Here is a 57,671-nt window from a genome sequence, read left to right on the forward strand (position 1 = left end):
GAAGAAGCTTTGTTCACGGAAAGAGGCATAACAAATGTTGATGGAACGAATCCTGTCAAAGGAAAATTTGCTTTCTGCCCTGAAAAGGGTAGAACGGAATAAAGGAAGTCATGGTGTCGATGAAATGCCCGTACAAAACCTACGAAGGCATATCGTAAATCACTGGGAATCCATAAAGATGGAGCTTCTTAAGGGTGACTATGAACCACAACCTGTCCGCAGGGTCGAAATCCCGAAACCTGACGGCGGTGTGCGTTTATTAGGAATCCCGACTGTGACGGATCGTTTCATTCAACAAGCGATTGCCCAGGTCTTAACTTCAATATATGACCCGACGTTTTCAGACCATAGCTATGGTTTCCGTCCCAAACGGAGTGCCCATGATGGGGTTAGGAAAGCAAAAGGTTATTTAACAGAAGGAAATCGCTGGGTAGTTGATATAGACTTGGAGAAATTCTTCGATAAAGTGAACCATGACAAGCTTATGGGAACGCTTGCGAAACGAATTCAAGACAAACGTCTACTTAAGCTAGTCCGTAAATATTTAAAGTCTGGGATTATGATTAACGGCATTGTATCAGCTAGCGAAGAAGGAACACCGCAAGGTGGTCCACTTAGTCCTCTCTTATCTAATATTGTCCTTGACGAACTGGACACTGAATTGGAGAAAAGAGGCCACAAGTTTGTTCGTTACGCAGATGACTGTAATATCTATGTGAAAACAAAGAAGGCAGGAAACCGTGTCATGACTTCTGTAACTTCATTTATTGAAGAGAAACTTAAGTTGAAGGTTAATCTAGAGAAGTCGGCCGTTGACCGACCTTGGAGGAGAAAATTCCTCGGATTTAGCTTCACTATTCATAAAGAACCGAAGGTTCGAATCGCTAAAGAAAGTGTGCGGCGAATGAAGAATAAAATCCGTGAGATTACTTCAAGGAAGAAACCTTATCCGTTGGCGTATCGAATTAAGAAACTTAATCAATACCTAATGGGATGGTGCGGTTACTTCGCATTGGCGGATACGCCAAGCGTATTCATAGAATTTGATTCATGGATTCGGAGAAGACTTCGGATGTGTATATGGAAGGCTTGGAAATTACCTAGAACTAAGGTGAGAAAACTCACGGGATTAGGCGTTCCGAAAGGAAAAGCTTACGAGTGGGGAAATACACGGAAAAGTTACTGGAGAATCTCTAAGAGTCCAATATTACACAGAGCCCTCGATAATTCCTATTGGAATCATCAAGGGCTCAAAAGTTTATCATCACGTTATGAAGTTTTGCGTCATCAATCTTAATTGAACCGCCGTATACCGAACGGTACGTACGGTGGTGTGAGAGGTCGGGAGTTAATCACTCCCTCCTACTCGATTAGATTGTCAAAAAATGTTCACAGCACTTTTATTGAAACGAGTCAAATTACTATAAAAATTTATGGTTATAGTGGTAAACTAAAAGTAGTTAGACGTCTAAAGGGGATGTTTTGAATGAGTAAATTACAGGACAAAGTAGTCATTATTACGGGCGGTGCCGGTGGTATCGGTAGTGGTATTGCAAAAGCAATGGTTAAAGAAGGCGCCATCGTAGCAATCGTGGATTTAAATGAAGAAACTGGGACAGTAATGGAGAAAGAATTACAAGCTATCTCTCCAAAATCGATGTTCATCCAAGCTAATTTAATGGATCACAAAAACCTTGGGAAAATAGTTCAAACCGTAGTTGATAAATATGGCAAGTTAGACGTATTGGTAAACAATGCACATGCTTCAAAACAGGTATTGATAGAAGATACTACTCAAGAGGATTTAGATCTATCGTTCGGTACTGGATTTTACCCAACATTCTATTTAATGCAAGCTGCACTTCCATACTTAAAGGAGTCAAAAGGGAATATCATTAACTTCTCATCCGGTGCAGGTCTTGAAGGTCATGAAACGCAAGCTGCATATGCTGCTGCAAAAGAAGCGATTCGTGGCGTATCACGAGTCGCCGCAAATGAATGGGGTAAATTTGGAATTAATGTAAACATAATTAGCCCCCTTGCTAATACACCTGGTGTTCAGGAATGGGCAAAAGCACAGCCTGAGTATTACGAAGTAGTTAAAAGCAAAATCCCACTGGGCCGTTTTGGCGAAATAGAAGAAGATATTGGTCGCGTTGCTGTCTTCTTGGCATCTGAAGATTCACAATATATTACAGGCCAAACAATGATGGTTGACGGCGGATCAATTATGCTTCGTTAAACTTCAGATCATTAAATCTATAATAGAGCGAAACTTGTAACGAATAAATATACGGATATTTGTTGATTCAAGTAGAAAAAGCATGCTTCAGCTATTTAGCTGTAACATGCTTTTTGTGCTTTAATTTATTTGAGAAACTAAACAACAGTCCCATATTCGCGAAGTTATGTGATATATGTAGAAAAGTATCTGAGAGAGTGATATAAGAAGGGCTAAACATAGCAAGTTAAATTCTGAGTAAACAGGTAATTGAAGCCTTTCACACTTTGTGAGCGTATGAATATAGAATGTGTTATTTCACAATTTAATTCGGAGATTTTGGAATTGAGATTTATCTAAACCAAGGAGGGGAAAAATAAGCAATGCATATGAAAAAGAAAGAAGAAAGGATTTCAAGGCGACAATGATGCCTGCGATTATAACTCTTTTCTTTTATTGGTCTGCATCAGCGATGGTTTTTGTGTTATGAAGCTGTGGAAATCACAGAAAATTGAATGCCTGGTCATGAAACAATCAGTTATTAATTGTGCCATGGCACCTTCCATTTTTGTCTACTAATCCACTGCTATTTATTTTGTGGCCGTAATCGATACCTCATTCAACGACTAGGTTGCAAGTAGAGTTCCGTATATTTGTCTTGTAAGTCCATTCGATTAAAATATTCTTAAGTTCAACTAATGAGACAGATTTCATACATGTTTACGATAAAAGAACGAGCCAAGTAAAAATGGCTCGTAAGTATAACGCATACTAAATCAATCATAATTAAGTCAAGAACCTGTTTTATGCTTGAATACTTTTCTTTTTACCCTCGGCCAATTGGCCACCGCCATTTTTGAGGAATTTCTCAATGCCTTCTGATGCACGATAAGCCAATGCGCCAATTGTTGCGGTCGGATGATGGCCTCCGAAGTGTGGAAACGCAGATCCGCCTACGACAAAGAGGTTGTCAACATCCCACATTTGCAAGTAGTTATTCACGGCCGACGTTTCCGGATCGGCCCCCATAACGACGCCTCCAGCATAATGTCCGCCAATATATTGGTGATCGAATTCTTCGGGTATTTCATCGACATCGACAATATCTGCACCCATCTGTTCCATAATTCCCTTACATTTTTCGATCCCGAATTCGGCAATATTACGATCTTGATCCGTATATTTATTCGTTACACGAAGAAGGGGATCGTTAAACTCGTCTTTATATGTTGGATCTAAACTTAAATAGTTATGCCACCAAGGCATGACGGCAGGGGTGTACCATACGGTCAGGTTTCGATTCGTATAAAAAATAGATTTTTCTTTAAACTCAGCTCCCCATCCAGGTGTACCATTTGGCACATGATTACTGGAAATAGCCGCATCTCCGTACTGTCTAAGTTCAATACCTCCACCATTAATAAAATCTAAATCTGTATGATCGAAATTATCACCGGAGAAATCACTTAATGCACCACCTAATGCACCTGCGCCCATATAAAGATTAAACTTTCGCTCATTAAAATATCCTCTGGCACCTAGGAAAGTGATGTTAAACTGACCATTGAAGTTTCTTCCAATCACGCCTTTTCTCGTCTTTGGATCATATTGTTCGCCAATATCGGATAACATTAATAAGCGATTGTTGGTTATAGAAAAGGCTGCTAACACAACGACATCAGCAGGTTGTTCGTATTCGATCCCTGTCTTTGTATCAACATACAATACCCCCGTAGCTTTACCGCCTTTATGTAGAACACGGCGGACATAAGCGTTTGTTCTTATTTCACAATTCCCTGTCTTTTTAGCTGTTGGGATTACGGTAACCATTGGATCTGATTTTGCTCCAAAGTCGCATCCGTACTGGGTACAATAAGAACAAAACATACATTGATTTAGCTTTTCACCATCCGGGTTTTCGTATGCCTGTGATAAATTACCTGAAGGAACTTGATAAGGATGATAGCCAAGCTCTTTCGATGCCTCTTTAAACAAAGCAACAGCTGGTGATTCCTTCATCGGCGGATTTGGGTAATCGTTTGTACGCTCTTCGCCAAAAGGATCACGTTCACCGGAGATACCAGCTGTTTTTTCCCATCGGTCATAATACTTCTCAAAATCTTTAAAGGTAATTCCCCAGTCCTGTATCGTCATGCCATCCGGAATCTTCTTTTTTCCGTAGCGCTCAACAGTCTGACTATATATTTCAAAATCATAAGGCATAAAACGATACGTAGCGCCTGCCCAGTGGACACTGCCGCCTCCTAAATCCGTACCGGCCATAAATTCGTCCTGCGTTCTGACAGGTAATGCGATATCATCCAGCGTAACACGGGAAGTAATTGTTTCCGGCGAGAGATTTTGCATCATTTCATAACGATTCGTATAGCGTAATTCATCCTTTACGCCCGTGTAATCATCCTGTGTTCTGTCCTCGCCGCGTTCAAGTGCGACAACTTTATAGCCAGCTTTAGAAAGTTCCGCTGAGATAATACCGCCGGCCCAACCTGTCCCTACTACAACAACATCAACTTTTTTTAGTTTTTCCACCACATGAGCCGCCTCCAATTATCCGAAAGTTTGGTAATCCTTTAGACTTTCCGGTTCCATTAAGATAAATTCTTTTTCTTCTATTTGACCAAGATAGCCCATCCTTGGACCAGGATATTCCTTCATTCTCCAACCCATCATATCTTTATTACCGCCATAAACAGGATCTGCATAGGCGCCTTCTAAAGTTGTTTTCAATAGCAAATGAAAAAAGGTCTCCGCCTCTACTCCTGCCATTTTAACTTTGTTATCTTCGAACAGTTGCAACACTTCATCTTGCTGCTCTCCTGTCGCCTTAGGAAATTTCAAGTTGAACTTTTCCTCGGCAACACTATCCAATCTTCTTAGCCCGATGATGAATATCTCGCTTCTTTTTAATCTAGTTTGATACCTAGGTGTTGGCGTCGGGGATAGCGTTTCTGCGTTTGGCCCCTGACTGTCTTGATCCCTATCATTATCTTGAGATCCTTGTACTGACTGGTTTAGGATAAATGGTCCCTTCATATATTCCTTTGCATTAAAACCCCATGCTCCTGCTAATTGTTTGTCAATGAAGTAGGGAACACCTAATTCAATTGCACCCGGACCGTTATCATTTTTTGGGAAAATACGTTCTGTGGCTGCTGATAGAATATCAAAATCTTCTTTACGGCTGAAGAACATTCGAGCTTCTTGTAAGTTTGTAACGCCCTGGTTATCGGTTACGACAGGATCTTTTTGAAACTGGTTTGTCAGCAAGCCTCCAAATAATGATCCACCAACCACACCGCCGGCAACTAGTCCCGAATTCTTAAGAAATTGGCGCCGGCTTAATCCTTCTTTTTTACTTATATCAGATGGTTCATTAGTCATTCAGCTTTCCTCCTCAAAGATATATTCACTAGTCAATACGCTTACTATTCCCAACATTAACCTTAAGTAGACACAATTTAAAAAACCAACATGGAGATTTAATGCAGACGAACAAGAAGCCAAAGTATTATGGTTGTATAAAGGAAGCCTGCCATTTAATTAGGTCGACTTCCACTTTACTTCTAAATTGATATCGTTAGGTTGTCATCATTCAATGATCACGCATTTAATATTTATGTAAGTGTTTGACTTCGTAATGGATTTTGATTCAGTGTTTTATCCGATTAACTAATTTGCCATAATCGCCAATATTCCGAGCGCGACATACTTCAAACTGGATTGTATTTCACTTTCGAAAAACTTCCCGACAATATAAGTGACTCAGATGATTGATATGACATAGCCGAAAGTAGGGCTAAATTAAGTATTAATGTAAAACGAATTAGCCCGATTGCTAATTCCCCAGGCGTATAGGAATAGGGAAAAGCACAGCCCGAATATTACGAAGCAGATAAAAATAAGATCCCACTGGGTTGTTTTGGAGAAATAGAAGAGGATATTGGGCGCGTTGCTGACTTCTTGGCATCTGAAGATTCACGATATATTACAGGCCAAACAATGATGGTTGACGGCGAATCGATTATGCTTCGTTAAACTTCACATGTATAGAAGGATATTAGAGAGTAACTTGTAAGGAATAAGTATTACAATACTTGTTGATTCAAGCAGAAAAGCATGGTACAGCTATTTAGCTGTACCATGCTTTTTGTATGTTAATTTCTTTTTTTATCTTTTTCATTACTTAGGTCACTTAAACTATTTTCGCGTCGTGCATTTTTCTCTTTGATTGAAGCAAGTTCTTTACCTTCCGCGGACTTCATGGCTTCTTCTGCGGCCTCCATATTGCTAATTGTTTTCTTAACTCTTTCACTATAATTAGCAGAGTCATTCGGTCTTGGCGTGTTGTTAGGCATCTTTTACCTCCTCTATGTTCTTTGAGTTATCAAGAATTAGCTTACCCAAATATCCAAGAATTATTAAGGCTCCGTCTTGATTCTAGCTTATGGAAAAAATATGAAACCTTTGACAATTTATGAACGTATAAATAGTAGAACAATGCTTGTCTACAATTGGATTAAAATTCTGGAAGTTAAGGGAGGAAAAGATTTGCTAACATCTGTATCAATGTTATTTTTTCTATTTTATGTTTTGATCATTGTTTTCGTTGCTTACTTATTAATTACAGTATTAATATTTATGAAAAAGAAAAATCGCAGTGATGAATTACTACTTCAAAAAATTGATGAATTATCACAAAGTTTAGTTGAATTAATTGAAGATAAAAGAAGATAGATTTTAATAGTATTCTTTTGCCAAAACGGGCCATCTATTCAAATTAGAAACAGATCTAAACAAAGTAAAAAAAAATATGTTGAAACGTATAATTAACATTTAGGATATGAGGTGCACTGTCTTTGATTGATTGGCGCTGGACTGAGGTTGATATATTAGAAAGTCAAGGTGAGTGGAATGAAGCAAAATCACTCTTGATAAAAACTTGGAACCAAAATCCTAATGATTTAAAAACTGTTATCCGTCTTGGTTTTTTCTGTTGGTATGTTCTAACGGAAGAGGGGCCATTAGAGATTCAGGATGTAGATTTTGTTGAATTGGAGACTATGCTGCGTCAGGTTACAGATTTTGGATTGGCTAAGTTTGGGGAAACCGCGGATTTTTTATGGTGTTTTGGTTATATGATTTCATTATTCCCGTATTACTTTGGCGATTATGAGGATTGGGAGGAAAAAGGGATTTGCATGTTAAGGCGTGCTCATGAACTTTGTCCAGATGAACCAGTATATAAATATTCTTACTTGGGCTCTTTCCCAACTTCAGACGAAAAACTTAAAGATGAATTTCAAAAAGTTCAATTTGTTCTTAAAGATAGGTTTCAAGGAAATGGAGTTTTATCGGAATACTTTAAAAGCGTTTGGAATTGTTGGCATAGGAGTTGAATTATCAAGTGCGAACTTGAAAAAAGTTTAACGGCTTTTATTAATAGGATTAAATGAAATTGTAGTACATTTCTAAGTTAAGAAAGAAGGGGTTTTTATGGCACTGGGATTTTTGCAAGTATTAATTATCATTTTAATTATAGCAGCAGTTATTTCTCAAAAATTATTATATAAACCTAAAAATGCATCGGGAAATAGTATTTTTATTATTAATATGTTGTTTGGCATTCTTTTGTCTTACATTGCATTTACAGCAATACCTACCAACTATACAGGGAAAAGAGTTTTAGCGATAGGTTGGGGTGTTGTAGCTGTATTGGCAGTGATATTGAAGTTAACAAACCAAAAACTAATTACGTTAAGTAGGGTATTGCTGTCTATTGCAATCATTGGTAGTTTAGCGCAAATATTATTATAAATAGACACAGTCAAAAATTACTCAAGATCCTGGTATGATTGTGGCATAACGATTATATAAATGTTGATATATAGCAATTATAAAGACCGCCAATTTCAATGTGAATTGGCGGTCTTTTGCATGCAAATATTAATGACAAGTCGTGTTAGAATTCGTGCTCGTCTCCGAAACCTAAAACGATTACTTCTGTTTTATCATAGTCTTCTAGTAGGTTGGCTAATTCCTGGTCTTTCTCCATCATTTGAGAAACAATCGGAAAAGCTTCTAGTAACTGGTCATAGTTTTTCGAAGAAGCGGCATTATCTTTGGTAGGAAAAGTGTGGCTAGGAATTACATAATCCACGTCCAATAGGTTTTTAACAGTGTAGGCTGCTTCTTTAGGTCCCATTGTGAAGTGGCCTGAGGAGGAAAGGATAGCTACCGTTGGATTGTATATGTCTTGAATCAGTTTAATATCCGAAGTGACGGCAGTATCACCAGAATGATAGACAGTACGGCAATTTTTGAAATCAAAAATATACCCCGCGGCTTCTCCCGCATAAATAGGGGGGCCTTCCGTTTCTCCGTATGAGGAACTATGTTTTGCGGGTACCATGATTGCGGTGACATCATCTAATGCGATGGATCCACCTAGGTTGATTGGATATATATTCTCAAAACCCTTTTGCATTAAAATAAAAGCTAATTCATATTGTGCGATAACAAGCAGTTTAGGATTTACAGCCATCAGTTTATCTAGCCCACTTGTATGGTCGAAATGTCCGTGAGTTAAAAAGACAGCGTCAATGGATTTGTAGAATTCATCATTGTCATACTCCTCCGGAAACCCTGGATTCAAGTCGAAGAATGGATCAATAAGATACTTACTTCCATCGCTACTTGTCAGCAAATACATTGCATGTCCAAGACGTAAAACCTTCATTTAAATACCTCCCTTAAATTGTGTTTGATTATTACCGGAAAATATCAAATTAGTCATCTCTAAACAAGCTTGTTTTACATACCAAAATATGATGTTGCTCAGCTAATAAAATAGAGGACTAGTTGAGAATACGCTTATAGGGCAGATAATATTCAATATAATATTATCTTTTACAATCACTTCTATCCCGCTAGATAAGTGCCGATAATCAATTAAATTAACTTATCTTTTGTAGCACATACCCTTGTCTTAGATATGGTAAACAACTATAAAATCAACTTCCCTATCCACACATCCGAAGAATCTACTAGAAATCTAAAATTATCTTTAAAATTAATTGATTCTGATGATTTTGCTGACTTAATCTGCGATACGTGTTAAAATTCAGAATATAGCATATTTTAGGCGCTGAATACAACTTGCATTTTTTTCGTGTAGGAAAGTAAATGCCGACAAGCTAAAATGAAAAAATATCGAGGGGGAAACAATTATGAGTGAAAAACAGACAGCTGTACATGAAAATAAATTTGCTGATTATCCACAGCAACCGCACGGAGGAAAGTTGGTTGATAAGGTACTGACAGGTAAAGAGCTAGAAGAGGGGCTAGTTAGAGCTGAGCAGTTGCCTAAAATTATGATTGATCAGGAAGCGGTTATAACGGTAGAGATGATAGCCACGGGCGTATTGTCACCAAACGAAGGTTTTATGAATCAAACAGACTACAATTCCGTACTTACAAAAGGTCGGCTGGATAATGGTTTAATTTGGCCGGTACCATTAAGCTTTGCGCCAACTGGAAAGAGAAATGAAAAAATTGTAAAAACGCTTTCGATAGGGGAAGAGGTAGCGCTTGTTAACGAAGAGAATATAGCGATTGCAATTCTTAAATTAGATGATATTTTCGAATACGATAAAGGTTATCGTGCTTCCCATCTTTTTGGCACAACTGACCGCAATCACCCGGGAGTAGATGCGATATTCAGGCGAATGGGAGATATCGCATTAGGTGGAGCTCTGTCGTTATTACAAAGAATGGATTGGGGACCGTTTGAGAAACTACGATTAGAACCGAAAGATACGTGGCACGAATTTTATGAAGAGAAGAAATTTCGTTCGGCAGCAGGGTTTATCACAGGGGCTAATCCATTACATAGGGGCCACGAGTACATTCATAAGAACGCTCTAGAAGAAATTGACGGCTTATTGTTGCAGCCTTTGGTTGAGATGGCCAAGCGTGAGTATACGCGCCACGAGTTCCGTATGCTTTCTTATCGGAGTGTGTTAGATACGTATTATCCAAAAGACCGTTCGATACTTGCTCCACTTCGAGTAACTTATATATTCGCAGGGCCTCGGGAGACTGTTTTACATGCGTTAATTATGAAGAACTATGGTTGCACGCATGCGCTAATTGGACGAGATCATGCGGGGATAGGAGATTACTACGACAAGTATGCGAGTCATAGTATATTTGACCAATATGATCCGGAAGAATTAGGAATCGATATTCGACTGTTCCATGAAGTCTTTTATTGTACAAGATGTGATAGCCCGGCGACTGGCCAGACTTGTCCTCATGATGAACAATATCGTATTAATATTTCTGGTACGGGTATCCGTGAGATGCTTCGTCACGGAATTATGCCGCCGAAAGAGATTGTGCGTCCAGAATCAGCAAGAATTGCGATTCAAGGGATTCAGCCTAAGGGACTTGATGAGGAAGGCAACTCTATTTCACCCGTTGGCAAAACAATTAAAAGCATGTTCCCGTTCTATTTAGAGAGAATGAGACTTGGTGGACGAAAACGTATTAGGCCTTTAACAGTTGAAGAGTTGACGAATCTTGATTTAGAGGAGGTTAACTTGGACGTCCGTTCCAATGCCGATCGAATCTATCAAGAGGTATTTGATGAGTTTACGAGTATTGGTGATACGAATCGTAATCTACAACCAGAGTGGATTACTGAAGCTAGGGAAGATGTACGAAGCCAACAACAAATGGTAATTCAGTACTTGGAGGAAAAAATAGAACTTGCTCCAGTTGTTGCTTCTGATGAATTTATGTACCAGGACAAGGAAGAATCACAGCGTGAACTCGAAGTGGCAAGAGATATTCTAGCTGATAGCCCAGCGATAATTCGCGGTGAAAAGTTAGCTTCCCGCACTTGGAATATCCTACCTTACAAACGTTATCGTGGTAGCGATGAACCAGAAGATGGGGAAGTATAAGGGAAAATAGCTAAAATAAAAAACTAGGTATGGGATAAATTTTCCCAGCCTAGTTTTTTATTGTTTATTACTTTAAGACTCTATTAACAGAGATAACTTGCCCCGATAATAATGAGCAATATGAAAAGCACAATGATTAAAGCGAATGAAGAACCGTATCCACCTTCACGGCCACATTCTTCGCGTTCACAACCTCCACGTTCATAACCCATAACTGCCACCAACTTTCTCGATCAGACTTATTAGTAGCATATGCGTATTTTGGAACATGGATTGGGGAAATCATACAGGAACTAATGTGAAGTTCAAAAAAGATGAGATTCCAGTAACCTAATAAGGCATACACCGCACTTTGTAGCAAACAAAAGAAAATATTAATAGTATACAAAGAAATATATATAGTTAGATGTTTTTATCATGGATGTTAAATTAAAACCTATTAACGTTTAGGAGTGTGTGCATGTCGGCGATAAATGGAAAGGACTATATAGAGAGAATTAATCGGCTGAAAACAGATATATGGATAGATGGAACTTCTGTAACGGGCAATATTTCTGAGAACCCCTCGTTTAAAGGGGTTATGAAAAGCCAAGCGGCGTTATACGATCTGCAATATGATGCAGCATTAAAGGATGTAATGACATATCAATCGCCGTTAACAGGCAATCGAGTAGGGATGTCATATTTACAGCCGACTACAAGAGACGACTTAGCGAAAAGGCGGGTTATGGTACAACATTGGGCTAAATCGAATCATGGCATGATGGGAAGAAGTCCAGACTATATGAATACAGTAATTATGGCGCTGGCGTCATCTGTGAATTTATTGAAGGGGAAAGAAAATTGTTTTCCTAATAATATATTGGCGTATTATGAATATGCGCGTGAAAATGATTTATCAATGACTCATACATTTATTGATCCGCAAGTAAACCGAGCACAATTCTATTTCGAAGATTCGAAAGAACCGATTGCAGCTAAAGTAATAAAGAGAACCAAAGCAGGAATCATTGTGAAAGGTGCAAAGCTATTGGCCACGCAAGGCGGGATTACAGATGAAATCGTCGTGATTTCTGCGGGAGGCGTTGTTGAAAAAGCGGATGGGTTTGCGTTTTCCATCCCAAGTAATAGTAAGGGAGTACGATTTTTGTGCAGAGAATCATTTGTTGGTGGCGATTCCACATTCAACTACCCATTAAGTTCACGGTTTGAGGAAATGGATACGATTGTTGTATTCGATAATGTATTGGTTCCGTGGGAGCGCGTATTCTATTACGACAACATTGCCGTATCAAACAGCTTTATAAGTAATAGTTCTTTCTTGCCATTTACACTGCATCAAGTTGTGTCGAGGCAAATTGTAAAAACAGAATTTGTTTTAGGAGTCGTGCAATCAATTATCGACACCATCAACATCAAGGAGTACCAGCATGTTCAAGGGAAGGCATCCGAAATTATTATCGCCTTAGAGACGATGAAAGCATTGATGATCAAATCGGAAGTTGAAGCGGAAGTGGATGAGTGGGGATTTATGCGACCTAATCAAATAACGTTGCAAATTGCTAGCAATATATTTCCAAGAATTTATCCAAGGTTTACTGAAATCATTCAACTGTTGGGTGCAAGTGGACTGATGGCGATACCAACTGAAAATGCATTTAGATCTACAATTAGAAAAGAGTTAGATCAATACTTGCAGGCTAGGTCAGAAAATGCGGAGGACCGGGTTAAAATTTTCCGTTTAGCTTGGGATTTGTCGATGAGTACCTTTGGGACACGCGAAACATTATACGAACGGTTTTTCTTTGGCGATCCCATTAAACTTTCTAGTCAGTTGTATCATGCCTATGATAAGGAACCGTATGTAAAGCGGGTGAAAGATTTTTTGCAATAACAGAGTAAAGTACCTGTATGATAAAAAATTTTGCGATTTCCTCTCATGATTATTTTATTGTGCGGGTATTCTTGTTGAAGTTATTTTAAACTCGGGGCTATAGCTCACTTTAACTTCGGAATAACGAAAGGCTGGATATCTGTGTGATAGTATAGATAGGCACAAGAATGACATTAGAGCTGGCTGGAGGAGAAAGAAATGAAAGCAACAATTGCTGTTTTAGGTGATACCGCCATTGCAAAAGTAAACCAATTACATACGAGTAAAAGTAGATACCTCATATTGACAATGATGGGTGGATTTTTCGTAGGATTTGGAATTATACTTATCTTTACGATAGCGGGTTTACTTGATCCTGCTGATTTCGCCGGAACTAATATTATTATGGGTGTTTCATTTGGAATTGCATTAAGCTTGGTGTTAATGGCAGGAGCTGATCTTTTTACAAGTAATAACATGATAATGACCATAGGTACGTTGGAGAATAAAACAACTTGGACTGAAACAATAAAGATTTGGGTATTTAGCTTTGTTGGAAATTTTGCAGGGGCAATACTTATTGCATTACTGTATTTCTATTCGGGTTTGGCCACTGTAGAAATGGTTGACTATGTAAATGCGGCGGCAAGCAACAAGATGAATGCGCCGTTCGTAGAGTTACTTATGCGCGGGATCCTTTGTAATATCCTCGTCTGCTTAGCTGTTTGGTGCGCATATAAACTCAAGGAAGAAACCGCGAAATTGATTATTATTTTTTGGTGTTTATTCGCTTTTATCACATCAGGTTTCGAGCACAGCGTAGCAAACATGACTTTGTTATCTCTTTCCCTACTAATTCCTCATCCTGAAACCGTTTCATTGGTAGGTATGGCTTCGAACTTAATACCGGTGACTATCGGTAATATCATTGGTGGAGCCGTTTTTATAGGGGCAGCATACTGGTATGGAAATTCGGAAATAAAGCCAAATAAAAATATATAACGACTAGACTTGTGTGTTGTATAATCACAAAACGGAATATCTCTAGGGAGGAAGATAAATATGAATATTGAATATAGTTTTGAAACAGAAAAGATAACGAAAGAGGCACTAGTTAAGTTGTTTTCATCCGTTGAATGGGATTCTGCAAATTACCCAGATAAGCTATATAACGCAATTATCAATTCCCATTCAGTCGTAACCGCTTGGGACGGAGACCGTCTTGTAGGACTAGCAAACGCTTTAGCAGATGGCGCATTAACCGCCTATTTTCATTACGTATTAACGGATCCGACCTACCAAGGACATGGCATCGGCAAAGTGATGATGGAGATGATGTTGGACAATTATAAGGATTATTATACAAAAGTCCTCGTCTCTTATCCATTAGCGATTGAATTCTATAAGCGACTGGGATTTGAAGCAGAAGACGAATCGGCCCCGATGTATATATACAACTAATAATGAGGTATGTGAATTCAATGCTCAGGGGATAATGAAGGTATTATTACAGTTTTTTAGGGACAGGAAAGAAAGCATTAGGAGATGAATGGCATGAAGGAATTCAAAGTGACTTACTTTTTTGATGAAGAGCATTATATCAGAAGATTTATTCACACGGAGTCTCAAGAAAAAGCCGAAAATCTAATCCAAAGTGAACGTGACAAATATATTTCATTCCAAGACGGCAGGGGGATTTACCACGAGTTGAACACCGGGGATGTTCGTGTAGTCCAAATATCCGAATTCCATAGGGGCAACAAAAGTTAAGTTGTGTGGCAACATTGTACACTCTTTTGTGGATTGGTTTACACCTTTTTTACTTGGATTAAGAATAAGGGATTTGTCTATTATTACTACTGCTCTTTTGTACTAATAAGGTTGTTATTGAGTTTGTAGAAAGAGTAAAAAAAGTAGCTGAATTAGAAAACAGTAAAGTGTTAAGAGTGTAATAAAGAATAAATGAAATTGAGATAAAGTTAATGATTGACGTCTAAACATGCAGTGTTTATAATAAGCTTACAAATAAATATACATTTTCCTTTAAGGGGAGTAGCTATGCAGCAAAGTCGTCAGCACGGGATGTAAATCCCCGGCTTTGTTGGCAACTACGGTTGTTAGCAAGACCTTACCGATTATTTGGTGAGGCCTTTTGTATTTTTAGAGGCGTTGTGACCAAGTATTGGTTATAACGACTCTTTTTTTATTTCTATTATATACTGGAGGATAAACTTTGAATACTTATCAAGCACTCGTAGATACAGTGATCATAAATAAGAATAATCGTCTAATTGCCTATGATGACTCCTTAAAGCTTATAGGAACAGGAAGAAGTGCTTTTGTATTTAAAATAAAGTCATTAAATACAGCAATTAAAATATTTTTTCCCGAATTTATGGATATTGCAAAAGAAGAGGCTGATATTTATAAAATATTAATAAGTATTCCCTATTACCCAACAATTCATGAAACAGGATCAAATTATATTGTCATGGATTACATTGCGGGCCTTACACTTTTTGAATGTATTTCAAATGGGAAAATCATAACATCAGCTCATATAAAAGAAATAGATTATGCGCTATCGTTAGCTGTAAATCGAGGATTAAATCCTTCAGACATTCACTTGCGAAATATTTTCATCACTTTTAATGGTGAGGTAAAGCTTATTGATGTCGCACGTTTTAGACAAGGAAAAAAGTGTATGCAATGGAATGATCTTAAAAGAGCTTATTATTCCCTTTACCAAAAACGTTTTTTTCCAAAGAAGATTGCTACTGCACAATTAAATATGATTGCCTTCTTGTACAAAAAAAGATTTTTGCCATCATTTTTGCAAAAAACCTAGTTAAATAGGAAGCCCTAGAGACTGCAATTAAAGGTTAAAAATAAGAACTCAGCCAGTATAGAACTAGGCTAAGTTCTTATTTTTGTTTACGATAGTTTTGTAGTTGTCCTGATTACGTTTACTTCAAGACACTAATATATATATTCTGAGTCCTCCGGAACTTCATGAGCATCAGATATCCCCAATAATTTAAAGACTGCATTCATGACAAAGACAAAAATAATTGCCAGTAGAATCCCGTTCAGTGGTGGAAGTCCAAATTCGAAAACAGAGCTCAGGTAAGCCCCGAGTGTCGCTAGTACATAAGCAATTAAGTTAGAATAACGAACCATTTTAAATTTGACACTTTCAATTGTTGGAAATGATTTTCTCCAATTCAATAAGTAATCACCTATTATCAAGCCGCCCAGGGAAGGTACAAAAATACCTAACAACGTAAGGAATGATATAAACACTTCGTATATTCCAGTAACCGCCATAATTGTCGCGATAACCAGTCCGCCTATGACGAACGGAATTTTATTGGGTTTATTAAAGAACTCTGCGCCGGCTACACCAAAGGAGTAGGCTGCTGTAGTATTCGTCGTCCAAATGTTAAAGATTAGTATGATCATTGCCATGACAAGAATCCCCATATTCATCAAAATATTTACCATATCGCCATCTTGCATGACAAGTCCTCCAAGCATTCCAGAGATCGCCATTACGATATTCCCTACTATGAAGGCTACAAACCCTACTATAAACCCAGTTTTTGGTGATTTTGCAAAACGAGCCCAGTTGGGTGCTTGTGTCCCACCAGCAATAAATGCACCAATAATAATTGTAATTGCCGCAGCAAAAGTAATTGTCGAGGTTGGTTCTATTAAAAATAGATTCTTAATACCTCCTGCGGTCTCAATACTTACGGCGGGGATTTTATATGCCAAGTATAGGAATGGCGGGATTGAAAGATAGGCGACAATCTCCATTCCCTTTGTACCCCATAGAGCAAAGGCCCCCATAAATAATGACCAAAAGATTGTTACGGGAATAAAGTATTGTTCTATACCTAAACTTATAGTGAAAATCTTTCCCATATATGCAGCTTGAAATGCGTACCAAAATACTTGTGTGCCTCCTAAGATAATACTTGTCCATTTCGATCCTAGTTTACCCAAAGTGTAACGTGCGAGTAGTATCGAATTTAATCCGGTTTTTGCGGCAATCCAACATAATATCCCCACATAAGTAGATAAAATTATGTTCCCAATCAATAAAACTTTAATCAAATCACCTAACATTAACGAAGTTCCAAGACTAGCGCCAGCAGCCATTGTTGTGACAATAAAAGTAAACCCAAGTAACACCGCAAATATTTGAATCCAATTTTTTCGAGCCGTTTTTGGCACATGCGTCAGCGTATAATCAATATCTACATAATCTTCTTTGGCTTTCTCCCTGCTTTTTGCAATACCTTCTTCTAACATAATTTCTTTTTGCATTACGAACCGACCCCCGTCTATGATTTTTATACATAATAAGGTGTTCGATGCTTCTTTAGTTCAAATTCACAGGATTTTACAAGGAAAATTCCTCTGATAAAATCCGAGTTACATTATTTACTGTATCCTCTCTAATCCGCATACTTTACTGCAAAGAGATTGTCTTAACTAGGAAAAACTTAATATGTGGTACAAATTATTTCGCCATTTAACAATCACTTCTTTCTAGTCCGTATTTGAGTTCTACTGCTCAAACTAAACAACTTACCGCAAGCGCTTACATTAGAGTGGTGAACATCTATACTTTGATTATTAAAAACCGGTATATACATATATGAACTAGTATTTCTACCCCGAATACCTTTCTACCAATTGATAAAAAAGGTATTCAGTTAATTTTAAGAACGAACAAAAGTGCACCTTTCTGGATCCGGGATGATGGAAATAATTACTTAACCATTCACGAACCATTGAGGCGCACTAATAAAATAGGGCTATAATATTATGAGAAATATATTCATGATGTTTTACTAATATTATCTAATTTGTTGAGACTTCATTTATTTCTAGAATTTGTCAATCTTAGATTTAAACGTATTCAGTCACTCATCCAAATCCTTTTAAACCAGACTGGACGGTAATCAGAATATTTAGATTGCGGAACAACATGTTCATTACAATACAGCTAAATGATTCTTTTAACAATTGGAAGATTGGGCTAAACATTTTAGAGAAAACTGCATTCTTATGTGCAAGGTGCACAACGTGAGAGGGGCACAAAAACTAAAATGATGATATTTTTATCGTATCTAGAATAAAGTTCGGTGTGATAAAACGATACCTGGCTTACTTACTCTAGAAAAAAAGCTATTTGTAGGGGTGCTGGATTTATAATAAAAAAACAGGGTTTTATATTTGAAAACGGTGATTACAGATAGCTCAAAAAGTTATATAGATTTTACTATTCGTATAGTTAAGGGGAAGCGTATGTTTTAAGAACCTATCCTAAGTAATATTTAGATCAATTACACCTCTCTAATTATACGAAAAAAAGCCTACAAATTTAGTAGGCTTTCAAGCAAAAAAATAAAGACCTTAGGGGAGTACATTACCTGCAGCCCGGTAAATTTCATACCATTCTTCTCGCGTCAGCATAATATTAGACGCTTTGGCAATGTTTGTTAGTCGTTCTGTATTCATTGTGCCGACAACTGTTTGGATTTTGGCAGGGTGACGTAAAATCCAAGCCACTGCGATTGTGGATTTATTCACGCCATACTTTTCACTGATTTCCAGAAGTTTGGCATTAACCTCGGGGAATTTTTCATGATCTATGAATACGCCCTCAAATGTTCCATATTGGAAAGGGGACCACGCCTGGATGGTCATATCGTTTAAACGACTATAATCTAAAATACTACCGTCTCGGTCAACAGCGTTTACCTGCTTTGTATTCGCTAGAATCCCGGCATCAATCATTCCTGTATGCGTGATGCTAAATTGGAGCTGATTGGTGATTAAATCTTGTTCAACATATCTTTTTAACAATTCAATTTGCATCGGGTTATGATTACTTACACCAAAATGGCGTACTTTTCCGCTAGCCTTTAATTCAGCAAAGGCCTCTGCTACTTCTTCGGGTTCTGCTAATGCGTCAGGACGATGAAGAAGAAAAACATCGATATAATCCGTTTTTAAACTTTTCAGGCTAGCATCAACAGAAGTTAAAATATGTTCTTTAGAAAAATCGAAATAACCTTTTCGAATGCCTGCCTTTGTTTGTATGTACATTTTTTCTCTGATAGCTGGGTTCATATCAATCGCATCTGCAAAAATTTCTTCGGATCTTCCTGCGGCATAAATATCGGCATGATCAAAGAAGTCGATGCCAAGTTCCATTGCGTTATGTATCACGTTTGCTGCCTCGCTTTTAGATAGTTCACCCATTCTCATACAGCCTAACGAAATGTTCGATACTGCCAAATCGCTTTTACCTAATTTGATTTTTTTCATAAAATCCCCCTACTTTCAATTGTTGTCTGTAGTATAGCATATAGGGAATCTTTGGAGAATTTCAAGGTTTCATGAACCAAAAACTGGTATGATTATTCATATTGAATCAAAGGGGAAGTGATGTGCAATTTCACATGAAAAAATCAATGCACGAGATCGTCTTTTGGAAGTAATGCGGATCGTTGAAGAACATACTGATGAAGAGGAAATGCTGTCGATTCATGAGATACATGGATTCATTCCGGAAAGTGATGATGTTGGTATTGGTGCTGTTCGTGAAGATGTAAATTCACTTGAGAAATCAATTGTTTTTCCAGTTCTAGCGGTTCAGGAGAAGAATGGTATGGTAAAACAATTCCATTACGATGGCCGACTTTTTGAAAAACATGAACTACGTATTCTAATGGACATGGTATCTGCAGCTAAGTTTATACCTAAACAGGAAAGAAATAAAATGTTAATGAAAATTAAACAACTTACGAGTCGGCGTATAGCAGAGCAGTTGAAAAATGAACTTCGGGTGGCAGATAAGCCGAACCACGAAGAAGTAGGAATCGTGTCGTTTATTCAGTTGTTACATGAAGCCGTACAAAACAACCAGGTAATCGCTTTCCAATATGGAGACTATAATCAGGACATCAATTTTACGCTTAGAGAAAAGGGTAAAGACTATTTTGTTCAGCCATATGAACTTGTATGGGAAAAGGAGCGGTATTACTTAATAGGGAATTTTATGTCTATCGGACAAATGCGACAATATCGTGTTGATCGGATGCGTAATATCCGGGTTTTAGATGAAAAGTTTGTACCGGAACCTAATTTAAATATCGACAAATATATTAGTGGAATGTTCCACATGTTTGGCGGCGATACGATATCGCTTGAAGTTGAATTCAATCAATCACTATTAAATGCTGTTGTAGATCGTTTTGGTGTAGATGCTAATATTAATATACAGAAGCATAATAATACCTTTGTCTTAAAAACACGAGCTGTTGATAGTAAGGGTCTTTTACAATGGCTGCTTAGATGGGGGAGTGATGCAAAAGTGCTTCATCCCGAAAAGCTCATTGAAGCAATGAAAGAGGAAGCAAGAAAGTTATATAATCGCTATCAATAATCGACCTTTGTGGATATCCGCAAAGGTCGATTATTTTGATTTATTACAATAAGGAGGAATCAAAAATATAGGGGGAATAGAAAATGAAAAAACTATTTTATGTGTTGGGTATTGCAATGATTTTATTGGTAGCGGCGGGATGTGGGGACATTGATGAAAAGAATGACCGCGAAGTTAGCTCTGCACAAGGCGCAAGTAAAGAAGTGAGCGAAGAGGTGGAAGAGGAAGAAGTTGAAGAAAAAGAAAAAGCGGTTGGTGTTCGTTCAAATCCATTGCCATTTGGAGATACGATAACTGTTAAAGAAAATATTTATGACGACAGCTTTAATGCTTATGATTCATCATTTGACATTACGTTATTAGAAGTGATTCGTGGCGAAGAAGCTTGGAAAGTGATTGAAGAGGAAAACCCGTATAATGAACCAGCCGAAGAGGGTTATGAATATGTGCTGGTCAAAGCGAAGGGTGTTTTAACAGAGTCAGAAACTGAAGATGACTTTTTATGGGCATCATCGATGAATTTCGATTTTGTTTCCAGCGGTGGCGAAGTGTATGATTCGGTTTCTGTGGTAACGCCAAAAGAGTTTGAAAAAGAATTATACAATGGTGGAACTGTAGAAGGTTATATCTCTGGACAAGTGAAAACTGGGGATGATTTCAAAGTGTCCTATAATTCAAGTGAAGGCTCACCTGTATTCTTTAATGTTGAGTGAAGTGAGTAATAAAATTATTTATTAGTAATAAAAGTAAACCCGTAAGGCTATCCAAATGAGCTAGTCAATATTCCTTGACTAGCTCATCTCTTTACCTTGCTGACTCTGTAATTTACCTTCTTCTAAATACAAAATTCGAGCGCCTAATTTTAAAGCTTCGCTATGGCTATGTGTAACCAGGATGATTGGTATTTTCCATAGTTTATGAAGTCGTAATAATTCATCATGACTTCTATCACGTGTTGCATCGTCTAATGCTGAGAACGGTTCGTCCAAAAGCAGAAGATCGGGTTCGGTTGCCAACGCACGTGCAATGGCGACGCGTTGTTTTTCTCCTCCCGATACTTCGTTGGGATATTGATCCTTCAAATGCCCAATACCTAACTCATTCATTAGTTTAATTGCAAAGTCTTCGGATTTCATGCCGTATGCGATATTTTTCCACACAGTCAAATGAGGAAACAAGGCGTAGTCTTGAAAGAGATAACCTATTTTACGTTGCTGGATAGGGACATTTATCTTTTTTACTTCGAATAAAACCCTGTTATTCAGTTTGATAACTCCATCTGTTGCCTTCGTAAGCCCCGCAATACTATTAAGGATTGTCGTTTTACCGGAACCAGAAGGGCCAAAAAGCACGACGATTTCCTCTTTCGCTACCTTGAAATCGATGGCTAAGTCAAAATGGGACAATGTTTTTTCTATTGTGACTGTAAGCATTATAGACTCCTTTACACTACTTTTTTCGCGGTTCTGAATAGCGTATCATGTTTCGTTTACTCCACCAGTTCAGCCAAAGAATGGCACTAAATCCAAGAGCTATGATAATTACAACCCAAAATGTCGCCATCTCCATATTGCCTGATTCAACTGCAAAGTAAATGGCTAAGGGAATCGTATCCGTCACGTTAGGAATATAACCGGCAAGCATAAGTGTCGCGCCAAATTCGCCAAGCGCGCGGGCAAAGGATAACACTAAACCGGCTAATAATCCTGGCCAGGCGAGTGGAAATGAAATTGTCCAAAAGACTTTCCATTTCGATGCGCCCATCGTATAAGCAGCGTATTCAATATTTGGCTCATACTTTTGAAATGCGGCGGCAGCACTTTGATACATTAGTGGAAAAGAAACGACAACGGCCGCGATAATGACTGCATACCATGAGAAGACGACCTGGAAATCAAACCAATCGATAAGCAACCGTCCTAAAAATCCGTTTTTGCCAAACAGATACAGCAACCCAAATCCAACGACAGTTGGTGGAAGCACGAGTGGTAATAAAATAATGGCTTCAATGGCGCTTTTTCCGTAAAACGAATTTCGAGCAAGGACCCGTGCAAGGAACACACCGATAATAAAGACAATAACCGTAGCAATAGCGGCTGTTTTAAAGGATAGCCATAAAGGAGAAAGATTTACATCAGTCAATACAAATCACCTAACTTCATTTTCTGAAACCATGTTTCACAAAAATCATCTGTGCTTCATCTGAAGCCATAAACTCAACAAAATCCGAGGCTTCATTTTCATGTTTCGAATCTTTTAGTACAGCTGCGGGATAGATAATAGGATCATGAAAACCATCTTCAACGGTTGCCAAAACTTTAATACTTTCAGAAGTAAGCGCATCACTTTCATAGATAAAACCGATGTCCACATTGCCTGTTTCAACATACGTTAGCACTTGGCGGACATCTTTTGCAAGGACAAGTTTGTCTTCTAATGAATCCCACATATCCAGCGTGTGTAAGAGTTGTTTTGAATACATTCCTGCAGGGACGCTTTCGGGGTTTCCAATTGCGAATTGTGCAATGTCATTTGCTGAAATATCTTCAATTGATTCATAGTCGATAGGCGAATTATTGCCGGTTATGAGAACAAGTTTGTTACCTGTAATATCTTCACGCGTCTCCCGGATAATGAGATTTTCTCGATCTAATGTATCCATCCACTCTAGATTTGCAGAAATGAAAACATCCACAGGTGCTCCCTGTTGAATTTTCTGTGCGAGGCTTCCAGAGCCGCCTATGTTAAATGTTAGTAGTACATTATTTTGGCTTTCATAAAGCACCTGTATTTCTTCCATTGCAGCTGTTAAACTAGTCGCCGCAGAAACCATTAATTTAACAGGTTTATCTGTTGCAGAGGCATTATTTTGATCGTTGACACAAGCCGTCAGTATAAGGGAAAACAGAAGGAACACTAACAGCGTTATTTTTTTCAATTAGATTCTCCTATCTAGTAATTACAGATATTCAATAAAACGTAGTTACTCTTAAGTCTAATTGGATTTGTTATATAAGTAAATGAGAAAACTAAATAAATGTGTCTAACTTAGAGCGAAGAAATCGTGAACTATAAAATTTTTAGTATCCAAATATTTGGGAAGAGGTGAAGAAATTAAAATTTAATTGCCAGGTAAAATGGAAACTTACGAAATATTATTAGGCAAATAAAACCCCCTTCAGTTTAAGTTGAAGGGGGCTAACATTATCAGTTAATTTCGTTTATAACGATTTATTTTTATATTTAACATACCTCCCGCTAATTCAAATTGATAATGTAGTGCGGGAGGATTCCCAAGGTAACTCTAACTAATTAGGGAGTGCTAAATAGAATAGTAGCAGCAACACCACTCGCGGCTGCATCACCATTCGTGGTTACTCTTACTGACAATAAATCACATTGCAGAACATCGACGTTTCCAACTGCTACAGCGCAACAATTTGGAAGATTTGGTCCTTGAACAGTCGCTATGATACCTGTTCCTGTTGCAGTAACACCACAATTTGTGCTTCTAAATATCTCGGCACTAAACGTCTCATCCGCGTCTAAACCTTCATCGCGAATACTGAATACCAGGCCTGTAATGGTTGCGTCTTGAGGAACGACTACATTATTTCGCACAAAACCCATAACACCACCAGATGAACTACCAAGCCCAAGGAAATCTAAATTTCCAATGGATTGATCTGTTGCTAAATAGATCGTCATGGCTCCTTGTCCAGTCGAACCCGTGGGTCCGGTAGGTCCAGTCGCGCCAGTTGCACCCGGAAGTCCGTTCGCACCCGTCGGTCCGGTAGGTCCGGTAGCTCCGTTAGTTCCATTTGCCCCAGTAGGTCCTGTCGCACCAGTTGCACCCGGAAGTCCGTTCACACCCGTAGGTCCAGTCGGTCCGGTAGCTCCGTTAGTTCCATTTGCCCCAGTAGGTCCTGTCGCACCAGTTGCACCTGGAAGTCCGTTCGCACCCGTCGGTCCAGTTGGTCCAATTAAACCATTTGCTCCGGTAGGTCCTGTCGCACCAGTTGCACCCGGAAGTCCGTTCGCACCCGTAGGTCCAGTCGGTCCAGTTGGCCCCTTGCATTTAATTATGCAACAACAAGATTTGCGCTTACATTTATTACATTTATCACATTTATCTTTTTTACTCATATTTTCACCTCCCTTTCTCTAACATCTTATTCAACTAGTCGGTCGGGACGACGGGCTATCAACTACTTGTACACATTAAAATTAAAAAAAGAGCCAAATGAAGGAAAGGGAATCATACAAATATCTATTTGCTCTAGCTTAAGGAAGGGCTCCGATGGTAAATGTATATTATTGTATTAAATCATTCAACATTGGAGGCCCAATCTAATATCAGTGCGGTTGTTTATAAGAAAGGCGTAGTAGCAGTCAGCAATATATGGATGAATATCAATTATGGACAGCTCTAATCTTATTATGGTAACCATATATATTAATCAATATTAATATTTGTGGTCGTCAATTATTGAATCCAAATAAATTTTATTGTTGATAATAGTGCTATCATTCGGCTTGTATTTTCTAGCTATTTCATTATGGAAATAGGACTTGTCGTATTGTTTTAAGCGGTCATACAGAACACATAATTGAAGATGGGGTAACCAAGTAGAAAATGAAATATTTTGATAGCTTACTTGTTGGTTATTTTCATGAATCGGCGCTTGACTGTACCAGTAAATTGCTTCAGAGTTTTTCTGTTGTTCCATAAAGTAATAGCCAAGACGGCAACACGCTTCTGGGCGGGGCACATCATAGGTAAAGGTACGCAAGGTGGACTTAACCTCATTGTCTTTGTCGTTTAATGCAAGATAACAATCGGCCAGTTTAAAACAGGCCCTAATATTATCTTCTATCCACCCAAGATTCGAGGTTAGAAACCGTTCATAGTAAAGGATAGCTTCCTCAAAAAGACTATGGTCCACGAGCTCATTGGCATAATAAAAAGTATCTCGGGGAGAGAGTGTTTCACCCGAATCCACCAACTTTTTGTATATTCTCAGGTTTCGCTCAGAATCATGACTCAAAGGGGAATGGGTGACAGCCACTTCGCTTACGAAAATCTCCCCTGACACAGCCAGATACTCATGAACAGCCCCGATCCATAAAAACTTGTTTTCCTTTTTGACTAAACGATGCCTTCTTAGATGGGAAGTTAAATTCCCTTCGCTATCAAAACTTAACTGATAATCCATTGAAACCGCATCGGTTGATTGCTGAAGTGATTTTTTCAGCATTTTAAACTTATCCCGATTTTCTTCAGTAAATACATCATCAGCATCTAGCCAAAGAATGTATGTTTTCGTAGCTTGTTGAAATGAAAAGTTTCTTGCCGCTGCAAAATCATCAATCCAGGGAAAATCAAAAATTCGATTCGTATACTTTTTGACAATTTCTTTTGTCTTATCTGTGGAACCTGTGTCTACGATGTTAATCTCATCAACAAGCCCTAGCACTGAGTCTAAACACCTTCCGATTACCTCTTCTTCATTTTTAACGATCATGCACAAACTTATCGTTATCACATTTATCCCTCCAAACATTCCCTTTATGTATATGCGGAATTAATTAATATGACGGGATGGAATGTCCAGCTCCTTCTCATTTGTTGAAAACGGGTTTCCTTCACATATATCACTGCATATAGTAAACTAGCGCAAATTTGGGCTATTGAATGATCGAAAGGGGATAAAATGAAGGAATCATCAAAAGGAAATAGTAAAGATAAACAGTTGGAGCAGTATCGGGTTGTGGATAAGGGAACAAAAATGACAACGAATCAAGGCTTAAAAGTATCAGAAGATGAATTTTCATTAAAAGCTGGGGTCCGTGGTCCAACGCTAATGGAGGATTTTCATTTCCGAGAAAAAGTAACGCATTTTGACCATGAACGAATTCCGGAGCGCGTTGTTCATGCCAGGGGCTATGCGGCACACGGGGAGTTCGAGTTGTATGAATCCATGAAAGAGTTTACTAAAGCCGGATTTCTTCAAGATCCAGGTACGAAAACTCCGGTTTTTGTGAGGTATTCAAATGTTGCCGGAAGTAGTGGATCGTCTGATACTGTGCGGGATATACGTGGTTTTGCGACTAAGTTTTATACAGAAGAAGGGAACTACGATCTCGTAGGCAATAACGTTCCCGTATTTTTTATACAAGATGCCATCAAGTTCCCTGATCTTATTCATGCAGTAAAGCCGGAGCCGCACAATGAAATTCCGCAAGCCTCTACCGCACACGATACATTTTGGGATTTCGTAGCCAATAATCAGGAGTCAGCTCATACGGTCATGTGGCAAATGTCAGACCGATCCATCCCGAAAAGCTGGCGGATGATGGAAGGTTTCGGTGTTCATACATTTCGTTTTGTAAACGATAAAGGAAAGTCGCGGTTTGTGAAATTTCATTGGAAACCAGTGCTTGGTGTCCATTCACTTGTTTGGGATGAAGCGCAGAAAATATCTGGGAAAGATGCAGACTACCAACGACGGGATTTATGGGAATCAATTGAAATTGGGCATTTTGTCGAATATGAGTTTGGCGTTCAAATGATTGAAGAAGAAGATGAATTTAAGTTCGACTTCGATGTTCTTGATGCAACGAAAATATGGCCGGAAGAAATTGTCCCCGTTAAAATAATTGGGAAAATGACATTGAACCGAAATGTCGACAACGTATTTGCAGAAACAGAGCAAGTGGCTTTCCACCCAGGAAATGTTGTTCCAGGGATTGATTTTACAAATGATCCATTACTTCAAGGAAGATTGTTTTCATATTTAGATACCCAGCTTATTCGTCTTGGAGGTCCGAACTTCGCTGAAATACCGATTAACCGCCCCGTATGTCCATTTCATAATAACCAGCGGAATGGCTACAGCCGCCAAACAATTAATGTCGGGAAAGTAAGCTACCACAATAATTCACTTGCGAATAATACACCTGCAACATCTACTGCCAAAGAAGGTGGGTTTGTTCATTATCAGGAAAAAGTTGAGGGCCGTGTAATCCAAGCGAGAAGTGATTCATTCAAGGATCATTTTTCTCAAGCAAGGTTATTTTGGAATAGTATGTCACCGCCGGAAAAGAAGCATATTATTGAAGCATTTTCATTCGAAGTGGGAAAGGTAAAGAATCGAAGTGTCAGACAGCAAGTTGTCAATATGTTTGTTAATGTAGATAAGGAAATGGCCACTATTATTGCGGATAATATCGGAGTGAAACGGCCTACAGGGGAACAATCGTCAGTCACTGCATCTTCTCCGGCGCTCAGTCAGGAAAATACGAATAGTTATCCTTACACGTTGAAAGTCGGCGTGCTAATTGGCAATGGATTTGACGCTGCGGAGGTGAAATCGACTGTCAATGCACTAACAAATGCCGGTGTTGTCGTGAATCTTATCAGTGAAATATTGGGAACGGTTAGAAGTGCAGATAATGTAAAGGGGAATATTACAGAAACGTTTCTCACGAGCAGCCCGGTCTTATATGATGCGTTATACGTCGTCGGAGGAACTGCAAACAATCAAGCGAAGTTTAATAAGGATGTAGAGGACTTTATCGAAGAAGCTTACATGCACTACAAACCGATTGGAATAGCGAAGAGTGGGACCTCGTTCTTTGAGGCATCAGAAGCGAAAGCTGGACCTGGAATTATTTTTGCAGTAGACAATCCTAATTTTGATAAATCATTTATAAAGGCAATTGCGAAGCAGCGTTTTTGGAAACGTGACATCTACTAAAAAAATGGCTGACATCCATTAAATGGAGCGTCAGCCTTTTTCAATACCATTCTTTCATTTGTTCGTCTTCGGCAATCATTTGTAAATCGTCTGGCGTAATCGTGATGACTTGGTAATCAGATGTATCTGCATAACGGTCCGCTGCTTCTTTCAGGAACTTAGGGGAACCTTCATTTTCCGAATCGTAAAGAATAAGAAGCCCATCGGAATTACGCAAGAAAAACTTGTTCTTTTCTACAAACTGCCACGGAGCTTCATATGGAATAGACGTGAGGCTTACATGGTAATCGGCATTCACAATGAGTTCCTCATACTTTTCCTTGTTCGTCTCGTTCCAATTCTTTTCTTGTTCAAGGAAGGGGGTGATGACTGCATAATTCAACTGAGGATAAGTTTCTTTTAGCTCCATTACAACTTCTACTGCCCATGCTTCAACGCCAAGTTGACCGCTGACAATGACCCATTCAAGGCCCTCATCAAGTAAAGAAAGGAATCGACTTTCTAATGCCAGTTTAATATATTTAATTCCCGGATGATTATCATCAAAAATACCAAGCTCGTGCTGTTTATAACCCGTAACGACTAAACGTTTCATATAAACACTTGCCTCCAATTCGATAAAATAAAAAAAGTCAGCTTCCACTGGAAACTGACTGGATATAACTTATGTAAGAAAGCCGCCTCTGCCGTATTTATATAGAAAGTTTTAAACCACCACTTTAATAAGTGGGTGTTCGCAAGAATCTTCCTGTCTGTCCTCATTGTTTTAAAAAGAATGAAGTATGCCATTCCGATCCCGATGTAAAACTCCCTGTTACAGTATAAAGGTTAAAACTTAATTGTCATACGAACAATGCAGCTTATAACGTTAGTATACACGACTTGATACCAGCATTCAATAGAAAGATTTACCTGAACATATAAAGTGTAAGTTAAAAGAAGTGTTATCGCCTTCCTGTCTAATCGCATAGAATAGAAATATATACGCAATTGGGGGGATACAAAGATGGCTTTATTCATCAATAATGATAATCATCCAGATGTTTATAAAAGTCAGCTAGACATTAAGGAACCAAATCAAAGCGTTTATAAGCAAGATTATATGTCAGAAATGATAAAAGAACAAAAAGAAGCAAATGAATTGTTAAGGAAATCTTTTCAGGAACTGGAAGAAGAGTATAAAAAACAAACTCAGTTACAGTCAAGAAGGATAACAAGTATAAAATATAACTTGAAAAAACTGGACGACAGATCCACCGAGCAAAAAGAGGTTGAAAGTGGCGTCATCGACTCATTGGAGAAATATGGGGAGAAGAATGAGGAGCTTATTTTGAAAATGGCTCAGCAAATAGATTTGCAACAAAAGATGGAAACTCAAGTATTAAAGCATCAAAATACCCAAGATGAAGTAATTAGTCGCCTCGAAAACCAGGAAGCATTATCGGAAAAGATGGTAAGGCAAATCGACAGCCTTCGTTCCGCTCTTTATGAACGAACACACTTTTTAGCGGAGAAAATTGAAGAAAGTTACAAGTCTACCTCATCCTATATTAATCAAATAATTAGTGGTTCAGAATTACCAATAGTACGCTATAAATTAAAGAGAAACGAGAAAAGTATTGACTAATAAGAGTGTCAGCACACAAGACTTTTGCGTAGCTGACACTCTTTGTTATTACGTCAGAAGGTATATGTATAACTTCGATTTACCGAAGTCTTTAGGGAAGGTGATCAAGGGAAATCCTTTCATAATAGTTATTCTTACTCGTATACCTATTTAAATTCTACTCAATCATTCAATTGCGAGTCATTTGAATTGAGTGAAAATAGTGTATACTGTTGTTAGATAAAGAATAGGCTTTAAGTTGAAAGGGAGAGAGATTAAATGCCAATAAACATACCCGGGGAATTACCAGCGAAACAATTATTGAAAAAGGAAAAAATATTTGTTATGGAAGAAGGGCGTGCGAAAGAACAGGATATACGTCCCCTTAATATAGCCATACTAAATTTGATGCCTGAAAAAGAGCGGACAGAGTTACAGTTGCTACGGCTGTTGGGAAATACGCCTTTACAAGTCAATATATCTTTTTTAAATACGGCATCTCATAAGTCGAAAAATATTAGCAAATCTCATTTAGATGATTTCTACGAAACTTTCCAGGAGGTAAAAGGACGTCGTTTTGATGGATTAATTATTACAGGTGCGCCGATTGAACATTTAGCATTTAAAGATGTGAATTATTGGGAAGAGTTAACGGAAATTATGGAATGGTCTAAAGAAAATGTAACGTCCGTCTTACATATTTGTTGGGGCGCGCAGGCGGCTCTTTATCATCATTATGGAATTGATAAATTCGATTTGCCCGAGAAATGTTTTGGGGTATTCTCACACAACGTTTCGGATCCCACGGTGAATTTGGTACGTGGTTTCAATGATGAGTTTAATGCGCCTCATTCACGTTATACAGATGTACCTGTGGAAGAAATTGAGAGAAATCCAGAATTAACACTGCTTTCGAAGTCGGATGATGCTGGGGCGTTTATAGTCATTTCAAAGGATGAAAAGCATATTATGATCACGGGACACCTTGAGTACGATGCAGACACACTTGCCGAAGAGTTTAACCGAGACATTAATAAAGGGGTTGACGTCAAGATCCCTGCAAACTACTTCCCGAATGATGATCCAGCGAGAGAACCATTGAATACATGGCGTTCGCATACACACTTACTCTTTTCAAATTGGCTCAATTATTATGTTTATCAAGAAACACCATTCGAATGGAAATAATGGAATTGGAAAAGGGATACGCTCATCGATGAGCGTATCCCTTTAATTTATTAGGTAACATTAAATTTTTGAATTGATTTTTCATCCCGATTAAACGGGAGAATAATTTCCATAGAAAGTATAAACTTTCTTAACCGCGGTAATTGCTCCACTAGGCGTCCTCTAACCTAAGCAACGTAAACCCTACCTACTTTTACGTCCTTGCGACCCTATAGTCGCGCCAGTGTGAATAAGTATTCTCAAAAACATTACGTAGAATGCCAGAAATCAAATTTCATTTGTTACCCGAATTGTTAACTTGATTATTATCTCATACTTGTGATGGGAAGTCAAACACTTTAATTACTTGTAGTAAATGGTTACATTGATAATAAAGCATTTGGGTTTTTATTTTACTCAAAGTATATTAAACTGAATGTATATGTAAAACTATTTTTTAAGGAGGCGTTTAATATGGCCTATGTAATTACGAATGCATGTATATCAGAAAAAGCAGCAGACTGCGTAACAGTGTGTCCCGTTGACTGTATAGAAGAAGGCGAAGATCAGTTCTTCATCGACCCGGATACTTGTATAGATTGTGGAGCTTGTGTAGCGGCTTGTCCTGTTGAAGCAATTTACCACGAAGAAGATTTGCTGACTGAGGATCTTCCATTCCTAGAAAAAGCAAAAACATTTTATAATATCGCATAAATAATATTTTTATAAGCTAGAGGGATACGTTCATAAATGAGCGTGTCCCTTTTTTTATTCTTATAAACTAATAATTCATTTGTTTTTGAAAGAAGGGTTGATAGTATTCGTATAATTGTATACGATTATACGAAAAGGGGAGATTCTATGAGCCAATTTTCAGTACCTTGTGCTGTTTACCGAGGAGGAACGAGTAGAGGTTTATTTTTTAGTGAAACTGATTTACCCAAGGATAAAAAAGGAAGGCAAAAAATATTTTTGAATGGATTAGACGCCTATAATCTTTCACAAGTGAATGGCTTAGGGAGTGGGACTTCTCATACAAGTAAAGTTGTCGTCATTAAGCCACCTTCGGTTGAAGGGGCACATGTGGATTATACTTTTTATCAAATAGGAATTGGTGAAGAAGTTATAGATGCGAATGGGACTTGCGGTAATTTAATGGCGGCAGTGGGCGCCTATGCTATTGATGAAGGACTTGTTTCAATAAGAAGTCAAGGTAAAGAATCCTTTGTTCCTTGCGAAGGATATTTCACCGTTACTGCATTTAACACGAACATTGGAAAGTTGATTCGTTTAAAGGTTCCAACTATAAATGGAAAATCAAAAGTTAACGGTACTTATGAAATGTCGGGTATGAAATTGCCAGGAGCCAAGTATGTGGTCGATATTTTAGCACCGGGTGGAGGTAAGTTGGGGAGCACGTTACCTTTAGGAACTACGTGTGAATTAATTATAAAGGAAAAACAATTTAATGTTTCAGTCATCGATATTGTGAATCCCTTCGTTTATTTAACAGCCGAGTCAATCGGGGTGGATGAAAAGAAACTGTTTACAGACTTGTCGGATGACAATAAGTTGCTTGATCTATTAGAACTTGTCAGGTGTGAAATGTCGGTTCAAACGGGCTTGACGAAATCTATTACTGAAGCGGTCGATGCTCCGGCGATTCCTAAAATAGCAATCGTCTCAGCCCCGGAAGATTATGTGACAACATCGGGAACAGAAATAATGAAAGATGAAGTTGATATCATTGCCAAAATGGTTTCAATGGGTAAATTTCACCGTACTTTCGCAGGAAGCGGATTATACAATTTAGCCGCCGCTGCACTAATACCCGGAACAATTCCAAATAACTGTTCCGGATTTAAGGCGGATATTGGAGAACGTGTCGTCAGAATTGGTCATCCAGATGGAATTGCACAGGTGAGAGTCCGATTAACCGCAGATGGAGAAGATATCGAATATGTCGGGCTGGACCGAACTGCCAGGCGGATAATCGCAGGGAATCTTTATATTCCCGAATGAAAAGTATTATTGGTGAAATGGGTTGTGAAAGAGGAAGGGAAGGTTTTTCCGAAATGGACTATTCCGAGATCAAGAGCGAAGTTTATACTACACTAAAAGTAGAGGATAATACGTATCACTATTACAGTCTTCAACAATTGGAAGGGCAGGGTATGGGGAATATATCTAGGCTGCCATATTCCATAAAGGCACTACTCGAAAGTGCAATAAGGCAATTCGATGGTAAGCAAATTACAGATGAACACATAGCTTTGCTAGCAAATTGGCAAACGACACAAAGAAGTAATAAAGAAATCCCCTTTAAGCCTGCAAGAGTTATCCTGCAAGATTTCACAGGTGTTCCTGCAATTGTTGATCTCGCGGCGATGAGAAGCGCTGTTGTTGAATTGGAAGGGAATAGTGAATTAATTAATCCACAAATCCCTGTTGATTTAATCGTTGATCACTCCGTTATTGTAGATTCGTCGGGGAATGAGGATGCCTTTAATTACAACCTTGAGTTGGAATATGAACGAAACGCTGAACGATATAGGTTTGTTAGATGGGCACAACAAGCATTCGATAATTTCAGGGTGGTTCCACCTGCTTCTGGAATTGTTCACCAAGTTAATTTAGAGCACTTGGGCACATCAGTTACGACCACCGAACAGAATGGGTCAACTGAAGTACATTTGGATACATTGGTCGGAACAGATTCACATACGCCAATGATTAATGGGCTAGGTACGATTGGGTGGGGTGTTGGAGGAATTGAAGCCGAAGCTGCAATGTTAGGGCAACCGCTTTACTTTGTCATCCCAGAAGTTGTCGGCGTAAAGCTTGTTGGAAAATTACCAGAAGGCTCAACGGCGACAGATTTAGCATTAACTGTAACAAGTTTGCTGCGTGAAAAAGGAGTCGTTGGAAAAATAGTAGAATTTTTCGGTTCCTCGCTGGCACATATTACGCTTGCGGACCGGGCAACTATCGCTAATATGGCGCCGGAATACGGTGCAACAATGTCATTTTTTCCTACCGATGAAGTTACGATGGATTATTTAGATTTAACGGGAAGAAGCCGATATGTTGAGTTGTCCAAGGCGTATCATCAAGCGCAAGGGTTATTCCGCACTGAATTAACAGAAGACCCAGTATTTACAGAGGTAATTGAACTGGATTTGACAAAAATTGTCCCGAGTTTAGCTGGACCTAAAAGACCACAAGATAAGGTGGCACTTACTGCAATGAAAGAAGAGTTTATGGCATCTCTTTCTAAACCCGTTGCCGAACGTGGCTATGGATTACCTCCTGAAGAACTAGAGAGAAAGTTCATATTGGAAAAGTCCGAAACAGAGCTTACAACGGGTGACATAGTACTAGCGGCAATTACGAGTTGCACAAATACGTCGAATCCATATGTAATGATTGCTGCGGGGTTACTTGCGAAAAAAGCGGTGGAAAAAGGGCTTGTCACAGCAACACATGTCAAAACAAGTTTAACGCCTGGTTCTACAGTTGTTACGAAATACTTACAACACTCGGGGCTACTTGCGTATCTGGAAGAACTCGGGTTTTATGTCGACGGATATGGATGCGGTGCGTGCTGTGGAAACACTGGGCCCCTTGCTGAAGAAATTGAAGATGTGATTCAAGAACATGATTTAATCGTATCGTCTGTCCTAAGTGGAAACCGGAACTTTGAAGGTAGAGTTCACCCACTAATCAAAGCAAATTACTTAGGATCTCCTCCATTAGTGGTCGCATATGCTCTTGCCGGATCCGTTCAAAAAGATTTAATTAACGAACCTTTAGGAAAAGATCTTGACGGAAATGGCGTTTATTTAAAAGACATATGGCCCTCATCCAAAGAAATTGAAGAAATTACAGCATCCACTGTCCATGCGACTCTATTTGAAAGTCAGTATGGAAGTATATTTGAGAACGATCGTTGGAATGCAATTCATGCACCTACTGGACCTTTATATGAATGGGATGAAAATTCAACATACATACAGGAAGCACCGTTTTTAAAAAGTGTGAGCAACAAAGAGTCCATTACCGAAAGATTTCAAGCTATGAACGTGTTGTTAATGCTGAGAGATTCGATTACGACAGATCATATATCACCTGTAGGGCATATTGCACTTACATCCCCAGCAGGTATTTATTTAACTGAACGGGGAGTTTCTCCGAGACAATTTAACTCCTACGGTTCAAGACGTGGCAATCATCATGTCATGATGAGAGGAACATTTGCTAATATCCGTTTACGAAATGAGCTAGTCGAAGGGAAAGAAGGGGGCTACACGAAATTCTTCCCAACTGGCGAAATCTTGCCGGTGTTTGATGCAGCTATGAAATATCAAGAAATAAATAAAAGCTTACTCATTATTGCAGGTGGTGAATACGGCACAGGAAGTTCAAGGGATTGGGCAGCGAAAGGGACTGCTTTACTCGGGGTGAAAGCCGTGCTTGCGGAAAGTTTTGAGCGAATTCATCGAAGTAATCTTGTTGGTATGGGCGTACTTCCGATACAGTTTATGAAAGATGAAAATGCCTCTTATCATAATTTAGATGGTACGGAACAATTTGATATTACTGGGTTGAATGAGGTACCTAGTCACGGACAAAGAGTGACAATCAAAGTCACAAAGTCGAATGGTGAAGTAAATACGTTTAAAGCAATTGTAAGGTTGGATAGTGTTGTAGAAGTAGAACATTATATGAACGGTGGTATATTACCCTTCGTAATGAAGCAATTCACCCTATAAATTTATGCAAGAGGATTTTATTATGGACGGACTATTACACGGCAAAAGAATGTCATCAAGTGACGTTGCTTATCAAGAATTAAAACAAAGAATTATTAAATTTCAGTACGAACCTGAGTTACAACTTATCGAAGAGCAGTTATCTAAAGAACTTGAAGTTAGTAGAACACCATTACGTCAAGCATTATATCGGCTTACTTTGGAAGGTTTACTCATTAAAAAGCCGAACGGTAGAATATATGTGGCGCCGATAACGTTAACCGAAGTAGAAGAAGTATATAAAGTGCGGGAGGTCATGGAAGGTCTATTGGCGAAAGAAGCAACCATAAATATGACAGATGAAAAGCTACAAGAGTTAGATGACTTAGTCGTATTAATGAAATTGTCAGCTGCAGAAAATCGTAATGAACATACAGTGATGTATGGTAGTCAATTTCATGCAATCCTTTATTCATTAAGTACGAATCAAACAGCTAAGCGTTTTATGGAACAGTTAAATGGACAAATTGAACGCTATCGAAGAATTAGCGGATATAAAAATCCAGCGTATATCCATACCGTTCCTGTACAAGAGCATAAAGAAATTTTAAACTTAATACGTGAAGGTAATCCTGAAAATGTAGAAATTGAAATGAGAAAGCATATTAACCGAAGTTTAGAGATTGCAAAGGTAACACTAGAGTTAGATTTGAATATATAGAGAGTCTTTGGAAAGGCAATGATTCAGTTGAATTATTGCCTTTTACGAAACTAATTATGTTAAAACGAATTGACGATTTAAATCTAGGTGTATTGCAACTAGCCTATTCAATCAGTAACGAACAATATATATTTCAACCTTTTTCTTATAACTCCTTCCTATGCCTGCTATAATGGGATAAAGAGTTGTACGAGAAAAATAGGGATAGGTGATTACATGTTCAAGGGGACACTGCAACGGAAAATTCTTATAATGGTCGTTTCCTTGATATCACTTATTATGATACTCATGCTAGGCCTTTTTATATACATAGACTACAGCCGAACATATGAGAGAACAGAAGAAAATAGTTTACAAACAGCTAAAATATTATCACATATGGATACTGTGCAAGATTCGATTTCAACAGAAGATCAATCCGCGGAATTACCTCCAATCATTGACTACTACAAATCCCAAGTAGGTGCCTCTTTTATCGTTATTAAAGATAAGAACGGCCAGATTTTGACGCACCCTAATAAAGAAAGAGTAGGTCAGGTAACAACATTTAAAGATGAATTCACCGCAATTGTTTTTGGAGGATTTTATTCGGGTATATCGGGTGAAACAATGGGGCAAGCGATTGTTGGAGTAGCGCCCGTTTATAATGATGATAATCAAATAATAGGGACAGTAAAAGTGGGTTTCTTAGTTGAAAGTTTATCCGGAGCTATTTTTGAAAGAGCAAAAAACCTTTTTTATTTTTCGCTATTTATATTTGTTCTGGCAATTTTATCAAGCGTATTATTAGCCAGAAGTATCCGAAAAGATACGCTAGGATTAGAGCCAGAACAAATTGCTGCTTTTTATAGTGAACGAAGAGCTATTCTATCTTCAATAAGTGAAGGAATTATAGCTATTGATGCTTCTGGGAACATTACCTTGATGAATACAGCGGCAAAAGAAATATTGGATTTGGCACATAATCATATTACCGAACCGATTCAATCTGTGATTCCAACGTTTGTGCTAAGCGAACAGTTTATTAATAATGAAATTCATCAATCATTCGAGTTAAATGTGAAAGATAAGATACTCATTATGACCACAGTACCTTTACGGAATGGGGTCAATCAAAAAGGAGCAGTAATTACATTTAAGGATAAGACAGAAACGATTGGAATGGTAAATAGGTTGTTTGAAGTGAGTAAGTACTCGGATAACTTAAGGGCGCAAACACATGAATTTACGAATAAGTTATATGTTATATCAGGCCTTCTCCAGTTAGGAAAGTATGATCAAGCAATTCAAATGATTCAAGAGGAGATTGATGTAACTGAATATGAGAATCGAATAGTATTTGAACATATAAAGGACTCGAACGTACAAGCGATTATTCTAGGGAAAATGGGCATGGCATCAGAAATGAAAACATCGTTTGTTTTAGATGAAAATAGTAGTCTTAAAGAATTACCGCCGTTTATCCGAACTGGCGCATTGACGATTATCATCGGCAATCTTATTGACAATGCGCTCGAAGCGGTATCTGCTCAAGAAAAAAGGGAAGTAAGTTTTTTTGCGCTTGATATTGGTGAAGATATAATTATTGAAGTTACAGATAACGGTCCGGGAATTCATTCCGATTTATTATATGAGGTATTTAAGCAAGGTTTTTCAACGAAAAGTGAAGCGAATCATGGGTTTGGATTGGCGAATGTTCAAAAGATTGTCCGAGGTTTAGGCGGAGATATACAAGTGACAAGTGATGATAGCGGTACAACTTTTTCCGTGTATATCCCTAAAACAGAGAAAGTAGAAGGAGACTTGATATGATTAATGTATTAATAGTAGAAGATGACTTCCGAATTGCTGAAATACATCAAAGTTTACTAGAAAGTATTGATGGCATTAAAGTTGTTGGCAAGGCATTGCGTGCAGAAGAGAGTTGGAGTTTCATCGAAACACACAAGGTAGACCTTTTGCTTGTTGATGTTTATATGCCAGATCAACTAGGTATCGATTTAGTAATCGAGTTAAAGAAAAAATATAGTCATTTAGATTACATAATGATAACGGCTGCAAGGGATACCAATTTACTTGAGAGAAGTCTGAAAGCCGGTGTTTTTTACTATTTAATAAAACCAGTTGAATTAGAAAAGTTGAGAGAAGTAATAGAACTCTATAAAACACAGAAAGAAATAATGCTGTCAAACGAGTTTGTCGACCAGAAAATGGTTGATTTAGTTTTCAGAATTTCATCAACTGAATCCAAGTCCAATGAATATCTTCCCAAAGGAATAAATGAGCTCACGCTATCGAAAGTGCTTGAAATAGTGAAAAGTTTACCGGACGGTACAACTGCAGAGGAGATGGGGGAGCGGCTAGGTGCATCGCGAACGACGGCTCGAAGGTATATGGAGCATCTTGTTTCTACTGGAAAGATGAAAGCGGAATTAGAGTATGGAATCGTCGGTAGGCCCGAGAGAAAATATTTTCATCAGTGAGCATTCTCTATGAGGATGCTTTTTTGAACTTAATGAACAAAATGGTTTTAACTTTCTTATGTTCCTTTAAATTGTAAACGGTTACAGTTTGAAAACTTCCTGTACAATTGACTTATAACTTAGAAAACAAACATAAGGAGTGGCTGAGAGATGAAAAGAATATTACTATTTTTGACGATGTCAATTGCACTTGTTTTAACGGCATGTTCACCTGGAGGGGCGAGTGATAAGGAATTCCCGTCAAAAAACATTGAATTTGTTGCACCTGCTTCACCAGGTGGCGGATATGACGCAACATCAAGGGCTATCCAAAAAATATTGACAGATGAAAAACTTGTAGAACAAAATATTAACGTTGTTAACAAACCGGGTGGTAACGGGGAAGTTGGTTGGAAATACTTACAAACCAGAGATGCACACAGTCTGGCAATCGATTCTAGCCTCATAGTAACAAACAATATCCTAGGTGCGAGCGATATGACTTTTAAAGATGTAACACCGCTTGCAACATTAACAACTGAGTGGATTTCATATGCAGTACCGCTGGATTCACCTTACAAAGATGCACAAGAATTGATGGAGCAGTTGAAGGAAGATCCAGCCTCAATTAAAATTGCCGTCGCTCCCGGACTAGGGAACAATGACCATCTATCCTTTATAGAAGCAGCAAAAACGTACGGTGTTGATGTTACTAAACTGAATTTCCTTGTTTATGAGGGCGGTGGGGATGTAGTAACAGCTTTGCTTGGTGGTCACGTTGACTTTGGGGTATCTTCACTTTCAGAATTTATTGATCAACATACAGCTGAAAAGTTTAGAATCGTTGCTGTTTCTTCGGAAGAACGTATTAAAGGGTTAGAAGATGTAGCTACATGGAAAGAACAAGGAGTCGACATGGTGTTTCCTCACTGGAGAGGAATCGTAGGACCCCCTGATATGACAGATGAAGAAATTGCTTATTGGGATAAAACAATTGGTGAATTAGTTGAAACAGATGCATGGCATGAACTTTTGGAAAATAACGAGTGGGAACCATTCTATAAAAATAGTAAAGATACGATGGAGTTTTTGGAAGAACAGCAAAGTAAATATGAAGTTCTAATTAAAGACTCAGGGCTGATTGATTAATTTCTCGTAATTCACATGGTGGGTTCGTAATTTGGACCCATTTTTTTATTTGGAGCAGGAATTTGATAGTTAGTGGGAAAGGAGAAAGAAAATGTTGAGATTTGCAACCCCATTATTTTTCATGATTGTCGGTTTTATCTATTTAGTTTCTACTTTTAATCTACCAAAAGCTCGACTTGGAGATCCGAACGGTCCAATGTATTTTCCGATAATTATCGCTTTAATTTTAATCGGAGCGAGTATAATTTATTTCTTTCAAGAATGGAAACTTCGAAAAGAAGAATTTAAAGAGTTCCAATTAGTTAAGGAAGGAAAAGCGCCATTTTACTTGATTACTACTTTAGTGCTTATGCTTATTTATACGTTCCTATTTGAAAGAATAGGCTTCCTATATTCAACAATGCTATTCCTGGGTGGATTAATGTTTTTGTTAAATGGAAGAAAAAAATGGATTTACAATATCATCATTGCTGTTGCATTTTCATTTGTTACATGGTATTCGTTCGCAGTTCTATTGCAGGTAAGTTTACCGTAGAAAGGAGTCTCAAAAATGGGAATAGATACGCAACATATTATTGAAGGTTTTATGGTCGCAATACAACCTCAGAACTTATTCTGGATAGCTTTGGGGGGATTCTTAGGGACTGTCGTGGGAATGCTTCCAGGTCTTGGACCCGCAACAGCAATTGCATTACTTATACCAATAACTTTTGGAATGGAACCAACAAGTGCGCTTATACTTATGGCGGCCATCTATTACGGCGCAATGTATGGTGGATCAAGAAGTTCAATCCTATTGAATGTACCGGGGGATGGATCGGCAATCGCAGCAACGTTTGATGGATATCCTATGGCACAAAAAGGCCAAGCTGGTCAAGCATTAGCGATTTCAGCAATCGCTTCATTAATCGGCGGGCTTGTGGCGGTAGTTGGTTTTATTGTTTTAGCACAACCACTGGCTAAATTCGCATTGAAGTTTGGTCCCGCCGAATACTTCTTGCTTATGATATTTACGCTTTCAGCAATTGTAGCATTGGCAAAAGGTGCAATGGTGAAAGGATTCATAGCGATGGCACTAGGTCTATTACTCAGTACGATTGGCATCGATTTACAGACAGGTGTTTATCGTTTCACGGGTGGAAATGTCCATCTAGCTGATGGAGTTGATTTTCTAGTAGTCATAATTGGTATATATGCTGTTGGTGAGGTTATGTATAACTATTTGACAATTGATCGACCTTTTGGGAAAAAGAAAAGCATCGGAAAAATATGGATTACGAAGGAACAATGGAAACGTACAAAATGGCCGATGATTCGTAACGGTCCTATTGGCTTTATTGTCGGTGTTTTACCTGGTGCTGGTGGTGCGATAGCATCTATGATTAGTTACTCTTTAGAAAAACAGATTTCCAAGAATCCTGAAGAATTCGGCGAGGGTGCAATCGAAGGATTGGCAGCACCAGAGTCATCTAACAACGCCGCATCTGTTGGTGCATTTATCCCGATGTTAACGATGGGAATCCCTGGTTCGGGGACAACTGCAGTCATTCTCGGAGCAATCGTTATGCTTGGAATGAAACCAGGTCCGTTGTTATTTGAAAATCATCCGGATATGGTTTGGACGTTTATTAACAGTATGTTCATAGGAAATATATTCCTTGTCATTTTAAATATTGCGCTTGTTGGGTTACTTGTCAAAGTTCTTGACACGCCTCCGAAAACGTTATATCCAATGATACTGTTATTAGCATTTATGGGGACATATACTTTGAACTTTAGCATGACTGACTTTATCATTCTTATTATCTTCGGTCTGATAGGTCTAGTTATGAAAATTCTTCAGTTCCCGGTAGCTCCTTTAATATTGGCAGTCATAGTCGGCTCTGAGATGGAACAAAACCTCAGGAAAAGCCTTGTGACAAATGATAGTGCACTAGGACTAATAACGGCTTCACCGATTACACTTACACTTACAATTATGACGGTTATTTCTCTTGGATACCCATTCCTTTCAACGTGGTTGAGAAAGAGGAAATTGGAGAAAAATATGAGTCGCTAATATATGGAAGTCGCCCCCCTTGAAAATAAACCATTTTCAAGGGGGGTATTACTAGTATTGATTAAAAATATTGGAAAGAGGTTATTGCTATGACTTGGTTGATTGGGAAACAACGGACACAGATTGAACTAGCAGATGAATTTAAAAAGATGATTACGACTAAACCCATCTTAAAGATTATTGGGGCTCATGATGGGATGTCGGGTCTCGTTGCAAAGAATACTGGTTTTACCTCGCTTTACTTATCAGGTGCGGCATTTACCGCAAGTAGAGGACTTCCTGATCTTGGCATCCTTCATTCGCAAGAGGTAGCTGAACGAGCAAGGGAAATTATTCGTGCGACAGATTTGCCTATACTTGTAGATATAGATACTGGTTTTGGCGGAATATTGAACGTCGCTAGAACAGCTAAAGAAATGGTTGAGGCAAATGTCGCGGCGGTTCAAATAGAAGACCAGGATTTACCGAAGAAGTGCGGTCACCTAAATGGAAAAAAGTTGATATCTGCAGAGGAAATGGTGCAAAAGATTAAAATAATTAAAGAGGTTGCTCCTTCTCTTGTCATCGTTGCGCGTACCGACGCATTATCCGTTGAAGGAATGGATGCTGCCCTAGATAGAATGAGAATGTATGTTGAAGCCGGTGCAGATGCATTGTTCCCTGAAGCACTGACGACAGAAGATGAATTCCGAATGGTAAGTAAAGAGTTTGTAGTACCTTTACTTGCAAATATGACTGAGTTTGGCAAAACAGATTATTTTTCAGCGAATGAATTTGAATCCTTTGGTTATTCAATGGTTATCTATCCTGTAACTTCATTACGAGTTGCTGCGAAAGCTTATGAAGTTGTTTTTAAAGAAATATTCGACAAAGGTACGCAAAAAGATGCGTTACACATGATGCAGACACGGAAAGAACTATATGATGTAATTGGTCTACATGCTTATGAAGAGCTTGATGAACAAATTGCGAAGACGGAACTGCCAGAATAACATTGGTTTCGGCTTTAAATAAAATATCGCTCAAATTAGTCCGGTTGGAAACCTTCCGGACTCTTTGGCGTTTTTATATTTTTGAAAGAAGGCAATAATTTTGGCCGAACACAAGCTTTAATAAAATGGAGTTGTCAGATATAATAGACAGAGAGTAAACAAATGAATTCAAAAGTTAATCTATAGCAATTGACGATATCTGGCTGAATAGTAATGATGAAAATTGATGAATAGGAAAGCAGGTCATATAAGATGAAAACCCTTTTACTTACAGGTTTTGAGCCATTTCTAAAATACACGGTAAATCCTACGATGAAAATAGCAGAGGAGTTACATGGTCAGATTATTGGTGACTACAAAATCCACAGTGAAATCTTAACAGTCGACTTTAAATCATCGGGTGATCAGCTCTTGGCGCATATTGAGAAAGTTCAACCTGATGCAGTCCTATCAATGGGTCTTGCGGGTGGACGATACAAAATGACACCAGAACGAATCGCGATTAATGTGAAAGATGGTGCCGCAGATAACGAAGGTAATCAACCTATTGACGAGGTGATTCAAGCGGACGGGGAACCGGGAATAATGTCCACTCTGCCAGTACGGGCGATGGTGAATCGGTTACTAGCGGGAGGCTTGCCGGCTGAAGTATCTAATACTGCAGGCACATACTTATGTAATAACGTCATGTACGAAGGGTTACACTACGCTGCAACAAAGAAGCCAGCGATGAAATCCGGTTTCCTTCACATACCTGCTTCACATGAATTGGCTATTCAACATGGCAGTATTCCAAGTTGGTCACATGAAGACTTGAAAAAAGGCGTTGAACTATGTATCGAAGTGTTGGCCGCCGATGAAACCTAATAATCAAATCATCCCCAAAGCGATGGTGACAAGCGAACAGTCAATCCGATTCGACTTTGGTCCATCTATGAACTTGGAAACCTTACGCATAATCCAACAGTTTTGTACCTTCATTGAAAACAGTCCGAATCCTTTTCTTGACGAGGTTGTGCCGTGCAACCAGACTGTAACAGTTTTTTATCATAAAGAGTTAGTCAATCCAGTTGATACTATAGAAGGAATCCTAACGAAGTGGGCGAAGCGCTCTGACAATGCGTTGGTTGTAAGTACACGGTCAATTGAAATTCCGGTTTGTTATGATGAGTCATTCAGCGATGATATGGCGCGGATTATTGCGCATACCGAGTTGACGCGTGAGGAAATCATTTCCCTTCATACAAGTACGACTTATACGGTTTATATGATTGGGTTTCTACCCGGATTTCCATACCTTGGTGATTTACCAAAAGAGCTACATGTGCCACGTTTGGATAAGCCTCGTTTACAGGTTGCCAAGGGGACTGTCGGAATCGGAGGAACGCAAACGGGTATTTATCCAATTGAATCACCTGGGGGTTGGAATATAATCGGGCGCACACCACTGGATCTATACTGTTTGGAACGTGCAGAACCGTTTTTAATTCGTGCGGGGGATCAGTTGTGCTTTCGCTCGATATCTTTTGATGACTTTAATGTAATGAAAGAAAATCTAGCGCGTGAACCTGAAATAATCAAGCAGTTTGTGAAGGAGGGATTGCGATGCGAATCGACTTGAATGCAGATGTTGGAGAAAGTTACGGGCAATTTACGATAGGGGAAGACGATGCTCTTTTTGAATCGATTACTTCCGCTAATATCGCCTGTGGGCTTCACGCGGGTGATTTCAATGTGATGCGAAAAACTGTAGAAAAAGCTTCAAGGAAAAATGTTTCGATTGGTGCTCATCCTGGCTATCCAGATATCCAAGGATTTGGTCGAAGGGATATGGCTATGCCACCTCGTGAGGTTTATAACGCAGTGGTCTATCAAATCGGTGCGCTGAAACAGTTCTGTGCCATTCAAGGCGTTCCAATATCGCATGTCAAACCACACGGGGCACTGTATAATACAGCCGCGGTAGATGTGGGTATTGCAGATGCAATTGCAGAAGCGGTTTATGATACTTTGCCAGATGCTTATTTATATGGTCTTTGCAATAGCGAATTGATGGAAGCTGGAAAGCGGATCGGTTTGAAAACAGCGGGTGAGGCTTTTGCAGATCGTCGTTATACGGCGGAAGGCACATTATGTTCGCGACTATTATCAAATGCGGTTTTACGTACATATGAAGAAATTGAAAAACAGGTTAAGGATATCGTACTCAAGAAACAAGTGCGCTCGGTAACTGGAGAATTGATTTCATTGCAGGCTGATACAATCTGTTTCCACGGGGACGGAGAAGGTGTAGCGCATAATGCCAGTACAATAAGGCGGGCGTTAGAAGAGGCTGGAGTGAGGTTTAGCGCCTTAGGGGGTTTGACATGATTCCGTTATTTCGAGTGGTGAAACCGGGTGTCTACGCGACTATACAAGACCGAGGCAGATTTTGCTATCGGCATTTTGGTATGCCAGTTTCGGGACCGATGGATTGGCCAGCATTCAAGTTAGGCCAGGAAATAATGAATAATGGTGAAAAAGGAAATGCTTTAGAGATATTCTTAGGCGGATTAACATTGGAAGTGCTCACAGATTACCGGATTATCATAACAGGAGCCGATTTGGGAGCACGAATAGACGGTGAAATGGCGGTGCCACTATGGAAGACATTTTCAGTTTGGAAGGGCCAGTTCTTGTCGTTCCCAAATCCGGTGAGTGGTTCAATCGCCTATATTATTCCTGAAGGTGGATACGCGGCAACAGAGATTTTGGGGAGCAGTTCCGATTATCCTAGGGGACTGATTGGTAATTCCGTTACTAAAGATATGATTCTATATGCAAATACGGAGAAACAAAAGTGGTTCAATCGTGGATTGGTACCTAAAAGGATTCCAGATTATTCAAAGGAAATCTCAATTGAATTATTTGAAAGTCCACATATAAAGTTGTTTGAAAAAGCGAGTGTCAAAACCTTTTTGAACTCAACTTATACATATCGTGGGGGTGACCGTATGGGATACTTTTTCAATGGTCCTCCACTTGAATTTGTGAGTAGCGGTGATATTGTCAGCGAATCGACCCAATTTGGAACCGTACAGGTCCCGACAAATGGGCAGCCAATTATATTAATGGCGGACGCCCAAACAACTGGAGGCTACGCAACGCTTGGAACAGTGAGTAAAAATGACTTGCCAAAAGTAGCGCAGTTAAGAAGCGGCGGGACAATTCGTTTTAGCTATCGTAAGTGATCAGTGGAGATTTTAAATCGGGTACTAGGGGTAGAGCCGGTTGTAAGGTCGCTCGATTCGGTCGTTGGAAGCCAAATGTCAATCATAAGCCATTTAGAGTCGAGCGTTAACTGTAAAGAGTCAGTCATAGACAAAAACAAACAGATTGGAATCCATAAAAGGGTTTCGATCTGTTTGTTTTTTGTTTATTATTTAGTGGGATAAAAACTGTATAACACTACTTTCTTAATCCATACCGCGGCACTATCACCATTCCGTTTGGCGACCCATAAATCCCCTGTAGCAGTGGCGATATCGTCTTTTCTTAACCAAGTAATTTTATTAATGGTGGGTAAGAATATCGGTTGAAAGTCTCCTTGATTCTGTAATGGGGCAGTTATTTTCAGTTGTTTTTGACCGGTTAAAGTTAACAAGTACAAGGATGGTTTTGGGCGTTTCGTTGGATCATTGGACCAATCACTTTCCAGGACACGGGAAACAATTAAAGAATTATCGCTTACCCAAGTAAAGCCCATTTCTGCGTATTCTTTAGGTGTCAGATTGACTGTTTGATAAGCAGGTATTTCAGTTATTTTCAACTTTTTATTTTTAAAGCCAAAGACGATTCGTCCTCCACCCGCGATATAGCCGAGTAAGTTTTCTTTATGTGCCCATAGTGGACTGAAATCCAAGATGACCTCGTCAATCACTTCGAATTTTTTGCCGTCAGCAGTTATCACCGCGAGCATATCGCTATCCATCGACCAAGAGGCGGTAGGTGAAATAATAAAGGAAATCCATTTATTATTTGGAGAATATGTGAAAGATCCCGCACCGATGGAAGGGATTTTCGTATCGTCTATTCCGACCTCTTTTGGAATGACAAATAATTCTTTCACGTTCTTGGTTAAGTCAGAGATGTCCTGATAACCTGCTTCAATAGAGATGGTGTAAAGGATTGGGTGGGTCCAACCATCAGGACGAAGAGATGCACTTGACGATGCGATGAAACCTTTCCCGTTTGGTTGCCATTCAAAATCAGCCACTCCCAAAGCAACATTATAGAAAGATTTTAAATTGGATATATTTAATACGCCCTGATCATTAAAGGCGACAATGTTTTCAGTCGGAGACCATTTTGGATTTAGACCATCATGAAAAAATTTATGATGTTTTTTTGTAGTTGTGTCATAGACCCATAATTCGTTCGATGTTTCCTTATAATAATCCATTATGTTTTCCTTCACTTCTTTTTGATAAAGGAGAAACTTTCCATCGTGGGACCACTGTGGTGCGTAATTGTATATCGCTTTATCAACTGTTAACATTTTTTCTTTGTCGTCGTCTTTAATCCATAAGTATCCATCGCGAATAAAGGCTACTTTCACACCGGAAGTATTCGTTTCCACGTGTGCAATGGACGGAAAGATTAGCAATGCAACAATAAGTAAAGGAAGTATTCTTCGCACAACTTCACCTCTTTTTATGTAGGTTCTACCCAAACCATAAACTTATGCATATATATAACTTTGGTGTTGGTTGACTGATTTTGGTTGTTTGTGATTGATTTTGATTGCAGGTTGGAGTAGAATGAATTATAAGTTATGAATAGAGGTGGTGCTTTGATGTTAACGAATGAAAGACAGGAAATTATTATGAAGTTGTTAGCGGAAAAACAAACCATTAAAATACAAGACATTGTAGAGGCTACGATGGCTTCAGAATCGACGATTAGACGTGATTTAACAGAATTAGAAGAGCAACATAAATTAGAGCGTATTCACGGTGGCGCGACTGTAAGTGAACGAAAACTACAGGAAATGAGCATTACAGAAAAGTCGTCCAGAAACCTTCAAGAAAAAGTTCGAATCGCAAAATATGCCGCATCATTAGTTCAAGATGGGGATTGTATTTTTATAGACGCAGGAACAACGACATTTCAGATGATCCCTTTTTTAGGTAATAAAAATATTGTAGTCGTTACAAACGGACTGACACATGTGAATTCATTAATCGAGCAAGGGATTACAACCTATTTAACAGGTGGCTATGTAAAGGCAAAAACGAGCGCACTTGTAGGTCCTCAAACGATTCAATCGCTAGAAAATTACCGATTTGATAAGTGTTTTCTGGGCGTAAATGGTTTTCATATCGAGTTTGGATTTACAACGCCGGATCCAGAAGAGGCTGCCGTTAAACAGCTTGCGCGAACACTTGCCAAAAAAACGTATGTAGTTGCTGATCATTCGAAATATGACAAAGTAAGCTTTGCCAAAATTGATGACATGAAAAATGCTGTTTTACTTACCGGACCGCTTGAGAAAGATACATTTGAAGCACTTGAAAAAATGACGACAGTAGAGGTGATTTAACGATGATTTATACGTGCACAATTTCGCCAAGTCTTGATTACACAACCTATTTGACGGAGTTTCATCAAGGGGAATTAAACCGCACGGATGATGTTTATTATTATCCGGGAGGCAAAGGGATAAACGTGTCACGCGTGTTGAAACATTTGGATGTAGAAAGTGTAGCACTAGGTTTTGTGGGCGGATTTACGGGTGACCATATTAATGAATTTCTAAACAAAGAAGAGATTCTGACTGATTTTATTCAAACCGAGGAAATTACGCGTATAAATGTGAAGGTTAAAGCAGATACAGAATCGGAATTGAACGGTCCTGGACCCAACGTTAATGAGAAGCAGCTACAGGCATTGCTTGATAAGGTACAAGGATTGAAGAGTGGCGATTGGTTCGTATTGGCAGGAAGCTTACCGAAATCAATTCCAAGTAGTTTTTTTGTGAAAGTGGCTAACATTTGTGAAAATGGCGGAATCCATTTTGTGCTTGATACATCTGGTCCAGCTTTACGAGAATTGATTCAGACGAAACCGTTTATTATTAAGCCAAATAAAGAAGAACTTGGCGAGTTATTTGATACAGAAATAAAGACTAAACAGGAAGCTTATTATTTTGCGAAACAACTTGTTGAAAAAGGTGTACAACATGTTGTTGTGTCGATGGGCGGGGAAGGTGCGTTGCTCGTGACCGAGGATTTGGCGATAGTGGCCGAGGCACCAAAAGGACAAGTGGTCAACACAGTAGGGGCCGGCGATTCGCTTGTCGCAGGATTCTTAGCTTCCTTTGTCAAAAATCAGGATGCAACTGCGGCATTCCGTTATGGTGTTGCAAGTGGAAGTGCAACAGCTTTTCAGTCTGATTTGTGTGAAAAACAAGACGTGGAAAAATTGCTTGATCAAGTAATACTAAGTCCATTAAATACAGGGGATGTGAAATTATGAAAATTACACAACTATTAACAGAAGAAACGATTATTCTAGATGTTAACGCCAATTCAAAACAAGAGGTATTGACGGAACTAATTGACCAACTAGATGGTGCGGGAAAATTAATAAATAAAGCATCATTTATGGATGATATTTTGGCTCGTGAGGCACAAAGTACAACGGGAATTGGAGATGGCATCGCGATTCCTCATGCGAAATCAGCCGCGGTAAAGACACCGGCGATTGCATTTGGACGTTCTACCGATGGCCTTGATTATGATTCGCTTGATGGTCAACCGGCTCATCTATTTTTCATGATTGCAGCTACGGATGGCGCAAACAACGATCACCTGGAAGCGCTTTCGAGATTAGCGACATTTTTAATGGACGAAAAGTTCAGGGAAAGAATTCTAGAAGCAACGACAAAAGAAGACATTCTACAAGCTGTTAATGACAAGGAAACCGAGTTGGATGGACCAGAAGAACCGGCTGAAACTGAAGAATCTCCAAAGACATCGCGTAAGATATTGGCAGTAACTGCGTGTCCAACGGGTATTGCGCATACGTTTATGGCCGCGGAAAAATTATCAACAACAGCAAAAGAAATGAATGTTTCTATAAAAGTTGAAACGAATGGATCGAGCGGTGTTAAAAACCGGCTAACGGATGCCGATATTGCGGAAGCAGACGCGATTATCGTTGCTGCAGATACGAAAGTCGAAATGGCTCGTTTCAACGGAAAACCAGTGATACAGATTCCAGTTGGAAAGGCTATTTATGAAGCTGAAGAATTAATAACGCGTGCGGTGAATTTAGATGCGCCAATCTATAAACATGACGGATCAAAAGACGATACTGAGAAAAGCGAATCGCGCGGTGGATTTTATAAGCATTTGATGAATGGTGTTTCCAATATGCTGCCATTTGTAGTCGGCGGCGGAATATTGATAGCGCTCTCCTTTTTTTGGGGGATCGAGTCAGGAAATCCGGATAGTCCGGAATACAATGCATTCGCGGCAATGCTCGGAACAATCGGCGGCGGAAAAGCATTCTTCCTTATGGTGCCCGTATTAGCTGGATTTATTGCATCTAGTATTGCCGATCGTCCTGGATTTGCGCCAGGTATGGTTGGTGGATTAATTGCCATTACGGTAACTGGGGTCGATGGCGCGAATGGTGGATCAGGATTTTTAGGTGGTTTGATTGCTGGTTTCCTAGCCGGATATTTAACGCTATTGGTTAAAGTAATGTTCTCTCGTTTACCGAATTCATTAGAAGGATTAAAACCAGTTTTATTTTTCCCGGTGTTTAGTATTGCATTTACTGGCATTATTATGATGCTGATTAACCCGCCACTTACGAAAATCTATACCGGTCTTACTGCATTTTTGGAAGGATTGGGTGGAACGAATGTTGTGCTTGTTGGTGTTTTGTTGGGTGCAATGATGGCGATTGATATGGGTGGACCTATAAATAAAGCTGCCTATACATTTGGAATTGCGATGCTCGATGCACAAAACTTTACGTTCATTGCAACAGTCATGGCTGCGGGAATGGTACCACCACTTGGTATTGCGCTTGCAACGACGCTATTTAAGAAACGTTTTACAAAGCAAGAACGGGAAGCTGGAAAAACGGCTTATGTACTCGGCGCCTGCTTTATTACGGAAGGTGTTATCCCATTTGCTGCAGCGGACCCAGCCAGGGTTATCCCAGCTTCGGTTGCTGGAGCTGCCCTAACCGGTGGACTCACGATGCTGTTTGACATTGGATTACGTGCACCACACGGCGGTGTCTTTGTAATGGGACTTGTTGAGGGTGGATTTGGAAATGTCTTACTCTATGCACTGGCAATTATTGCAGGAACAATCGTTACGGCTTTACTGGCCGGGGTACTTAAAAAGAATGTTATTCAGGCTGCATGAAGTTATCGAAGTTACCGTTAAGTAGATTGCTGTTAACACCAATCTAAAAAAACACCTTTCGCAGTCTAGTTGGTTTGAATACCCAACTAGACAACGGGAAGGTGTTTTCTTTTAGTTACAAAAACGTAAACAGCTCGCTCTAATAACTGGATCAAAGTTTATCTTTGGAGCAGTCGTCTTTATACTTAGTTATTAAATGTATCCTTAATCTTTCCGGTCGCACTTTTTACTGAGCCCTTCACTTTATCTAATTTACCTTCTGCTTGTTTACCTTTATCATTTGTTAATTTGCCGAACTGTTCCTTTACTTCGCCCTTAACTTTATCAACTGCCCCTTCAACTTTGTCTTTAAAACCACTCATTTTATATTCCTCCCTTAACTTTATAATAGGTTTATATCGATTCATATATGACACAAACTTAGTCATCCAAAATATAATCCACGAATAGGGGATCAGTCAGTTGTCATAAATCGAAAAATCCCGTTGTTCAAACAGCTAACTGTTGAACAACGGGAATTTCATATTATGAGCCAATCTTTTTTAACAGCAACATCTTTTAAACGTGGCTCAGGTTGAACGGCGACAGGATTTCCTACTAGATTCAAGACGGACAAATCTGAGTAACTATCCCCGTATGCAAAACTGTTTGCCCAATCTATTTCTTTATCGCCCAAGAAGGCTTCAATTTGTTCGTTTTTTCGTAATCCTTGAACGTGATGAATAGGCGCTTTCGTATCAAGTGTACGGTTATTTAGTGGGATGTCTGTTCCGATAATCGTATCGAAAGGCAACCCTTTGGTAGCGATGTGTAATAAAGGTGTATAGGCCCCAGAGACAAGCATAATGTGAAGCCCGTCCTGTGCGTGTTGTTTAACTTGTGAAACGACGAGTGGGTTGAAATCGGATCGCATTTTATCAGAAATTTCCTTGAAGTATTCTTCCAATTCGTTTGCAGACAGCCCTTCAAGTGCCTTCAGATATATTTCCATCGAACGTGCACGCATCTTATGTGTAGGATAAACCTTCAATTTATGACCAAGGTAAGGCGGTAAAATTGAACGATAAAACCGATTAAATCTAGTGTGGTAAACAGGATGTTTCTTTAAGTGATCCATTAAAAGTTGATAGGTTTCTTTGGCATATAATGTTCCATCAAAGTCGAAAATAGCAACACGCATCATTATCACCATATCTCTCTTATTTAAGTTGATATATTAGAAGAATATTCTACTTATTTAAAATGATACAGTGTTTGGGGCGTATTCGCAATGTAAAAAGGGGATTATTTTACCATGTAAAAAGCCAAGAGGAAAAATCTTGGCTTTGGATAGAGCTTATTTTATTGTAGATTGGGTGGTTTTGGCATTCCAGGTTGTCCGGATGGCGCAAATGCGTTGAGCAGTTGTTGCATATCTTGCTGAGCAAGTTGTGGGATTTGATAATAATGATGTTTGTTTTGATAAATGGCCGTTTCATAAGCCATTTCAATACAGTTTGGGATCGAATCAGCAAGGACACGGCGCAAAACTGGGTTACATGTTTCAAGTGCCGCAGTCGTTTTTGCGGTTGCAGATGCTTTTGATGCGCCTAATAAATAACCTGAAATAATTTCATCGGAAATTTCCGAATCTGATTGGATAGGTTTCGTTGGTTGGGTTGGCTTCATCCCATAAACGAAATCATTTCCTCCTTGCATTTTATAGCTTCCGGTTGGCTGTGAAGGGTCTTGACCGGTTTTAAAGGCTTCAACTGTTATGTTGTATTCATCCAGTGCAAAGCGGTATTGGCGATCCAGAATATCAAGTAACTCAGCATCTTTTACGTGTTGGCGTAATAACATCGACTGATTTAACCCAGCGACAGAGGTGGATAAGGCTTCATGGACGTCGAATAGTTCATGTCCACCATGATTCATAAGTGGTGGAACGGCTCCTGTGTGCATGTTCTGATGTGTCTCACCGGATTGATTGTGTGTCAATATAAAATTCCTCCTAATGTTGATAACTTTTAGCATCCCACTTAGTATGGGGGTAGAATAAAAAAATATTCATGGATTTTCAGAAGTGTTATATATTGTTGAGGGTGGGCTGAAAATTGAAGGAAAAGTCATTCGAAGATTTGATCCAAGTAGAATTAATCACTACATTTGCAAGTCAACAATTACCAGTCTCGGTGTTTCTCCTTGATGGCTTGTTAATTGACACAGGCCCAATTAAAAAGAAAGAGTTTTTGATTCCTTTATTGAATAAATATAACTTTACAGAGGTAATTTTAACGCATCACCACGAAGATCATACTGGTGTTGCTCGTTGGATTCAAGACCATAAAAAAGTGCCGATTTACATTCACGAATCAGGAATAAAGAATTGTGAGGGTAAAATGAAGCTGCCTCTTTACCGGAAAGTTTTTTGGGGTGAAAGAGAGCCTTTTCAACCCATTGCATTAAATTCTACGCATAAAACACCGAATTATACATGGGATATTATTCATACACCTGGTCATGCACATGATCATATTACTTTATATAACCGTGAGAAGAAATGGTTATTCGGAGGAGATTTATATGTGCAATCAGCGCCTAAAAGCTTGTTTGCATTTGAATCTATTCCAACAATTATACAATCCTTGCGAACAATCTTAGCCTATGATTTTGAAGTATATATTTGTTCACATGCTGGAGTAATTAAAAATGGCAGGGAAGCGATTGAAAGAAAGCTGAATTACTTAGTTGATGTCGAGCAAAAAGTACTATCATTGCATAAAGACGGTAATTCTCGACGCGAAATAAGAAAAGAACTATTTCCAAAACGACATGCTATGAATTACTTATCATTATTTGAAAACTCACCACAGCATATTGTAAATTCGATTTTGAAATGAACCGAATGAACTGGGGGGATAATAATTGAAGTATGATGTTATTGTCGTAGGTGCTGGTTTGGCGGGGTTAGTTGCAACGGCGGAACTTGTAGATGAAGGCAAGAGCGTATTGTTGCTGGATCAAGAACCAGAAGAATCACTTGGGGGACAAGCATGGTGGTCGTTTGGTGGCTTGTTTTTAGTCGATTCACCGGAACAACGCAGATTAGGAATTAAGGATTCACACGACTTGGCATGGCAAGATTGGCTCGGGACAGCTGGCTTTGATCGTGAAGAAGACGAGGATTACTGGGGAAGAAAATGGGCAGAAGCCTATGTCGCATTCGCGGCTGGAGAAAAGCGGGATTGGCTGCGCACTCACGGTATTCGATTTTTTCCGGTTGTGGGCTGGGCTGAACGTGGTGGACATCTTGCAGAGGGACCAGGTAATTCGGTGCCGCGCTTTCATATTGTATGGGGGACTGGACCTGGTATCGTTAAACCGTTTGAAGAGAAGCTAAGAGCTGCGGTGAAGAAAGGGTTGGTTCATTATCTTCCTAGGCACCGTGTCGATGAATTAATAACCGAGAAAGGTGCGGTTGTTGGTGTCCGAGGGGCTCGGCTGATTCCAAGTTCGGTTGCTCGTGGCGAGACAAGTTCACGTGAGGTTGTCGATTATTTCGAAGTTTTGGCTCAAGCCGTTTTAGTAACAAGTGGTGGAATCGGGGCGAACGAGGAATTGATTCGGCAGAATTGGCCTGAACGACTTGGTAGCGCGCCTAAGCATATGATTACAGGTGTACCTTCGCATGTTGACGGGCGCATGCTAGCGATTACCGAGAGGGCGGGTGGTCGGCTCGTCAACAGAGACCGAATGTGGCATTACACAGAAGGCATTAAAAACTGGAATTCAGTGTGGCCCAAACACGGGATTAGAATACTTCCTGGTCCTTCATCTATTTGGTTCGATGCAACTGGTCAAAGACTTTCAGCACCCAATTTTCCAGGTTTCGACACTTTGGGAACGCTTGAGGCGCTTCGGAGAACCGGCTATGATTATTCGTGGTTTATCTTAACAGAAGAAATCATTGAAAAAGAGTTTGCGCTATCCGGGTCTGAACAAAATCCAGACTTAACGGGAAAAAGTATACGAAAAGTACTGCAGCGAGTTTTGCCAGGGCCGACTGCACCTGTCAGGGCTTTTATGGATAAAGGCGATGATTTTGTTGTAGCGGATACATTAACAGAACTAGTTGATGGGATGAATGAAATCACAGGCGAAAACTTATTGAGTGTTGAAAACATCGAGCGACAAATCATTGCACGTGATCGGGAAATGGAGAATCCCTTTACGAAGGATCTTCAAGTCACCGCTATTCACGGTGCGCGAAAATATGTTGGCGACAAGTTAGTGAGAGTTGCCGGTCCCCATAAAATACTTGATCCGAAAAAAGGCCCGTTAATCGCGGTTCGATTGCACATCGTCAGTCGAAAAACCTTAGGTGGATTACAAACCGATTTATCGGGGCGCGTATTAAATACTGCTGGAGAGCTAGTCCCTGGACTGTATGCGGCAGGCGAAGTTTCTGGGTTTGGCGGCGGCGGTGTTCACGGTTACCGTTCATTAGAAGGCACATTTTTGGGCGGCTGTCTTTTTACCGGAAGAGAAGCAGGAAGGGCGCTTGCTAAAGATTTAAAGTAAGTCCAAAAGGGAAGATTAAGGAATAAACATTGAAATAAAGAAACCATCGCCATCCAATTAGCTTTCGGATGGCGGTGGTTTTATTCGTATTTGTAACATTTTACGCGTTCAAATTAGACACCTGGCATAAATACAAAAGCTAAGTTCTAGATTCTTAGCTTTTTCTACCATTATTCTTTATTCATGTAGTTAAGAATAGAATGAAGCTGTTCTAAGTCTGGGTTAATGATAAGGATTGGTAGAAATGTAAAGACGAACAACAACAGAAAGTTTGCGCAGAAGAAAATTCTAATAAACCTCTTTAATTTCACACATTTCCCTACCTTCTATTAAAATACGTTTCACATAGTTGGGCAAACGCCCTTTCATAGATAGTGTATGCGAAACAATAATAATCGGTTTACAATATTTAGTTTTACTTCCGCTGATATTATCGTGATATCATGCGATTCATCTAATCTATGCATAATAGGCTTGTCGTATTAGTAAACTTATGAAGAGAGCATTTTGTCAACGAAAGGTAGATGAGATTATGCAGATTCACGTTGTTGAACGAGGGCAAAGTTTGTATGGAATTTCTAAGGCATACGGTATTGGTTATGAAGAGATTGCGGTAGCAAATGAAATTCCTGATCCATCGCGTTTGGTTATTGGGCAGGCATTAGTTATCCCGGTTGACGGAAGTTACCATTTAGTTCAACCAGGCCAATCCCTTTATACGATTGCAAACCGATACGGAATGTCGGTTAATACGCTTGCGAGTACCAACGGAATACCAAATAATGCGGTACTTCAGATTGGCCAGCGACTTCGTATCCCGACTCAACCGAAACCAACAATCGAGGTCATGCTTTATGTCGAGCCGCGGACGCCGGTGACCGAGGTGATGATTGAGGAAGTTAAAAGAAGAGTTGGCTCCCTAACGTATTTAGCAATGTTTAGCTACGAGGCAATGCGCGACGGGACACTTGTTGCACCGACAATTGGTGGCATACCAGGTATCGCAAGTGCCGCGGGTGCAGCGAATGCAATGGTCATAAGTAATCTAGAGGACTTTGGGTTTAACGCAGATTTAGCACGAGATATACTTAACAGTGTTGCGGTTCAAAATTTGCTTTTTGATAATGCGATTCAAATTGCAAACGAAGTAGGGTATAAAGATATTCACTTTGATTTTGAATTGTTATATCCGGAGGATCGTCTACTGTATAATAATTTTCTGCGAAGAGCCCGGGATCGTTTTCATGCAGCTGGCCTAACAGTGTCAACGGCAGTTGCCCCAAAACCAAGTGATATTAAAACGGGCATATACGGTGCGCATGATTATGCGACGATGGGGGAGTTGATGGATTTTGTCGCCCTTATGACGTACGAATGGGGCTTTACGTATAGCGAACCTCAAGCCGTTAGTCCGATTGGTCCCGTCCGTAATATCGTAGAATACGCTGCCACTGTCATGCCTAGAAATA

General features: G+C 39.2%; 52 protein-coding genes, 1 other RNA gene and 2 pseudogenes (1 of these 55 running past the window's edge). 37 read left to right on the forward strand and 18 right to left on the reverse strand.

The genetic code is table 11. The features are described 5' to 3' along the window. Positions 1 to 34: 34 nt before the first annotated feature. Complete coding sequence (gene ltrA, locus KSU66_RS18730) at positions 35 to 1,297, forward strand: group II intron reverse transcriptase/maturase (RefSeq protein ID WP_269052989.1); 1,263 nt, start codon at positions 35 to 37, stop codon at positions 1,295 to 1,297. Between the two features lie 189 nt (positions 1,298 to 1,486). Further along, the gene (locus KSU66_RS18735; protein WP_269052990.1) at positions 1,487 to 2,242 is read left to right on the forward strand and encodes an SDR family NAD(P)-dependent oxidoreductase; all 756 of its coding nucleotides are present in this window, start codon (positions 1,487 to 1,489) and stop codon (positions 2,240 to 2,242) included. 783 nt (positions 2,243 to 3,025) lie between these two features. Here KSU66_RS18735 and KSU66_RS18740 read toward each other — a convergent pair. Then, a complete protein-coding gene (locus KSU66_RS18740) occupies positions 3,026 to 4,774 on the reverse strand; it encodes a GMC family oxidoreductase (protein WP_269052991.1) in 1,749 nt (582 codons plus the stop codon). A gap of 15 nt (positions 4,775 to 4,789) precedes the next feature. After that, entirely contained in the window at positions 4,790 to 5,623 is an 834-nt protein-coding gene (locus KSU66_RS18745; RefSeq protein WP_269052992.1) for a gluconate 2-dehydrogenase subunit 3 family protein, read from the reverse strand. Between the two features lie 423 nt (positions 5,624 to 6,046). On the opposite strand from KSU66_RS18745, the pseudogene KSU66_RS18750 reads away from it, so the two are divergent. Further along, a pseudogene (locus KSU66_RS18750) lies at positions 6,047 to 6,277 on the forward strand (SDR family oxidoreductase); the annotation flags it as partial. Between the two features lie 119 nt (positions 6,278 to 6,396). On the opposite strand, the gene KSU66_RS18755 reads toward KSU66_RS18750, so the two are convergent. Next, positions 6,397 to 6,597, reverse strand: a complete 201-nt coding sequence (locus tag KSU66_RS18755) for a small, acid-soluble spore protein tlp (protein ID WP_269052993.1) — start codon at positions 6,595 to 6,597, stop codon at positions 6,397 to 6,399. A gap of 100 nt (positions 6,598 to 6,697) precedes the next feature. On the opposite strand from KSU66_RS18755, the gene KSU66_RS18760 reads away from it, so the two are divergent. The 3 genes from KSU66_RS18760 to KSU66_RS18770 all read left to right on the forward strand — a co-directional run bounded on the left by KSU66_RS18760 (position 6,698) and on the right by KSU66_RS18770 (position 8,056). Next, positions 6,698 to 6,976, forward strand: coding sequence for a hypothetical protein (locus KSU66_RS18760; protein ID WP_269052994.1), 279 nt, complete (start codon positions 6,698 to 6,700; stop codon positions 6,974 to 6,976). A 122-nt stretch (positions 6,977 to 7,098) separates the two neighbouring features. Continuing rightward, complete coding sequence (locus tag KSU66_RS18765; protein WP_269052995.1) at positions 7,099 to 7,638, forward strand: hypothetical protein; 540 nt, start codon at positions 7,099 to 7,101, stop codon at positions 7,636 to 7,638. Between the two features lie 97 nt (positions 7,639 to 7,735). Continuing rightward, entirely contained in the window at positions 7,736 to 8,056 is a 321-nt protein-coding gene (locus KSU66_RS18770; protein WP_269052996.1) for a hypothetical protein, read from the forward strand. A gap of 145 nt (positions 8,057 to 8,201) precedes the next feature. Here KSU66_RS18770 and KSU66_RS18775 read toward each other — a convergent pair whose 3' ends face one another. After that, positions 8,202 to 8,978, reverse strand: a complete 777-nt coding sequence (locus KSU66_RS18775) for a metal-dependent hydrolase (protein WP_269052997.1) — start codon at positions 8,976 to 8,978, stop codon at positions 8,202 to 8,204. 490 nt (positions 8,979 to 9,468) lie between these two features. Here KSU66_RS18775 and KSU66_RS18780 point away from each other — a divergent pair, with 490 nt between their 5' ends. Beyond that, positions 9,469 to 11,208 carry a sulfate adenylyltransferase gene (locus tag KSU66_RS18780; protein ID WP_269052998.1) on the forward strand — a complete coding sequence of 580 codons (1,740 nt, stop codon included), beginning with the start codon at positions 9,469 to 9,471 and terminating at the stop codon, positions 11,206 to 11,208. 83 nt (positions 11,209 to 11,291) lie between these two features. Here KSU66_RS18780 and KSU66_RS18785 read toward each other — a convergent pair whose 3' ends face one another. Beyond that, complete coding sequence (locus KSU66_RS18785) at positions 11,292 to 11,420, reverse strand: YjcZ family sporulation protein (protein ID WP_269052999.1); 129 nt, start codon at positions 11,418 to 11,420, stop codon at positions 11,292 to 11,294. A gap of 248 nt (positions 11,421 to 11,668) precedes the next feature. On the opposite strand from KSU66_RS18785, the gene hpaB reads away from it, so the two are divergent. From hpaB to KSU66_RS18810, 5 genes are all read left to right on the forward strand, one after another. Further along, the gene (gene hpaB, locus KSU66_RS18790; RefSeq protein ID WP_269053000.1) at positions 11,669 to 13,102 is read left to right on the forward strand and encodes a 4-hydroxyphenylacetate 3-monooxygenase, oxygenase component; all 1,434 of its coding nucleotides are present in this window, start codon (positions 11,669 to 11,671) and stop codon (positions 13,100 to 13,102) included. A gap of 198 nt (positions 13,103 to 13,300) precedes the next feature. After that, complete coding sequence (locus tag KSU66_RS18795) at positions 13,301 to 14,083, forward strand: formate/nitrite transporter family protein (RefSeq protein WP_269053001.1); 783 nt, start codon at positions 13,301 to 13,303, stop codon at positions 14,081 to 14,083. Between the two features lie 60 nt (positions 14,084 to 14,143). Next, positions 14,144 to 14,542, forward strand: a complete 399-nt coding sequence (locus KSU66_RS18800; RefSeq protein WP_269053002.1) for a GNAT family N-acetyltransferase — start codon at positions 14,144 to 14,146, stop codon at positions 14,540 to 14,542. 93 nt (positions 14,543 to 14,635) lie between these two features. Further along, on the forward strand, positions 14,636 to 14,851 hold the full coding sequence (locus KSU66_RS18805; protein WP_269053003.1) for a hypothetical protein: 216 nt from the start codon (positions 14,636 to 14,638) through the stop codon (positions 14,849 to 14,851). A gap of 463 nt (positions 14,852 to 15,314) precedes the next feature. Further along, complete coding sequence (locus tag KSU66_RS18810) at positions 15,315 to 15,929, forward strand: protein kinase family protein (protein ID WP_269053004.1); 615 nt, start codon at positions 15,315 to 15,317, stop codon at positions 15,927 to 15,929. A 131-nt stretch (positions 15,930 to 16,060) separates the two neighbouring features. Here the strand turns inward: KSU66_RS18810 and codB are convergent, their stop codons facing one another. After that, positions 16,061 to 17,413 carry a cytosine permease gene (gene codB, locus KSU66_RS18815; RefSeq protein ID WP_269053005.1) on the reverse strand — a complete coding sequence of 451 codons (1,353 nt, stop codon included), beginning with the start codon at positions 17,411 to 17,413 and terminating at the stop codon, positions 16,061 to 16,063. Positions 17,414 to 18,508: 1,095 nt separating this feature from the next. Further along, entirely contained in the window at positions 18,509 to 19,426 is a 918-nt protein-coding gene (locus tag KSU66_RS18820; protein WP_269053006.1) for an aldo/keto reductase, read from the reverse strand. A gap of 172 nt (positions 19,427 to 19,598) precedes the next feature. Here KSU66_RS18820 and KSU66_RS18825 point away from each other — a divergent pair, with 172 nt between their 5' ends. Together KSU66_RS18825 and KSU66_RS18830 are read left to right on the forward strand one after the other, a co-directional pair. Further along, complete coding sequence (locus KSU66_RS18825) at positions 19,599 to 20,546, forward strand: helix-turn-helix transcriptional regulator (RefSeq protein ID WP_269053041.1); 948 nt, start codon at positions 19,599 to 19,601, stop codon at positions 20,544 to 20,546. 83 nt (positions 20,547 to 20,629) lie between these two features. Then, positions 20,630 to 21,259, forward strand: coding sequence for a hypothetical protein (locus tag KSU66_RS18830; protein ID WP_269053007.1), 630 nt, complete (start codon positions 20,630 to 20,632; stop codon positions 21,257 to 21,259). Positions 21,260 to 21,337: 78 nt separating this feature from the next. On the opposite strand, the gene KSU66_RS18835 is transcribed toward KSU66_RS18830, so the two are convergent. The 5 genes and pseudogenes from KSU66_RS18835 to KSU66_RS18855 form a co-directional block, all read right to left on the reverse strand. Beyond that, entirely contained in the window at positions 21,338 to 21,979 is a 642-nt protein-coding gene (locus tag KSU66_RS18835) for an ATP-binding cassette domain-containing protein (RefSeq protein WP_269053008.1), read from the reverse strand. 16 nt (positions 21,980 to 21,995) lie between these two features. Then, positions 21,996 to 22,688, reverse strand: a complete 693-nt coding sequence (modB, locus tag KSU66_RS18840) for a molybdate ABC transporter permease subunit (protein ID WP_269053009.1) — start codon at positions 22,686 to 22,688, stop codon at positions 21,996 to 21,998. A gap of 16 nt (positions 22,689 to 22,704) precedes the next feature. Further along, positions 22,705 to 23,484: a molybdate ABC transporter substrate-binding protein gene (modA, locus tag KSU66_RS18845; protein WP_269053010.1), complete on the reverse strand. Its 780-nt coding sequence runs from the start codon at positions 23,482 to 23,484 to the stop codon at positions 22,705 to 22,707. A gap of 764 nt (positions 23,485 to 24,248) precedes the next feature. Next, positions 24,249 to 24,692, reverse strand: a pseudogene (locus KSU66_RS21475) (BclA C-terminal domain-containing protein); the annotation flags it as partial. A gap of 320 nt (positions 24,693 to 25,012) precedes the next feature. Continuing rightward, positions 25,013 to 26,092 (reverse strand): tetratricopeptide repeat-containing glycosyltransferase family 2 protein, encoded by a 1,080-nt coding sequence (locus KSU66_RS18855; RefSeq protein ID WP_269053011.1) that lies wholly within the window; start codon positions 26,090 to 26,092, stop codon positions 25,013 to 25,015. A 168-nt stretch (positions 26,093 to 26,260) separates the two neighbouring features. Between KSU66_RS18855 and KSU66_RS18860 the strand changes: the two genes are divergently transcribed. After that, positions 26,261 to 28,306, forward strand: a complete 2,046-nt coding sequence (locus KSU66_RS18860) for a catalase (RefSeq protein WP_269053012.1) — start codon at positions 26,261 to 26,263, stop codon at positions 28,304 to 28,306. Positions 28,307 to 28,346: 40 nt separating this feature from the next. Here the strand turns inward: KSU66_RS18860 and KSU66_RS18865 are convergent, their stop codons facing one another. Continuing rightward, positions 28,347 to 28,901: a DUF1273 domain-containing protein gene (locus KSU66_RS18865; protein WP_269053013.1), complete on the reverse strand. Its 555-nt coding sequence runs from the start codon at positions 28,899 to 28,901 to the stop codon at positions 28,347 to 28,349. Positions 28,902 to 28,976: 75 nt separating this feature from the next. Beyond that, positions 28,977 to 29,171: non-coding RNA, 6S RNA (gene ssrS / locus KSU66_RS18870), on the reverse strand. Between the two features lie 141 nt (positions 29,172 to 29,312). On the opposite strand from ssrS, the gene KSU66_RS18875 reads away from it, so the two are divergent. The 16 genes from KSU66_RS18875 to KSU66_RS18950 all read left to right on the forward strand — a co-directional run bounded on the left by KSU66_RS18875 (position 29,313) and on the right by KSU66_RS18950 (position 46,443). Continuing rightward, a complete protein-coding gene (locus KSU66_RS18875; RefSeq protein ID WP_269053014.1) occupies positions 29,313 to 29,933 on the forward strand; it encodes a hypothetical protein in 621 nt (206 codons plus the stop codon). 258 nt (positions 29,934 to 30,191) lie between these two features. Then, on the forward strand, positions 30,192 to 31,100 hold the full coding sequence (metA, locus tag KSU66_RS18880; RefSeq protein WP_269053015.1) for a homoserine O-acetyltransferase MetA: 909 nt from the start codon (positions 30,192 to 30,194) through the stop codon (positions 31,098 to 31,100). A gap of 453 nt (positions 31,101 to 31,553) precedes the next feature. Next, complete coding sequence (locus KSU66_RS18885; RefSeq protein WP_269053016.1) at positions 31,554 to 31,793, forward strand: indolepyruvate ferredoxin oxidoreductase subunit alpha; 240 nt, start codon at positions 31,554 to 31,556, stop codon at positions 31,791 to 31,793. A 147-nt stretch (positions 31,794 to 31,940) separates the two neighbouring features. Next, positions 31,941 to 33,101 carry a PrpF domain-containing protein gene (locus KSU66_RS18890; protein ID WP_269053017.1) on the forward strand — a complete coding sequence of 387 codons (1,161 nt, stop codon included), beginning with the start codon at positions 31,941 to 31,943 and terminating at the stop codon, positions 33,099 to 33,101. 53 nt (positions 33,102 to 33,154) lie between these two features. Beyond that, positions 33,155 to 35,851, forward strand: coding sequence for an aconitate hydratase AcnA (acnA, locus tag KSU66_RS18895; RefSeq protein WP_269053042.1), 2,697 nt, complete (start codon positions 33,155 to 33,157; stop codon positions 35,849 to 35,851). A 22-nt stretch (positions 35,852 to 35,873) separates the two neighbouring features. Next, complete coding sequence (locus KSU66_RS18900) at positions 35,874 to 36,551, forward strand: GntR family transcriptional regulator (RefSeq protein WP_269053018.1); 678 nt, start codon at positions 35,874 to 35,876, stop codon at positions 36,549 to 36,551. Positions 36,552 to 36,830: 279 nt separating this feature from the next. Further along, positions 36,831 to 38,363: an ATP-binding protein gene (locus KSU66_RS18905; RefSeq protein WP_269053019.1), complete on the forward strand. Its 1,533-nt coding sequence runs from the start codon at positions 36,831 to 36,833 to the stop codon at positions 38,361 to 38,363. Continuing rightward, positions 38,360 to 39,034, forward strand: a complete 675-nt coding sequence (locus KSU66_RS18910) for a response regulator (protein WP_269053020.1) — start codon at positions 38,360 to 38,362, stop codon at positions 39,032 to 39,034. Before KSU66_RS18905 ends, KSU66_RS18910 begins: the two co-directional genes overlap by 4 nt. Before the next feature lie 150 nt (positions 39,035 to 39,184). Continuing rightward, the gene (locus KSU66_RS18915) at positions 39,185 to 40,162 is read left to right on the forward strand and encodes a tripartite tricarboxylate transporter substrate binding protein (protein WP_269053021.1); all 978 of its coding nucleotides are present in this window, start codon (positions 39,185 to 39,187) and stop codon (positions 40,160 to 40,162) included. A 91-nt stretch (positions 40,163 to 40,253) separates the two neighbouring features. After that, the gene (locus KSU66_RS18920) at positions 40,254 to 40,697 is read left to right on the forward strand and encodes a tripartite tricarboxylate transporter TctB family protein (RefSeq protein WP_269053022.1); all 444 of its coding nucleotides are present in this window, start codon (positions 40,254 to 40,256) and stop codon (positions 40,695 to 40,697) included. Positions 40,698 to 40,712: 15 nt separating this feature from the next. Beyond that, positions 40,713 to 42,221 (forward strand): tripartite tricarboxylate transporter permease, encoded by a 1,509-nt coding sequence (locus tag KSU66_RS18925; RefSeq protein ID WP_269053023.1) that lies wholly within the window; start codon positions 40,713 to 40,715, stop codon positions 42,219 to 42,221. An 89-nt stretch (positions 42,222 to 42,310) separates the two neighbouring features. Then, a complete protein-coding gene (gene prpB, locus KSU66_RS18930) occupies positions 42,311 to 43,213 on the forward strand; it encodes a methylisocitrate lyase (RefSeq protein WP_269053024.1) in 903 nt (300 codons plus the stop codon). A gap of 252 nt (positions 43,214 to 43,465) precedes the next feature. Then, positions 43,466 to 44,080: a pyroglutamyl-peptidase I gene (locus KSU66_RS18935; RefSeq protein ID WP_269053025.1), complete on the forward strand. Its 615-nt coding sequence runs from the start codon at positions 43,466 to 43,468 to the stop codon at positions 44,078 to 44,080. Continuing rightward, positions 44,070 to 44,834, forward strand: a complete 765-nt coding sequence (gene pxpB, locus KSU66_RS18940) for a 5-oxoprolinase subunit PxpB (RefSeq protein ID WP_269053026.1) — start codon at positions 44,070 to 44,072, stop codon at positions 44,832 to 44,834. Before KSU66_RS18935 ends, pxpB begins: the two co-directional genes overlap by 11 nt. Next, on the forward strand, positions 44,819 to 45,583 hold the full coding sequence (locus KSU66_RS18945; protein ID WP_269053027.1) for a LamB/YcsF family protein: 765 nt from the start codon (positions 44,819 to 44,821) through the stop codon (positions 45,581 to 45,583). The genes pxpB and KSU66_RS18945 overlap by 16 nt, the downstream gene beginning before the upstream one ends. Continuing rightward, the gene (locus tag KSU66_RS18950; RefSeq protein WP_269053028.1) at positions 45,580 to 46,443 is read left to right on the forward strand and encodes a biotin-dependent carboxyltransferase family protein; all 864 of its coding nucleotides are present in this window, start codon (positions 45,580 to 45,582) and stop codon (positions 46,441 to 46,443) included. Before KSU66_RS18945 ends, KSU66_RS18950 begins: the two co-directional genes overlap by 4 nt. A gap of 188 nt (positions 46,444 to 46,631) precedes the next feature. Here KSU66_RS18950 and KSU66_RS18955 read toward each other — a convergent pair whose 3' ends face one another. After that, on the reverse strand, positions 46,632 to 47,891 hold the full coding sequence (locus KSU66_RS18955) for a TolB domain-containing protein (RefSeq protein WP_269053029.1): 1,260 nt from the start codon (positions 47,889 to 47,891) through the stop codon (positions 46,632 to 46,634). Between the two features lie 156 nt (positions 47,892 to 48,047). Here KSU66_RS18955 and KSU66_RS18960 point away from each other — a divergent pair, with 156 nt between their 5' ends. Genes KSU66_RS18960 through KSU66_RS18970 form a run of 3 tightly spaced genes read left to right on the forward strand, consistent with a single transcriptional unit; the run spans position 48,048 to position 51,639 of the window. Further along, positions 48,048 to 48,794: a DeoR/GlpR family DNA-binding transcription regulator gene (locus KSU66_RS18960; RefSeq protein ID WP_269053030.1), complete on the forward strand. Its 747-nt coding sequence runs from the start codon at positions 48,048 to 48,050 to the stop codon at positions 48,792 to 48,794. 2 nt (positions 48,795 to 48,796) lie between these two features. Continuing rightward, a complete protein-coding gene (gene pfkB / locus KSU66_RS18965) occupies positions 48,797 to 49,729 on the forward strand; it encodes a 1-phosphofructokinase (RefSeq protein WP_269053031.1) in 933 nt (310 codons plus the stop codon). Next, a complete protein-coding gene (locus KSU66_RS18970; protein ID WP_269053032.1) occupies positions 49,726 to 51,639 on the forward strand; it encodes a PTS fructose transporter subunit IIABC in 1,914 nt (637 codons plus the stop codon). The genes pfkB and KSU66_RS18970 overlap by 4 nt, the downstream gene beginning before the upstream one ends. A 185-nt stretch (positions 51,640 to 51,824) precedes the next feature. On the opposite strand, the gene KSU66_RS18975 is transcribed toward KSU66_RS18970, so the two are convergent. The 3 genes from KSU66_RS18975 to KSU66_RS18985 all read right to left on the reverse strand — a co-directional run bounded on the left by KSU66_RS18975 (position 51,825) and on the right by KSU66_RS18985 (position 53,619). After that, positions 51,825 to 52,001, reverse strand: coding sequence for a CsbD family protein (locus KSU66_RS18975; protein WP_269053033.1), 177 nt, complete (start codon positions 51,999 to 52,001; stop codon positions 51,825 to 51,827). A gap of 158 nt (positions 52,002 to 52,159) precedes the next feature. Continuing rightward, positions 52,160 to 52,831, reverse strand: a complete 672-nt coding sequence (locus KSU66_RS18980; protein WP_269053034.1) for an HAD family hydrolase — start codon at positions 52,829 to 52,831, stop codon at positions 52,160 to 52,162. Between the two features lie 149 nt (positions 52,832 to 52,980). After that, the gene (locus KSU66_RS18985) at positions 52,981 to 53,619 is read right to left on the reverse strand and encodes a spore coat protein (RefSeq protein WP_269053035.1); all 639 of its coding nucleotides are present in this window, start codon (positions 53,617 to 53,619) and stop codon (positions 52,981 to 52,983) included. 116 nt (positions 53,620 to 53,735) lie between these two features. On the opposite strand from KSU66_RS18985, the gene KSU66_RS18990 reads away from it, so the two are divergent. From KSU66_RS18990 to KSU66_RS19000, 3 genes are all read left to right on the forward strand, one after another. Next, entirely contained in the window at positions 53,736 to 54,521 is a 786-nt protein-coding gene (locus KSU66_RS18990) for an MBL fold metallo-hydrolase (protein WP_269053036.1), read from the forward strand. Positions 54,522 to 54,546: 25 nt separating this feature from the next. Beyond that, positions 54,547 to 56,202, forward strand: coding sequence for an FAD-binding dehydrogenase (locus KSU66_RS18995; protein ID WP_269053037.1), 1,656 nt, complete (start codon positions 54,547 to 54,549; stop codon positions 56,200 to 56,202). A 493-nt stretch (positions 56,203 to 56,695) separates the two neighbouring features. Beyond that, positions 56,696 to 57,671, forward strand: the 5' portion of a protein-coding gene (locus KSU66_RS19000) for a glycoside hydrolase family 18 protein (RefSeq protein ID WP_329958856.1). The gene runs 356 nt beyond the window's last position; 976 of the gene's 1,332 nt are visible here — the first part of the coding sequence; the start codon lies at positions 56,696 to 56,698; the stop codon falls past the right edge of the window.

Source organism: Sporosarcina sp. G11-34 (genome assembly GCF_026931025.1).

What these genes read in the sequence shown, in the direction of transcription:
- ltrA (WP_269052989.1), top strand. Translation starts at nt 35, where the DNA reads ATGTTGATGGAACGAATCCTGTCAAAGGAAAATTTGCTTTCTGCCCTG.
- KSU66_RS18735 (WP_269052990.1), top strand. Translation starts at nt 1,487, where the DNA reads ATGAGTAAATTACAGGACAAAGTAGTCATTATTACGGGCGGTGCCGGT.
- KSU66_RS18745 (WP_269052992.1), bottom strand. Translation starts at nt 5,623, where the DNA reads ATGACTAATGAACCATCTGATATAAGTAAAAAAGAAGGATTAAGCCGG.
- KSU66_RS18755 (WP_269052993.1), bottom strand. Translation starts at nt 6,597, where the DNA reads ATGCCTAACAACACGCCAAGACCGAATGACTCTGCTAATTATAGTGAA.
- KSU66_RS18760 (WP_269052994.1), top strand. Translation starts at nt 6,698, where the DNA reads ATGAAACCTTTGACAATTTATGAACGTATAAATAGTAGAACAATGCTT.
- KSU66_RS18770 (WP_269052996.1), top strand. Translation starts at nt 7,736, where the DNA reads ATGGCACTGGGATTTTTGCAAGTATTAATTATCATTTTAATTATAGCA.
- KSU66_RS18775 (WP_269052997.1), bottom strand. Translation starts at nt 8,978, where the DNA reads ATGAAGGTTTTACGTCTTGGACATGCAATGTATTTGCTGACAAGTAGC.
- KSU66_RS18780 (WP_269052998.1), top strand. Translation starts at nt 9,469, where the DNA reads ATGAGTGAAAAACAGACAGCTGTACATGAAAATAAATTTGCTGATTAT.
- KSU66_RS18785 (WP_269052999.1), bottom strand. Translation starts at nt 11,420, where the DNA reads ATGGGTTATGAACGTGGAGGTTGTGAACGCGAAGAATGTGGCCGTGAA.
- hpaB (WP_269053000.1), top strand. Translation starts at nt 11,669, where the DNA reads ATGTCGGCGATAAATGGAAAGGACTATATAGAGAGAATTAATCGGCTG.
- KSU66_RS18795 (WP_269053001.1), top strand. Translation starts at nt 13,301, where the DNA reads ATGAAAGCAACAATTGCTGTTTTAGGTGATACCGCCATTGCAAAAGTA.
- KSU66_RS18800 (WP_269053002.1), top strand. Translation starts at nt 14,144, where the DNA reads ATGAATATTGAATATAGTTTTGAAACAGAAAAGATAACGAAAGAGGCA.
- KSU66_RS18805 (WP_269053003.1), top strand. Translation starts at nt 14,636, where the DNA reads ATGAAGGAATTCAAAGTGACTTACTTTTTTGATGAAGAGCATTATATC.
- codB (WP_269053005.1), bottom strand. Translation starts at nt 17,413, where the DNA reads ATGCAAAAAGAAATTATGTTAGAAGAAGGTATTGCAAAAAGCAGGGAG.
- KSU66_RS18820 (WP_269053006.1), bottom strand. Translation starts at nt 19,426, where the DNA reads ATGAAAAAAATCAAATTAGGTAAAAGCGATTTGGCAGTATCGAACATT.
- KSU66_RS18825 (WP_269053041.1), top strand. Translation starts at nt 19,599, where the DNA reads ATGCGGATCGTTGAAGAACATACTGATGAAGAGGAAATGCTGTCGATT.
- KSU66_RS18830 (WP_269053007.1), top strand. Translation starts at nt 20,630, where the DNA reads ATGAAAAAACTATTTTATGTGTTGGGTATTGCAATGATTTTATTGGTA.
- KSU66_RS18835 (WP_269053008.1), bottom strand. Translation starts at nt 21,979, where the DNA reads ATGCTTACAGTCACAATAGAAAAAACATTGTCCCATTTTGACTTAGCC.
- KSU66_RS18860 (WP_269053012.1), top strand. Translation starts at nt 26,261, where the DNA reads ATGAAGGAATCATCAAAAGGAAATAGTAAAGATAAACAGTTGGAGCAG.
- KSU66_RS18865 (WP_269053013.1), bottom strand. Translation starts at nt 28,901, where the DNA reads ATGAAACGTTTAGTCGTTACGGGTTATAAACAGCACGAGCTTGGTATT.
- KSU66_RS18875 (WP_269053014.1), top strand. Translation starts at nt 29,313, where the DNA reads ATGGCTTTATTCATCAATAATGATAATCATCCAGATGTTTATAAAAGT.
- metA (WP_269053015.1), top strand. Translation starts at nt 30,192, where the DNA reads ATGCCAATAAACATACCCGGGGAATTACCAGCGAAACAATTATTGAAA.
- KSU66_RS18885 (WP_269053016.1), top strand. Translation starts at nt 31,554, where the DNA reads ATGGCCTATGTAATTACGAATGCATGTATATCAGAAAAAGCAGCAGAC.
- KSU66_RS18890 (WP_269053017.1), top strand. Translation starts at nt 31,941, where the DNA reads ATGAGCCAATTTTCAGTACCTTGTGCTGTTTACCGAGGAGGAACGAGT.
- acnA (WP_269053042.1), top strand. Translation starts at nt 33,155, where the DNA reads ATGGACTATTCCGAGATCAAGAGCGAAGTTTATACTACACTAAAAGTA.
- KSU66_RS18900 (WP_269053018.1), top strand. Translation starts at nt 35,874, where the DNA reads ATGGACGGACTATTACACGGCAAAAGAATGTCATCAAGTGACGTTGCT.
- KSU66_RS18905 (WP_269053019.1), top strand. Translation starts at nt 36,831, where the DNA reads ATGATACTCATGCTAGGCCTTTTTATATACATAGACTACAGCCGAACA.
- KSU66_RS18910 (WP_269053020.1), top strand. Translation starts at nt 38,360, where the DNA reads ATGATTAATGTATTAATAGTAGAAGATGACTTCCGAATTGCTGAAATA.
- KSU66_RS18915 (WP_269053021.1), top strand. Translation starts at nt 39,185, where the DNA reads ATGAAAAGAATATTACTATTTTTGACGATGTCAATTGCACTTGTTTTA.
- KSU66_RS18920 (WP_269053022.1), top strand. Translation starts at nt 40,254, where the DNA reads ATGTTGAGATTTGCAACCCCATTATTTTTCATGATTGTCGGTTTTATC.
- KSU66_RS18925 (WP_269053023.1), top strand. Translation starts at nt 40,713, where the DNA reads ATGGGAATAGATACGCAACATATTATTGAAGGTTTTATGGTCGCAATA.
- prpB (WP_269053024.1), top strand. Translation starts at nt 42,311, where the DNA reads ATGACTTGGTTGATTGGGAAACAACGGACACAGATTGAACTAGCAGAT.
- KSU66_RS18935 (WP_269053025.1), top strand. Translation starts at nt 43,466, where the DNA reads ATGAAAACCCTTTTACTTACAGGTTTTGAGCCATTTCTAAAATACACG.
- pxpB (WP_269053026.1), top strand. Translation starts at nt 44,070, where the DNA reads ATGAAACCTAATAATCAAATCATCCCCAAAGCGATGGTGACAAGCGAA.
- KSU66_RS18945 (WP_269053027.1), top strand. Translation starts at nt 44,819, where the DNA reads ATGCGAATCGACTTGAATGCAGATGTTGGAGAAAGTTACGGGCAATTT.
- KSU66_RS18950 (WP_269053028.1), top strand. Translation starts at nt 45,580, where the DNA reads ATGATTCCGTTATTTCGAGTGGTGAAACCGGGTGTCTACGCGACTATA.
- KSU66_RS18960 (WP_269053030.1), top strand. Translation starts at nt 48,048, where the DNA reads ATGTTAACGAATGAAAGACAGGAAATTATTATGAAGTTGTTAGCGGAA.
- pfkB (WP_269053031.1), top strand. Translation starts at nt 48,797, where the DNA reads ATGATTTATACGTGCACAATTTCGCCAAGTCTTGATTACACAACCTAT.
- KSU66_RS18970 (WP_269053032.1), top strand. Translation starts at nt 49,726, where the DNA reads ATGAAAATTACACAACTATTAACAGAAGAAACGATTATTCTAGATGTT.
- KSU66_RS18975 (WP_269053033.1), bottom strand. Translation starts at nt 52,001, where the DNA reads ATGAGTGGTTTTAAAGACAAAGTTGAAGGGGCAGTTGATAAAGTTAAG.
- KSU66_RS18980 (WP_269053034.1), bottom strand. Translation starts at nt 52,831, where the DNA reads ATGGTGATAATGATGCGTGTTGCTATTTTCGACTTTGATGGAACATTA.